Below are 56,220 nucleotides of genomic sequence, written 5' to 3'. Positions count from 1 at the left end.
AGAATTGTCACCCATCGACAAGGCCAAGTTCGTCGCCGCAAAGAAGGCGGCAGAATATGTCGAGGACGGGATGCGTGTCGGCCTTGGCACCGGTTCGACCGCCGCGTGGCTGGTGCGTTGCCTTGGAGAAATGGTGCGCGACGAGGGTCTGCGTATCAAGGGCGTGCCGACCTCGACACGTACGGCGCAGTTAGCGCGCGAGGTCGGGATCAACGTGGTCAGCCTTGACGAGGCGCGCTGGCTGGATGTGACCATTGATGGTGCCGACGAATTCGACGGGGACCTGAACCTGATCAAGGGCGGGGGCGGCGCGCTTTTGCAGGAAAAGATCGTGGCGACTGCTTCGGATCAAATGGTCGTGATTGCCGATATCGGGAAAGAGGTCGAAACGCTGGGCGCGTTTCCCTTGCCGGTCGAGGTGATCCCGTTTGGCTGGCAGACCACACAGGCCCTGATTGAAGAAACACTGGTCAGCATGGATGTGTTGGGGCGGACCTCGACCCTGCGCATGAATGGCGACAGCCCGTTCGTGACAGACGAAGGGAACCACATTCTTGACCTGCACCTCAACCGCATTGGCGATGCCCGCCAGTTGGCCATGGTGCTGAACCAGATGCCGGGCGTGGTTGAAAACGGGCTGTTCATTGATATCTGTGACGCGGTTGTTGTCGGTTATGGTGACGGGCGCGTGGAAGTGCGGGACATCAATGCCGGAACGATCGAAGAGGCGATGTTGGATTTCGCGGAAACCGACAACCTTTTCACTGATCTGGTAGACTAAGGGCGGAAAATGGCTTTCGATTATGATTTGTTTGTCATCGGTGGCGGATCCGGTGGCGTCAGGGCTGCGCGTGTCGCGGCCCAAGAAGGTGTCAAAGTGGCTCTGGCCGAAGAGGACCGCTATGGCGGCACCTGCGTAATCCGCGGATGTGTGCCCAAAAAACTGATGGTGTTTGCCAGCGAATACGCCGGCATGGTCGAGGACGCGCAAGCCTATGGTTGGGATATCCAGCCCGGCGCCTTTGACTGGGACGTGTTCCGCGGCAAGCTTTATGCCGAGCTGGACAGGTTGGAAAACGTCTATCGCGGGATCCTGAAAAACAACGGCGTAGAAACCTTCGACCAGCGGGCCAAGTTGGCGGATGCGCACACGGTCGAACTGGCCGATGGTACACGCAAAACCGCCAAGCATATCCTGCTGGCAACGGGGGGGCGCCCCGTGTTGCCCGGCATCGAAGGCGATGAGTTGGGGATCACCTCGAACGATATTTTCCATCTCGAGAAACTGCCCGAGTCTATTCTGATTGTCGGCGGCGGATACATCGCCTGCGAATTTGCGGGCATCCTGAACGGCATGGGCGTGAACGTGACCCAGTATTATCGCGGCGCCCAAATTCTGCGCGGGTTTGACGACGAAGCGCGTGGACTTGTCAGCGAAGAAATGTGCCAGCGGGGCATCAAACTGCATCTGGGCACCAATATCGTGCGGATGCAGAAAGAAGGCGACAAGATCCGCGTCGTGGCGACGAATGGCGATGAGAACCTGTTCGATCAGGTGATGTTCGCCACGGGGCGTTCCCCCAACAGCGATGGCCTTGGTCTGGAAGAGATCGGTGTGAAACTCGGCCGCAAGGGCGAGGTGGTGGTCGATGACTATAGCCAGACCGCCGTGCCGTCGGTCTATGCCGTGGGTGATGTGACTGACCGCGTGAACCTGACGCCGGTCGCGATCCGCGAAGGCATGGCGTTTGTGGAAACCGTGTTCAAGGGCAACCCGACCAAGCCCGATCACGAACTGATCCCGACCGCGATTTTCACCCAGCCCGAGATGGGCACGGTGGGCCTGTCCGAGGAAGACGCCGCCGAGCAGGAACCGATCGAGGTTTACGCCACAAGTTTCAAGCCGATGCAGCAATCTTTTGCGGGGCGTAGCGAGCGGGTGCTGATGAAACTTGTTGTCAGCCAGAAAACCCGCAAGGTTTTGGGGTGTCATATCGTAGCGCCCGGCGCGGGGGAAATGATCCAGTTGGCCGGCATCGCGGTCAAGATGGGCGCCACCAAAGAGGATTTTGACCGTACGGTTGCGGTACATCCGACCATGTCGGAAGAAATCGTCACAATGAAGACACCGACCCGTACGGGTTGAATTTCGCGGCGCGGGGCACAGATTTCTGTGCAGAGACGCTGAAATAGTTAGGGAAGGGATGAACCTTTATGGCAGGAAATAGTGGCGGCCCCTGGGGCGGCGGCGGAAATCAGGGCGGCGGAGGCGGCGGTGGTGGTCACCGTGGCCAGAACGGCGGCGGAAATCAGGGGGGCGGCGGTGGCCGAGGCCCCAACGATGAAGGCCCTCAGATCCCTGATATCGAAGAATTGATGAAAAAAGGTCAGGATCAGCTGCGCGTGCTCATGGGCGGTCGCGGCGGGTCGGGCAACGGCCAGAACGGCGGTCGTCCGCCATCGGGTGGCGGGATCAGCAAGCCAATGGTCGCCATCGGTATCGTTGCGGCCGTGGTCGCATGGGGCGCTGCCAGCCTCTATTCGGTCAAGCCCGAAGAAAAATCGGTCGAGCTGTTTCTTGGTGAATACCTGCAAACTGGCGAGCCGGGTCTGAACTTTGCCCCGTGGCCGCTGGTTACGGCAGAGGTTCTGCCGGTCACGCGCGAACAAACCGAAGACATTCCGTCGTCGGGCCGTGTGGTCGATGGTCTGATGTTGACGGGGGACGAGAACATCGTCGATATCGACTTTCAGGTGGTCTGGAACATCTCGGATCCTGCGCAGTTCCTGTTCAACCTGCGTGATCCGCGTGACACCATTCGCGCCGTGTCGGAATCGGCCATGCGCGAGATTATCGCACAGTCGGAACTGGCGCCGGTCCTGAACCGTGATCGTGACGTCATTGCCGACCGCCTTCAGGATTTGATCCAGTCGACGCTCGACAGCTATGATTCGGGCGTGAACATCGTCCGGGTGAACTTTGACGGTGCTGATCCGCCCGAACCGGTGAAGGATTCGTTCCGCGAAGTGCAATCGGCATCGCAGGAACGTGACCGTCTCGAGAAACAGGCAGACGCCTATGCCAACCGCGTGTTGGCCGGTGCGCGCGGTGAAGCCGCGCAGGTTCTCGAAGAGGCCGAGGCCTATCGCGCCCAGGTCGTGAACGAGGCCGAAGGTGAAGCCAGCCGTTTCTCGGCTGTTCTGGAGGAATACCAGAAAGCGCCGGACGTGACCCGTAAACGTCTCTACCTCGAGACGATGGAAGAAGTTCTTGGCCGGGTCGACAAGGTCATTATCGACGAACAATCCAATGGTCAGGGTGTTGTCCCGTACCTTCCCCTGAATGAACTGAACAAGGGAGCGAAGAAATGAGAAAATCTAGTTTCCTCCTGCCGATCATCGCCGTCATTGGCATAGCGATTTATTCGGCACTGTTCATTGTGGACGAGCGCGAAAAGGCGCTGGTGCTGCAATTTGGTCGTGTCGTTGATGTGAAGGAAGAGCCCGGGCTCTATTTCAAGATTCCGCTTATTCAGGAAGTGGTCAGCTATGATGACCGGATCCTGAGCCGCGAAGTCGGTCCTCTGGAAATCACGCCCTCTGATGACCGTCGTCTGATCGTGGACGCCTTCGCGCGGTACCGGATCACGGATGTGGTCCAGTTCCGTCAGGCCGTTGGTCCCGGTGGTGTTGCTCTCGCCGAACAGCGTCTGGACAATATCCTGCGGTCGCAAACACGCGAGGTACTGGGTAAAGTGACATCGAACGACATCCTGTCGTCCGATCGTGCGGCGCTGATGCTGAACATCCGCAACGCTGCGATCACCGAGGCACAAGGTCTGGGTCTCGAAGTGATCGATGTCCGTCTGAAGCGTACCGACCTTCCGCAGGCCAACCTCGAAGCGACCTTTGCACGGATGCGTGCAGAACGTGAACGGGAAGCCGCGGACGAGATCGCACGTGGTGAAGAAGCTGCGCAGCGTGTTCGGGCGCAGGCCGACCGGACCGTGGTCGAACTGGTATCGGATGCAAACCGCCAGTCGGAAATCATCCGCGGTGAAGCCGACGCGAAACGCAACGGCATCTTTGCCGAAGCCTTTGGCGCAGATCCGGAGTTCTTTGAATTCTACCGTTCGCTTGCAGCCTATCGTAACTCCCTTCTCGAAGGGAATTCCACGATGGTGATGTCTCCGGATAGTGATTTCTTCAACTATCTGAAATCGGACACCCGCGAATGATCGGGACCGCATTATTGGCGATTGGCCTTGTGCTGATCATCGAGGGGCTGGTGTACGCACTGGCCCCTTCGCTTGTCGAGCAACTGCTCGAGGCGCTGCGCCAGTTGCCGGAAGGACAGCGCCGCACATTGGGCTTGATCTCGATCGCTGGCGGTGTCGCATTGGTCTGGATGGCAAAAGCATTGGGCGCCTGACCATTTCGGTTTATGTTTCAAATATCTCACGAACTATTCACCATACGTGGTGACATCGCGATCCGGCGCCCGTTGCAGACAGCAATGCGGAACGCCATTTTTAACGCAATTGGCAGCGGGGGCATGATCCGCTGCCGCCAAATCAGTCATACACAGGAGACAAGGCATTGACTAATCAAGCAATCGCAAGTCGGCCTTACGCGCGGGTGCGCGGATTGTGGGTCGCCTTGGTGGCTCTGGCCGTGATGGTGGCACAGGCCACGGTCGCGCAGGCCCGCCCGGAAAGCTTTGCAGAACTGGCCGAGAAAATCAGCCCGGCTGTTGTGAACATCACCACCTCGACCGTGGTCGCGGGGCGCACCGGGCCGCAAGGCATCGTGCCCGAAGGATCACCCTTCGAGGATTTCTTCCGCGAATTTCAGGATCGTCAGGGCAACGGGGACCGTCCCCGCCGCACATCTGCGCTGGGTTCGGGGTTCGTGATTTCGGAAGACGGGTTCGTGGTCACGAACAACCACGTCATTGACGGCGCCGATGAAATCCTGATCGAGTTTTTCTCGGGCGAAGAACTGCCTGCCAAACTGATCGGCAAGGACCCCAACACTGATATCGCTCTGCTGAAAGTCGAGTCGGACAAACCGCTGGACTTTGTCAATTTCGGTGACAGTGACACGGCGCGTGTCGGGGATTGGGTGATCGCCATGGGCAACCCGCTGGGGCAGGGGTTCTCGGTGTCCGCTGGCATCGTGTCGGCGCGCAACCGTGCCCTGTCAGGCAGCTATGATGACTATATCCAGACCGATGCCGCGATCAACCGAGGCAACTCGGGTGGGCCGCTGTTCAATATGGATGGACAGGTTGTCGGCGTAAACACTGCCATTCTGTCCCCCAATGGGGGCTCGATCGGGATTGGTTTCTCGATGGCGTCGAATGTCGTGACCAAGGTTGTCGACCAGCTGAAGGAATTCGGCGAAACCCGTCGTGGCTGGCTGGGTGTGCGCATCCAGAACGTGACCGAAGATATGGTCGATGCCATTGAAGGTCTGGACAAGGCCGCTGGTGCGATGGTCACCGACGTGCCCGAAGGCCCCGCGCGTGACGCTGGGCTTCTGGCTGGCGATGTCATCACCACCTTCGACGGGAAACAGGTCGAAGACGTGCGTGGTCTGGTGCGTCAGGTCGGCAATACAGATGTGGGGAAAACCGTGCGCATCGTGGTGCTGCGCGATGGCGAAACCAAGAACATCAAGGTGACGCTGGGCCGCCGTGAAACAGCGGAAGGAAATGGTGCGACGCCTGCCCCGGAACAGCCGGAAACGGTCGAAAAGGAAATCCTGGGTCTGACTGTGACGCCGCTGACCGATGACATGCGTTCGGAACTGGGTGTGGCCGAAGGTACCGAGGGTTTGGTTGTCACAAATGTCGACGAGTCGTCAAAGGCGTTTGAAAAAGGCCTGCGCGCCGGTGATGTTCTGACCGAGGCCAGCCAGCAAAAGCTGACCAGCGTGAGCGATCTGGAAAAGCGTATCTCCGAGGCCAAAGAGGCCGGTCGAAAGTCGCTGCTCCTGCTGGTGCGTCGCGGTGGTGAGCCGCGTTTCGTGGCGCTCAATATCGAAGACTGATGGGTCACTGACCTGAACGAGGAAGGGCGCCGCTTGGCGCCCTTTTTTTCTGCACGATCATCCCGTGTCGCGTTCCACCGCCACAAGGCCCAGACTTCGCGCCGCTTCCAAGGACAGGATCGCACTGTCGAGACCCTGCGCCTCTTGATAGCGCCGGATCGCGACAAGCGTGCGTTTGTCCCTCTGGCCGGTGATGCTTCCATGATACAGCCCACGTGCCGCCAGCGCGCGCTGCACGGAAGATGTGAATTCTTCGGTCCAGACGTCTTCGCACGGTGTTTGGAACCACGTTTCCCGGCGTTCCTGAACGATCTGTTGTCGGGTTTCGCTGCGGAACACGGCTTGGCTCAGAACGGTGCCATCCGCCAGGACCTCGGCGGGTTGCACCATGACCTGTTCCGTGACGGTTTCGATCACCGCAGGCGATACCTCACGCCCCCAGCAGGTACCGGGTTCCGCCCCCGGCGGGGCCAGCGCGGTGCTGCGCACCAGGCCGGGTTCACCAAGCGCCTCGAGATCCTGTGCCACCGCGCCTGGCTCGACACAACCTGTCAATGCGATGGCGGAAACAGCCAGAATCGGGAAAACGCGTTTGAACATCGGTGGCCTGCTCTGTGCTTTTGCACGGGGTTTTGTCCTTCATAGCCTGATTTGGGGCTTGCAAAAAGCCTTTTGGTGGCGCGCAGTGCCCGCGGCAGCAGCTCTCGTGGCCGCGGTTCTGGGGAATTTGTCGCCCCGTGACATGGCAGAAGTCGCAAATTGTACTGGAAGAGTCCCCAGCCGGTGCTTAGTTAAGGGCAAAACACTCGCAAGGAAAGTTTCAGGACATGGCAAAGATCACTTATGTCGAACATAACGGGACCGAGCACACCGTAGACGTGGCCAACGGGCTGACCGTGATGGAAGGCGCCCGCGACAACAATATTCCGGGTATCGAGGCAGATTGCGGCGGGGCCTGTGCCTGTTCGACCTGCCATGTCTATGTGCATCCTGATTGGGTCGAGAAAGTTCCGGCCAAGGATGACATGGAAGAGGACATGCTGGACTTTGCGTATGAGCCCGATCCGACCCGGTCGCGTCTGACCTGTCAGATCAAGGTGACAGATGCCCTTGACGGTCTCGTCGTGCAAATGCCCGAAAAACAGATCTGATGTTTCCGAGGGTGCGCCAGCCTGCCTCGCGCTTGGGTTGGCGCCACTTGCGCCGCCTCTTTCTTGGTGCGGGCCTGATTTGTGTCAGCGCCGTAACGGCCGGCGCAGATATCCTGTCGGCGCGGTATACAGATCCGACATCGGTTTACGGGCACGGTGTGGTGCCGCGCGGCGAATACGAAGCCATCGAATTTCGGCTGAAAGACGGGCAGGTTCTGTCCTCGCCTGCCGGGTCTTCGGCTGTTTACGAAGACACCGCTCCGCGCCTTGTCGACGTGACGGGCGATGGCGTTCCCGAAGTCCTGAGTGTGATTTCCTATTTCGACCGGGGCGCGGCGCTTCGGGTTTGGGACGTCGTGCGCAATGGCGCGACGGGGACATCGCAATTGCAGGTGCTGGCCGAGACACCGGCGATCGGTCGGCGGCACCGTTGGTTGGCCGTGGCGGGGGCTGCGGATCTCGACCGCGATGGCAGCATCGAGATTGCATATGTAGACCGCCCCCATCTGGCGAAAACACTTCGGATATGGCGTCTAGAGGGCGACGAATTGATACAGGTTGCGGAAAAGTCCGGCCTGACCAATCACCGGATCGGAGAAACCCATATCACAGGCGGCATTCGGGATTGTGGAGACGGGCCCGAGATCATCACGGCGGATGCGGCTTGGGCGCGCATCATTGCGACTCGATTCTCGGAAGGTCAGCTGACCAGCCGCGATATTGGGCGTTTCACCGGACGGCAAAGCGTTGCCGCAGCGATGGCGTGCCGGTCGTAACCACGCCTCACCCCATCCCCTAGCGTGTAGAAAACTGATGCCCTGAATTGGTCACGTGATCGCCGCTGATCGTGCCCAGCGATTGGAACAGCGCCGCGGTATTGCTGGCCCCGAATTTCTTGAGCAGCTTCGCGCGGTGCACTTCCACGGTCCGGTTGGACATCTTGAGCACCAACGCAATCTCTTTCGAGGTCATTCCCTCGCTCATCAACGAGAACACTTCGCGTTCTCGCCGGGTCAATTGCTGGTACGGGCGGGTGTCCGATAGGTCGGCAAAACTCCAGACTGCGCGCATTAGGGGGTCTTCGGGGGTAAAGGTATGTCCCCGCACACGGCACCAGAACAAATCGCCACCGTTGCGCATCATTACCCGTTCATCCCAGTACATATTTCCTTCGCGCAGCGACTCGACCCCGCGGTTGCGGATGTTCGCGAACTCTTCCTGGCTGGGATACAGGATCGCAAAGGTCTGGTCCCGCAGCGCCTCGCGGCCATAACCGAACATGTCGGCGAAGGTCTGGTTGCAATCCCGGATGACGCGGTTTTCGGTCACGACAATGCCGACCGGCACAAAATGAAAGGCCAGCTCGGTAAAATCGCGGTCTGCATAGGCTTGGTCGATGCGTGTTTCGTATGAGGTCTGAGCGGACATCCCCTGGTCCCCTTGGTTGTTAGGGCAAGGTAGAGATTTGCCGCGCCATAGGCAAATTCTAACTCAGATAAAACCGGTCGGGTTTCAGCGGCGCGGGCGGGATCAGGTTCAGGTGTTTTGAAATACTGATTTCCATCGTGCGACACATGGCATCCAGTGGCAAACTGTTCACGGTTTCCCCGAAAGGATGGGCCAGTTCTTCGGTGACCTCTGCGAGGCCAAAGAACACATAGGCGACAACGCCGACAAACACGGGTGTCATCCAACCGGCACTGTCCAAAAGGGCAAAGGGCAGCAGCAGCGCGTAAAGATAGGTGGTGCGAAACACCAACAGAGAATACACAAAAGGCAGTGGTGTCGTGGCGATCCGTTCACATCCGGCTTGTGCAAAGGCGATACTCGACAAACGTTCGGTCAGCGCCTTGGCGCCGAACCCATCAAGCGCACCCTCGCGTTTGGCCTCGACCAAGATTTCATTCATGCGATCCATTGCGGCGCAAGGAGGGTGGGGCGCCTCTGAAAAACTCTCCCCGCACCATTCTTGCGCCTTCCTACTACTGGGAAGTTTCCGCAATTGCATCCGATGCAAATGGAGAAAGGCGATTGTAGTGCGTAACAGCTTTTCTCTGAGTTGCGGGTTGGCCAGAAACAGATCTGTTTCCCGGCCCAGTGAACGGACATCCGCAATCAGTTGCCCCCAAAGGCGCCGCCCTTCCCACCACCGGTCATATGCGGCGTTGTTCCGAAACCCCAAGAAAAGGGACAGCGCGATTCCAAAGCCAGCCAAGGCAGACACAGAGGTATGGGGAAGGCGCAGGAGATCCGAGTCGATGATGACAATGGCCACCGAGAACAAGACAAAGCCAAGAATGCGTGGCGAAATGCGCGGCAACACCGAACCGCGAACGGCAAATAACAGTTCAAACAGGCGAGGTGTATCACGAACGATCATTTTTCTGGTCCGGTTTTCATGGCTGCAAACTGGACGATTACAAAATGACACAATTCTCTGGCGCGTTCTATACGACGCTCACAGGACCAAAGACGCCAGATAGCAGACCCTCATCCAAAGGTGGGGTCTGACGCATACGACATTCTAGAAGAACATGGGGAGTGCAAGGCGCGGTGGTCACGCTCCGAGGAGCAGATCAGAGCGCGCGCCAGCCGATATCTCGACGGTAGAACCCGCCGGGCCAGTCGATGGCTTCAACCATCTCATAGGCACGATCCCGGGCTTCCTGCAGGGTGGCACCGCGCGCGGTCACGTTCAGGACCCGCCCGCCACTTGCCATGATAGCCCCGTCCTTGGCGGTTGTGCCTGCGTGAAACACCATGTTCTTGCTATCTTCGGGCAGGCCATCAAGCCCCTTGATGACGCTGCCTTTATCGTAACTGCCCGGATAGCCGTTCGCCGCCATCACCACCGTGATTGCGTGGTCGTCGGCCCAGTTGACCTGCGCCTCGGCCAGACGTTCTTCGGCAGCAGCGTGCATCAGGTCCATCGCCTGAGCGCCAAGGCGCATCATCAGAACCTGACATTCAGGATCACCAAAGCGCACGTTGTATTCCACAAGGCGGGGTTCGCCGTCCTTGATCATCAGCCCGGCATAGAGCACCCCTTGATAGGGCGTGCCGCGTTTGGCCATTTCGTCGATCGTGGGCTGGATGATCTCGTCCAGCGCCTTTTGCGCGATCTCGTCCGAGAGAACGGGCGCAGGCGAATAGGCCCCCATACCGCCGGTGTTCAGGCCGGTATCGCCTTCGCCCACGCGCTTGTGGTCTTGGGCCGTGCCGATGGGCAGCGCGGTCTTGCCATCGCACAGGATGAAGAAAGACGCTTCCTCACCTTCCATGAACTCTTCGATCACCACTTCGGCCCCTGCGCCCCCAAAAGCGCCGCCGAACATGTCGTCGATGGCGTCCAGCGCGGTTTGGTCGTCCATGGCGACGATCACCCCCTTGCCCGCGGCCAGCCCGTCGGCCTTGACCACAATGGGCGCGCCTTGTTCGCGGATATACGTTTTGGCGGCCTCGGCGTCGGTGAAATGTCCATAGGCTGCAGTCGGTGCCTTGGCCGCGTCGCAGATTTCCTTGGTAAAGCTTTTCGAGGCTTCCAATTTGGCTGCGCCTTCGGACGGTCCGAACACAAGAATGCCGGCCTCGCGCAGACGGTCCGCCACGCCTGCGGCCAGCGGGGCCTCAGGGCCGATAATGACAAAGTCGATGGCATTCTCTTCGGCAAAGTTCACCACCACGCCGCCATCCTCGATGTCAAAGCTTGCGCAATCGGCGATCTTGGCGATCCCCGCATTGCCCGGCGCGACGATCAGCTTGTCACATTTCGGGTTCTGCATGACAGCCCATGCCAGCGCATGTTCGCGCCCGCCGCTACCGAGGATGAGGATGTTCATTGGGGGATGCCCTTCTGCTTGGCCTTCGTTTGCAGGCGTTCTAAGCTGTGGCGAACTGTCTGACAAGCGAGGCCAAATGTCCGACCTGATCGATTCCCCGATTGAGGGCGAAAACGCCCCGGAATTTAGCGTATCGGAAATTTCCGGGGCCCTGAAACGCACCATCGAGGGGGCGTTCGGGCGGGTGCGCGTGCGTGGTGAGGTCGGGCGCGTGATGCTGGCGCGGTCGGGGCATCTCTATTTCGATGTCAAGGACGACCGGTCTGTCATTGCCGCGGTCAGCTGGAAAGGGCAGGTCAGTCGCCTGTCCATGATGCCCGAAGAGGGCATGGAGGTTGTCGTCACCGGCAAGCTAACGACCTTCGGCAGCCAGTCCAAGTACCAGATCAACGTCGATGACGTCACCGTCGCGGGCGAAGGCGCGCTGATGGCGATGCTTGAAAAACGCAAAAAACAGCTGGCTGCCGAGGGTCTGTTCGCGCCGGAACGCAAGAAACCGCTGCCCTATCTGCCCGAGATCATCGGTGTCGTGACCTCGCCCTCGGGGGCGGTGATCCGTGATATCCTGCACCGGTTGCGCGACAGGTTCCCGCGCAAGGTGTTGATCTGGCCGGTTGCCGTGCAGGGCGAACAATGCGCGTCGCAGGTGGCGCGCGCCATCTCGGGGTTCAATGCCCTGACTCCCGGCGGGGCCATGCCGCGCCCTGACCTGCTGATCGTAGCGCGGGGCGGTGGGAGTATTGAAGACCTCTGGGGGTTCAACGAGGAAATCGTTGCCCGGGCGGCCGCGGCCAGCGATATTCCCCTGATCTCGGCCGTGGGGCATGAAACAGATACGACGCTGATCGACTTTGTCTCGGACCGTCGCGCGCCCACCCCGACCGCTGCGGCAGAAATGGCCGTTCCGGTGCGGCTGGACTTGCTGGGCTGGACAGACGAGCAGGGAGCACGCCTGACGCGGGCCCTGAGCGAGGGCGTGTCCCGTCGGGGCCAGCGTTTACGCGACCTTGCCCGCGCCCTGCCGCGCCCCGATACCCTGCTGCAAACACCGGCGCAGCGTCTGGACAATGCGTCCGAGGCCCTGCCGCGTGCCTTGCAGGCCGGGGTGCAACAGCGCCGCGTCAAATTGAGTGAAACCAGTGGAAGCCTGCGCGCCAGTGCCCTGAAACGCATGATCGACACCAAGCGACAGGCGCTGGGTCGGCGTGCCGACCGGCTGAGCCCTGTCGCCCTGACCCGAGAAATCGCACGCCGCAAGGACAAGCTTGAGGTGACTGGTGGTCGCCTTGAAGATCTGTTCCGGCGCCGCATCGAAACGCAGAAAGAAAAACTCGCCGGGCTTGAGCGTCTGCGCATCACGCTTGGGTACAAGGCAACGTTGGAACGCGGCTATGCCGTGGTGCGCGGCGATGGCGATCTGGTGACCAGCACCAAGGCGGCGCGCAAGGCCAGCGAGATCGAGATCGAGTTCGCAGACGGCACCTTCAAGTTGGGGGCCAAGCCGGCGGCAAAGAAAGCGCCCAAACCGAATCCCTCGCCCACACAAGGCAGTCTCTTCTAGGACATCGCTTCAGATGTCTGACCTGCTTTTGCGGTCAGGTTAAACCCCGACGTCGGGACCAAGGCACAGCATCTCGTCCCCCGTCTCAACTTCGTACAGCACGGTCGGGTCGTCCCCGGTGGCAAATTCGGCACGCAACCCGACACCATCCTCGAAAAACAGCCAGCATTGCGGCTCGGGGTTGTCTTCGTAGACAAAGCAGATCTGCGGCCCGCTTTCGTACCAGATGCCGTCTTTGCATTTCCCATCCAGGAATGACCAGCGCACGCGGCGATCCGGCAGGTATTCCTCGACCCCATAGCGTGTGCCATCCGCACCGTAGAACAGGATTTTGCCAAGGGTGCGCTGTTCGAACGCCTGCGCTGACAGGGGTGTTTCGGCCGTTGCCATGACGGGCAGGAACAGGAAGAGGAAAAGAAACCGCATAGTGCAAGACTGCCAGAGGACGGGGGCCGCTGCCAAGCCTTATGTGGAAAGCGCCGCCACCCGCGGGTTCATCACGGCCCGCCATTTGCGTGGCCACAGGGCAAGGGTCGCCATGACCGGCAAGGATCGGGGCAACACGGGCATCGTTGCTTCGTCCAGTTGCAACGAGGGATAGGTGCGCAACGGGTTCATGTGGTGGTCTGAATGGCGCGGCGCGTTCAGCATCAGGGCCGAACTGTAGAAATGGGGTGTGTTCCAGCTGTGCTCGGGGCCGACGGGTTCGAACTTGCCGGTCTCAAGGCGCTTTCGACGCAATCCGTAATGCTGCACATAGTCCGACAGCAGGAGTTGCATCTGGGCATAGCAAGTGATGGCCAAGAGGGCCGCGATGCCGCCCCACCCGAACAACAAGGCCGAACCTGCGACCATGCCACAAGCGCCCAGAATATAGGCCACGTAAGGGTGCGACCAGATTGAAAGGTCCGTTTTTGCCCGCGCGCGCAGGTCGTTTTCGGCCTGCAACCCCTCTCGGAAACTGCCGATCCAGGCGCGTGGCCAGAAACGATAGAAGCTTTCATTCGGGGCGGGGCTGTTCGGGTCGCGCTCTGTCGCCACCCAGATATGGTGCACCTTGGGATGGGCCGAGGCATGGTGCCCGAAAAGCAGCGAGATATAGACCAGAACCCCAAGGCGACGGGGCCAGCGCCCTTGCTTATGGATCAATTCGTGGGCGTTGGCATTGCTCACCTGTCCGAAGAACAGACCAAAGGCGATAAAACAGGCTGCCCGTTCCCATGCGGACAGGTCGCTTGGTCCGCCAACGGCGTAGACGGCAAGACAAATTAATAAGAGATGCGCTAGACCGAGGCTCACCGCCAGGCCTTCACCCACCGGAAATTCTCCACCGACCCCCCTACGGGCCGCCGCACCATGCACCAGCCGGTCCATGACATGCACGAACGCGCCCTGATACAGCAGCGCTGCAAGACAGAATGCGCCCCCCCAGACACCCGCAAGTGTCAGCAGCAGCACAGGAACAAGTGTGGCGATGGAAAACCAGAGCATCAGTCAGGTTGCCTGTTCTAAATCGGTTGCCCCGGCCAACCTGACAGGGGGCGTTTGCAAAAGGCATTTGGTTCACCCCGCAAGAGAACGCTTACGGGTGCATGCATGTCGCTTTTGGTATGCCCTCTTTCCCGGACAAAAGGCTATTTTCGCGACTGAATCAAGATGAAGGAACCCGGAATGGCACTGGACGATTCGAAAAAAGGCATCTGGAAATCCGGCAAGGGCAAAGGTCGCAAGACCCCGAAAGGGCGCCAGCTGGACGATACTGCACATGCCGAGGTTCTGGCGTTGCTGGGTGAACGTCCGCGCAACCGGGATCTTCTGATCGAGTTTTTGCACCTGATCCAGGATGCCTATGGCCATCTGTCGGCGCCTCATCTGCGGGCGCTGGCCGAGGAAATGCGCATAGCGCAGGCCGAGGTTTACGAGGTGGCGAGCTTTTATGCACATTTCGATGTGGTCAAAGAGGGCGAAACGCCGCCGCCCGCCCTGACCATCCGGGTCTGCGATTCCCTGTCTTGCGAACTGGCCGGGGCGCAGGAACTCAAGAAGGTGCTGGAAGAGGGGCTTGATCCGTCCGAAGTGCGCGTCTTGCGTGCGCCTTGCATGGGGCGCTGTGATACCGCGCCCACGCTGGAACTGGGCCACAATCACATCGACCACGCCACGCCGGAAAAGGTCATGGCGGCGATTCACGCGGGCGAGACCCATGTCCGCATTCCGGATTATCAGGGCTTTGCCGAATACAAAGCCGATGGCGGCTATCGTACGCTGCAACAACTGCGCGAAAACGGTAATTGGGAAGAGGTTCAAGCCCAGATCAAAGAGGCCGGCCTGCGCGGCCTGGGCGGGGCCGGTTTTCCGTCCGGCACCAAATGGGGGTTCGTGCGGGCCAACCCCGGTCCGCGTTATCTTGCCGTCAACGGGGATGAAGGCGAACCCGGCACGTTCAAGGACCGCCACCACCTTGAACGCAATCCGCATATGTTCCTTGAGGGGATGCTAATCGCAGCCTGGGCCGTCGAGGCCGTTACATGTTTTGTCTATATCCGCGACGAAAACCCTGCCGTGCGCGAAATTTTGCGCCGCGAGGTTGCCAACCTCGAGGCCGAGGGCCTGGTCGAGCCCGGATATATCGACCTGCGTCGCGGGGCCGGGGCTTATATCTGCGGGGAAGAATCCGCGATGATCGAGTCGATCGAAGGCAAACGCGGCGAGCCGCGCCACCGCCCGCCCTTTGTTGCGCAGGTCGGTGTCTTTGGTCAGCCGACGCTGGTGCACAATGTCGAGTCGCTTTACTGGGTTGCGCGCATCGTGCGCTTTGGTCCCGAGGTGCTGAACGCGACGGAAAAGAACGGGCGTCGTGGTTTGCGAAACTATTCCGTGTCTGGCCGCGTGGCCAATCCGGGGGTCTATCTGCTGCCCGCAGGTTCGACCATTCTGGACATTATCGAGGCCGCGGGCGGCATGGCCGAAGGGCACAGTTTCAAGGCCTACCAGCCGGGCGGGCCTTCGTCGGGGTTGTTGCCTGCGTCGATCAACGATGTGCCGCTGGATTTTGACACGCTGCAACCGTTGGGCACCTTCATCGGATCGGCGGCAGTTGTCGTCCTGTCCGATCAGGACAGCGCCCGCGCGGCGGCGCTAAACATGCTGCGCTTTTTCGAGGACGAAAGCTGTGGGCAATGTACGCCCTGTCGGGTGGGCTGTGAAAAAGCCGTCAAGTTGATGCAGGCGGATCATTGGGATCAGGATTTGCTGGAAGAGCTCAGCCAGACCATGGTGGATGCGTCGATCTGCGGTTTGGGGCAGGCGGCGCCCAACCCGATCCGTCTGACAATCAAGCATTTCCCCGACGAGGTTTGAAGCGCATTAAAGCGCCGGACATGTGAAACCCTGTACCCCGCCCCGTAGCGGGGTATTTTTTTGGAAAAGTACGCGAGACATTTTGCCCCGCGACTGGTTTAGTGCCCGCACTGCACAACGAGGCCCTAATGACCGTTCTGGAAGAAATTGCTCTGCGCCAATCGACAATGTATGCCAGCCTTTCGGTCGGACTGTTGTTCGCTGCGATCTACGCTGTGGGCTTTTGCTATCGCGGGCCAAGTATACCTAAGACGCTGGTCAAGGCGGTGCCCTTGCTGGCCTTTGCGGTGGCGGGGGCAGTTAATTTCGCGGCGCCACTGGTCGTTGCCGGGCTGGCCTTGTCCGCCTTGGGCGATATCGCCTTGTCCCGCGACGGGGAAAAGCCGTTTCTGGTTGGGTTGGTTGCCTTTGCCTCGGCACATTTGCTTTATATCCTGCACTTTCTTCAAATCGGGGAAGTGTCGAATGTTGGCACGCTGGCGATTGTTGCGATGGTGGTGTTCGCCCTTTCGACCGAATTCTGGCTGATCCCCCATGCCGGCGTGATGAAATCGCCGGTGCGGCTTTATGTGGTTTTGATTGCCGCTATGGGGTTGACTGCATTGTCACTTGAGGGGCGGGATATCGCCGTCTGGGGGGCATTCGCCTTTCTGGCGTCTGATACGATCCTGTCGATCCAGCTGTTCCGCATGACGGCCACCTCGCGCTGGCAGGTACCCGCCTCTGTGTCTCTCTGGTTGCTTTATGCGCTTGGGCAATGCGCGATCCTGATCGGCGCAGGCTTTGCGCGGCCGCTCTTCCAAATCTGACAAATCCGCAGTAGGTGAAGAAAGACGTATTTCCGGAGTTCGCAATGGCGTTTTTTTCAAAGCTCAAGGACAGGCTGTTCAAATCGTCTTCCAAACTTGAAGAAGGATTGGATGCGATCGTCGAAGATGGCGGCGAGGAAGTGTCGCAGGAACAGGATGTGACACAAACAGCCCCTGCGCCCGCTTCAACACCAGCGCCCCCGAGCAAAGATGCGGCAGAACCCGAAAGCGCGCCTCTCGATGCTGCGCCCGAGCCAACACCCGAAGAGCCGCCGGTCGAGACGCCCGAGCCACCCGCAGCGCCCGAAGTGACTGCAGAAGAGCCTCGGACCGAGCCCGAACCTGCCGCGAAACCCGGTTTCCTTGCGCGGCTGACCGGGCGCGCAGGCAGCAAGCCCGTCGTCAAGCGCGTGCTGGATGACGACATGTTGGAACAGCTGGAAGAGCTGTTGATTGCGTCGGATATGGGTGTGGATACGGCCCTGCGGGTCACTGCGAACATTGCCGAGGGGCGGTTCGGCAAGCGGCTCTCGACCGACGAGATCAAGAAAATCCTTGCCGATGAAATCGCGCGCGTCATGGAGCCCGTTGCGCGGCCTCTGCCTCTTTATCCCAACACGCCACAGGTCGTGCTGGTGGTCGGGGTCAACGGGTCGGGCAAGACAACCACAATCGGCAAACTGGCGAGCCAGTTCAAATCGGCTGGCAAGAAGGTTGTGATTGCCGCCGGTGACACCTTCCGCGCAGCGGCTGTCGAACAGTTGCAGGTCTGGGGTGATCGCGCCGGCGTGCCTGTCCTGACTGCGCCCGAAGGGTCTGATCCGGCCAGCCTTGCCTTTGACGCCATGACCAAGGCGCAGGAAGAGGGCGCGGACCTTTTGATGATCGACACCGCTGGACGGTTGCAGAACCGCGCCGACCTCATGGAAGAACTGGCCAAGATCGTGCGCGTGATCCGCAAGAAAGATGAAACTGCGCCGCACAACACGCTTCTGGTGCTTGACGCGACAACAGGCCAGAACGCGGTGAGCCAGGTCGAAACCTTCCAGAAACTGGCCGATGTGTCGGGGCTGGTCATGACCAAACTCGACGGGACGGCCAAGGGCGGTATCCTTGTTTCCCTTGCCGACAAGTTCGGCTTGCCGATCCATGCCATCGGGGTGGGTGAACAGATTGATGACCTTGCCCCGTTTGATCCTGAAGAATTTGCGGCAGCATTGACGGGGCTGACGACCGAGTGATCGTAACGGCGACGCGCCCTCTGTTTGGCCGCTCAGGATTTCGCAGATGAGCGACTGGCTGACCGCGATTGAAGGCACGCCTGCAGGGGAACAGGCCGCGTTGTGGCTGGCCCTGACTGCGGCCTTCCTGCATGCGGTTTTTGGCGCCTTGCAAAAGGGGCGTCACGACCCATGGCTGTCGCGAGGCGCGATTGACGCGGCGCTGGTGGTGATTTCCATGCCCGTGGCGCTGTTCATGGTGCCTTGGCCGGAAGGGCGGGTCTGGGGCATTTTGGTCGGCGCCATGGCGATCCATTTTGTCTACAAACTCGGGATGGCGCTGGCCTATTCCCGCGGGGCGTTCACGGTGGTCTATCCGGTGGTACGCGGGACCGGCCCGTTGTTCACGGTGGTCGGAGCCTGGATCATCTTTGGCGAAAGCTTTGCCCCGCTACAATGGTTGGGTGTCGCAGTCCTGCTGGCGGGGATTTTTGGCTTGGCCATCTACAACCTTATCCATGTCGAGACCGGGCGCGATACGCTTATTCCCGCGCTCTGGCTGGCTGTGGGCACGGGGGCGCTGGTAGCGATTTATACCACCTATGATGCCTATGGGATTCGCGCGACGCCGGATCCGTTCACTTTTCTGGCGTGGTTCTTTTTCCTCACGGCACTGGATTTTCCGATCATCGCCGCCTTGCGCTGGCGTAACATGGCCCACCGTCCACCCCTGCGGCCCTTGCTGTGGCGCGGACTGGCCGGGGCGTTGGTGGCCTGGGGCAGTTTCGGGGCGGTGATGCTGGCCACGCGCCTTGGCAAGGTGGGCGAGGCTGCAGTTTTGCGCGAAACGTCACCGGTTTTTGCTGCCGTGATCGGCTGGTTGATCCTGCGCGAAACGGTGGGCCCCCGAAGGATCGCCTTGATGACCTTGATCGCGGCGGGGGCTGTGATAGTTGAGGTGGCAGGATAAGAACAGGAATGACCGTGCAGAACAGCCCCAAACCCATCAACCCGGTACTCAAGCAAGTGCTGGAACTTGGCCCGACCATTGCCTTTTTCGTGATCTACCTGTGGATCAAGGATGACACCTTTGTTCTTGCCGGAACCGAATACTCGGGCTTTATCGTGTCTGCCATCGTGTTTGTCCCGATCCTTCTGGTGGCAATGGGGATCCTCTGGCATCTGACCGGGCACCTTAGCAAGATGCAGGTCTTCACAGCGTTCATGGTGATCTTTTTTGGCGGGCTGACGGCGTGGTTCAACGATGAACGGTTCTTCAAGATGAAAACCAGCATTGTCTACGGGACATTGGCGGGGCTTTTGGGAATCGGCCTTTTGCAGGGCAAATCCTATCTGTCTTATGTCATGGGCGACATGATCCCCATGCGCAACGAAGGTTGGATGATCCTCACGCGCCGCCTGTTCGCAGTGTTCATCCTCTTGGCGATTGGCAATGAACTTGTCTGGCGCAACATGTCGGAAGAAGCCTGGGTCAAGATCGAAACCTTCGGCTTTCCGGCCTTGCTGTTCGTGTTCCTTATGTCGCAAGGGGCGATGTTCCAACGCTATGCGCTGGAAGAAGACGATCAGGTCTGACGCCTAGCGTTTGAACAGAACCGACTGGGCATCCTTGTCTTTGCGGAAATCCCCGCGTTTTTCGGCGAACAGGGCGCGTCCGCGCTTTACGCCTTGGCGTGCCCCCACAGTGTTCAGCCACCGCGCAAGGTTCGGTTTGTCCTCAAGGGTTTGCTGCTGCCCCTCCCAGAGCGAGGCCCAGCCCCAGATCGACATGTCCGCGATGGAAAAGAAGTCTCCTGCGACGAATTCCGTCTGCGCCAGTTGGCCGTCCAGCACCTTGTACAGTCTGGCAACCTCGTTCCTGTAGCGGTCCTTGGCATAGGGAATATCGTTGGGCGGATCCATTGCGGGCGCATATTTGAGAAAGTGATGAGCCTGTCCTGCCATCGGGCCAAGCCCCCCCATCTGCCACATTAGCCATTGCTCGACCGCGACTCGTTCACGCTCAGTCGTACCGCCGAACATCCCCGTTTTGCGGGCAAGATATTGCAGGATCGCGCCCGACTCGAATATCGAGATCGGCGCGCCGTCCGGGCCGTCCCGGTCGATGATGGCGGGCATCCGGTTGTTGGGGGCGATTTTCAGGAACGTGGGGTTGAACTGATCCCCTGCGCCGATATCGACAAGGTGCGTGGTATAGGGCAGGCCCATTTCCTCAAGCGCAATCGAGACCTTCCATCCGTTCGGGGTGGGCCAGAAATAGAGATCAATCATGTCGCGCTCCGGTTATTGGGACTGCGCTATGATGCCTGTTTCGCGAAGCCGGGCAAGGGGCCGGGCAGGGGAAGGCGCCAGTTTGTCGGACGCGTTTGGTGTTCGACCTCTTCTAACAGGGATTTCAACGCGTAGAACGGCAGGGTTTCGGGGGTTATGAGCAACGTCCGGTAAAACGAAAAAACACCCGGTCGCAAATAGGTCGACCAATGGCAATGGAAGTGTCTGGCAGGTGCAATACCAAAACCCTTGGCGCCGAGTGCCTCCAATACGGGTTGCCTGTCGATCCGGATCGTCAGGACGTTTTTGCCCTCTAACCCGCGACCCAAAGCCCGGTCAGAGGGTGTCTGTTTGGGGAAAACGCATTCGAACAGGGTATCGTAGATCCGGTTTTCATTGCTGACGACATTGAACAACTCGCAAAGTTGCCCAGCCGGGCTTTGCAGGGCGCGTTCTGCATGGCTTTGGTACGTTGCGCCATTCAACAGGACCACACGGGCCAGATCGCCGGGGGTGAGCATCGACATGGCCGACAGGGCCAGATGCGCGCCCATGGAATGCGCAATCAGGTTGATGGGTTTTTCGGGCGCCATTTGGCGGACCATTCTCACGACGCGAACCAAGGCACTGGCGGCCACCTCTGCGGTTTGCTGTGCGGTCCGAAGGCCTCTCCGCGCAGCCCAGCCAAACGCAATGGCGATCCCCGCACCATGTGGGCGGTCGGCAATCCCGAGGTGTTGGGGCCAGCTTAGAGCCTTAGGGCAATCATGCGTCTTGCGGGTAGAAAAGATATGAGTGTGCGGGCAATGCAGGGGGTCATGGGGCAAAAACCTGTATCCGTGCACCATGATGACCACTGGGCCGTCCCTCTGAAGGGCGTCGGTCAGGGCTTTGTTCACTGCACGCGGGCTGTCATGCAGGACAGGATATGCGCCGTCGGCATTGATCCGTATGATTGGCATTCCGATACCCCCACTAGATCTTGTGTGCGGTAAATCGAATGTTTGTGCATTTTGCGTGAAACCCGCGTTACAGCACCGTGACGGTGTTGACGTGCCACAAACCGCTGCCTAAAGAGCAGGGAGTGGCGATTTGTTACCGGATTGCGGGCCACTTAAAACATGCTGCTAAAGAGGTCAGGACGAAGGAAACCCCTGCTCGCTTGGCCGACGGGGGTTTTTTGTTTGGGTGCAAGACCCAAGGAGGACGCGATGAGCGATTGGAAAACACGGACTAACCTGGTGCATGGCGGGACGCGCCGCAGCCAGTATAACGAGGTCAGCGAGGCCATTTTCCTAACACAGGGATTTGTCTATGACACGGCCGAACAGGCCGAGGCCCGCTTTATCCAGAGTGGCGACGATGAATTTATCTATGCGCGCTATGGAAACCCCACGGTTGCGATGTTCGAAGACCGGATCGCGCTTCTGGAAGGGGCGGAAGACGCATTTGCCACGGCGTCTGGTATGGCGGCTGTGAACGGTGCGCTGATGTCGATGCTGAAGGCCGGAGACCATGTCGTGGCCGCGCGGGCGCTGTTCGGGTCCTGCCTCTATATCCTCGAGGATATCCTGAGCCGGTTCGGTGTCGAAGTGACGCTTGTCGATGGCACAGATCTTGACGCCTGGCGTGCCGCCGTGCGTCAAGACACCAATTTGGTGTTTTTCGAATCCATGTCAAACCCGACGCTCGAAGTGATCGACGTGGCCGCCGTGGCCGAGATCGCGCATGCGGTTGGCGCGAAAGTTGTGGTTGACAACGTCTTTTCCACGCCGGTGTTTTCGCGGGCGATCGACCAGGGCGCTGACGTCGTGATTTACTCCGCCACCAAACATATCGACGGGCAGGGGCGAACGCTGGGCGGGGTGATCCTCGGGACACGTGAATATATTCGCGGGACCGTCGAACCCTTCATGAAACACACCGGCGGCAGCATGTCGCCCTTCAATTCCTGGGTGATGCTCAAGGGTTTGGAGACCATCGACCTGCGCGTGCGCGCTCAGGCTGACAGTGCCCAAAAACTGGCCGAGGCCCTGCATGGTCACCAGAAACTTGCCCGCATGATCTATCCCGGTCTGCCCAGCCATCCGCAGAACGATCTTGTGCAGCGCCAACTGGGCGGCAAGGGTGGCACGGTGGTTGCGCTTGACATCAAGGGTGGGCAAGAGGCGGCGTTCCGCTTCCTGAATGCGCTGAACGTGGCTGTTATTTCGAACAATCTTGGCGATGCCAAGTCGATTTGCACCCATCCTGCAACCACAACCCATCAACGCCTGCCCGACGAACAAAAGGTCGAACTCGGGATCACGCCGGGGCTTGTCCGGTTCTCGGTGGGGCTCGAAGATGCGGAGGACCTGATTGCCGATCTTCAACAGGCGCTGGATCAGGTCTGAGGGCAGGTCCGAGACGGCAGGCGCGTAGTTCTCGGATCTCGCGCCTCGTCCCTTTTCCCGTTTGTGATCTTGCGACACGGTTCTGCCGGTTCCCCCCCGGATCGGGTTGCAAACAGATAAATCCCCTGATTTCGTGGAAATGTTTGATCCGACAGGTCGTTTCCGGCGTACCACCCTACGAATTTGGTATTTCGTCACCAAATACACTAGGTTAGGCAAATCGCAGACGCGAAAGGCAGGGCACTATGAATATTCAGACGTCACAATTGACAGATGCTACGGAACGCCGCGACGCAGAGGCGGCACTTGAAGTGCTGCGCAGGTGGGCCGCGAAGGCCACCCCGACTGAAATCGCCGAGCTCGACCCGGCCGTGGCGCGTCTGCTGCCGGACCAACCGCCTAGCAGCTATCCCGACCTTAAACGGGAATACCCCTACGGCTTTGACGTGTCCCCGGAATACCGGGCCAGCCTGCCAGACCTGCAAAATGGTCCATCAAGCCTGATCCGCGGTGAAAAGCAGTTGATCCAGCATGTGGGTATCTCGAATTTTCGTTTGCCGATCAAGTACCACACCCGCGCGGGCGCCGACATCACGCTTGAAACCAGCGTGACCGGCACGGTCAGCCTTGATGCCGAGAAAAAGGGCATCAACATGTCCCGTATCATGCGATCATTTTACAAGCACGCCGACAAGACCTTCAGCTTTGAGGTAATGGAAGCGGCGCTGGCCGATTATGTGACCGATCTTGAAAGTCTAGATGCCCGCATTCAAATGCGCATTTCTTATCCGGTGCGCGTCGAATCCCTGCGCTCGGGCCTGTCCGGATACCAGTATTACGACATCGCACTGGAAAAGGTGCAAAGGGACGGCGAACTGGTCAAGATACTGCATCTTGATTACGTCTATTCGTCGACCTGCCCCTGTTCGCTGGAACTGAGTGAACACGCCCGTCAATCGCGTGGACAACTGGCCACACCGCATTCCCAACGCTCGGTGGCGCGTCTGTCGGTCGAAGTGAAATCCGACGAATGCCTGTGGTTCGAAGACCTGATAGACATGGCGCGCGCTGCGGTTCCGACCGAAACGCAGGTGATGGTCAAACGCGAGGACGAACAAGCGTTTGCCGAGCTGAACGCGGCCAATCCGATCTTTGTCGAAGATGCGGCTCGGCTGTTCTGCGAGCAGCTCAAGGCAGATCCGCGTGTCGGTGATTTCCGCGTGATCGCAAGTCATCAGGAAAGCCTGCACAGCCATGATGCGGTCTCCGTGCTGACCGAAGGGCCGCTTTTTGCGTCGTCCAGCATCGACCCCAAACTGTTCAGCAGCTTGATCCACACAGGGTAAACCACGCACCCTGATTGCTGCGAAAAGGACACATCAACGGGCCGCTCTCGGGAATGTTAACCGATTGCGGCCCGTTTTGCGTTAGACTGTAGAGCAGGGAGGAAACCCAAGTCGCCCGGTTGCCGGGCCATCGAGCGAGGTTTCCAATGTGCAAGACTGAACCGACGATCGAGTTTCAAAACGACCGCCTGATGCAGCGCCTTGACCTGTTTCTGGCGTCTCAAGGCATGGGGTTCAACGCGGCGACAGAAAAACGACGCCGGCTTCACGAAGCCTATGCTTTGAATGCCCTCAGCGACTGCCAACTGGCCCATATGGGGATGACGCGCGCCGATATTCCGGCCTTTGTCTTTGCGGACCTGCTCGGAAGCTGAGGCAAGCGGGCAGAAAAAGACGGGGTTCGGCGCGGCATCCTTTTTCGAACGTGTTTTTCGGCATCGGGCCGGCGCGCGCCGCTTGTCAGGCGAATGAGGTTTTGCAAAACGCGATATTGCCGATCTGTCGGCGGGGATGTTCAGCAGGGCAATGTGCTTGACACCGGCGCGGGCACACGACAACGCTGCCTGCATGTTCGATATGCGTCCCGTGGGATATGTTATTGGCCTTATGGTCGCCATTCTCGGAGTGGCGATGCTGTTGCCGTTTGTCGTGGACTGGCTCAATGGCAACGGCCATCATTCTGTGTTCCTGCAAAGTGCCCTACTGACATTTCTAGTGGGTGGTTTCGTGGCTCTGTCCTGCCAGACGGCCAAGGTCAAAGGACTGACCTTGCAGCAAACCTTCCTTCTGACCACGGGTGTCTGGGTGGCGCTGCCGATCTTTGGCGCATTGCCATTTCTGTTCGGCGAAACAGAGTCGCGCCTTGTCGATGCGGTGTTTGAGTCGATGTCGGGGTTGACCACGACCGGCTCGACCGTTCTGTCCGGGTTGGATACCCTGCCGATGGGGCTGAACCTTTGGCGGGCGATGCTGCAATGGCTCGGCGGTATCGGGATCATCGTTGTCGCCATGGTTTTCCTGCCCGAATTGCGGGTCGGGGGGATGCAGATCTTCAAATCCGAAGGCTTTGATACGATGGGCAAGATCCTGCCCCGCGCGACCGAGATTTCGCGTCAGATTTCGGTGATTTATATCGGGATCACGCTGGCGTGTTTCCTGACCTATTTCGTGATGGGGATGCCTGCTTTTGATGCGGTGATCCACGCATTGACCACGGTCGCCACCGGGGGGTTTTCCAACCATGACGCGTCGTTCGGGGCTTTTTCGGGACCGCTGGAATATGCCGCCGTAGTGTTCATGATCCTCGCTGCACTGCCCTTTGTGCGTTATGTACAGATGGTCAACGGGCACACACAGGCGCTTTGGCGCGACAGCCAAGTACGCACCTTCCTGATGACGCTGATTGTGCTGGTCGTGATCTTTAGCATCGTACTAGGCTATATGTTCCCAAGCAGTTGGGAGCGGTCCTTCCGCGAGGCTCTGTTCAACGTCACCTCGATCATTTCCGGAACGGGCTATGCCAGCGCGGACTACATGCTTTGGGGCAGCTTTTTTGTCACGATGTTCTTCTTCATCGGTCTGATCGGGGGCTGCGCGGGGTCCACCGCCTGTTCGATCAAGATCTTCCGCTATCAACTGCTGTTCGCGGCTACCCGGGCCCAGATCAACCGCATTCGCAACCCCAACGGTATATTCGCTGTGCGCTACGAAGGCCGCCGTGTCAGTGATGACGTGTTGAACTCGGTCATGAGCTTTTTCGTGTTCTTCACCGTAACCCTTGGTGTGCTTGCGGTACTGTTGGCCATGACGGGTTTGGATTTCGTGACCGCCCTGTCCGGCGCTGCCACGGCCGTGGCCAATATCGGTCCGGGTCTTGGTGATACGATCGGGCCATCGGGCAATTTTGCATCGCTGAACGACACTGCAAAGTGGTTGCTGATTGCCGGAATGTTGATTGGTCGCCTCGAACTTCTGGCGGTTTACGCCATCCTTACACCGCAATTCTGGAGAGCCTGATATGACCTCATCGCAAGACGCGCCCAAGGGCGCGATCCGTCCGCTTGGCGCGCAGATTTCGCACATGCTCAAATCGCGCGGGGTCGATACGATCTTTGGCATTCCGGGGGTGCACAATGTCGAGATGTATCGCGGGATCGAGGAAGCGGGCATCCGTCATGTGCTGGCGCGCCACGAACAGGGTGCGGCCTTCATGGCTGACGGGTATGCCCGCGCCACCGGCGGGTTTGGCGTGTGCTATGTGATTACCGGACCGGGCCTGTTGAACACGCTGACGGCGCTGGGGCAGGCCTATAGCGACTCGGTGTCGGTGCTGGCGATTTCCTCGTGTCTGGACGAGACCGCCGCGCGTCGGGGGCAGTTGCACCAAATGCTAGATCAAGAGGCAGCGGCCGCCACTGTCTGCGACTGGAGCCATGAGGCAACCAGCGCGGATGCGGCCTATACCCTTGTGGATCGGGCCCTGACCGAGTTCGCCACGCGCCGCGCGCGCCCGAAACACATGCAGGTGCCGATTGCACTATTGGGCACGCCTTGTGAACCCGCCCCCGCCATGCCGGGCGGGCTGCAACATGTGGGGCGGTTGGTGCCCGGCGACCTGAGCGTCCTTGCCGACGACCTCACTGCGGCCCAAAAGCCGTTGTTCATTTTCGGGGGAGGTCTTGGGCGACACGGTAACGAAGAACTGGTGCGCAAGGTCATGCACCGCAGCGGTGCCGCCGGATTTACGACCTATGCGGGCGGCGGGCTGCTTGCGCCGGACGACCCTATGAGTTTCGGGTGCTACCTCGGGCGTCCAGACAGCGTGAGGGTGTTGGCCGAGGCCGATCTTGTCATTGCGGTGGGGACCGAACTGTCGGAATGCGATCTCTGGCGCAATGAGCTGGGGCACCAGTCCACGCTTGTCCGCGTCGATATTGACCCCGAGGTTTTGTCAGACGAACACAGGGCTGATATGGCCATTCATGCGGATGGCGTCGCGTTCCTTGAAACGCTTTGTGCGCATTTGCCGGAAAGCGCGTCCCCCAAATGGGATGCGGACATGATTGCTGGCACCAAGGCGCGTTTCCGCGCCGAGACCGATGCAGAGCGTCCGGGTATTGCCGATCTTTGTGATGCACTGGCGGCAGCGATGCCCGAAGACGCCATGATTTATTCCGACATGACCCAGTTTGCTTATGTCGCCAAAGAAGTCTGGGATATGCCGCGCGCGGGTCATTGGCATCACCCCACCGGGTTCGGCACGCTGGGTTATGCCTTGCCGGCCGCGATTGGTGGCGCCGTGGCGCGTTCGGGTTTGGCGACGGTCTGTATCGCAGGTGATTATGGCTTCCAGTATACGATTCAGGAACTCGGGACTGCGGTGGAATTGGGTCTGCCTTTGCCGATCTTGCTCTGGGACAATGGCAAGCTGAAAGAGATTGAGGACAGCATGGTCGCAAGCCAGATTGCCCCCAACGCCGTGATCGCGCAAAACCCCGACTTCTGCAAACTGGCCGAGGCGTATGGCGCTTTGTCCGAGGCGCCCAAATCGCTGGACGCGCTGCAGGCGGCGCTGTCCCGTGCGTTCAAGGCCAACGGGCCAACCCTGATCCATATGACGCCGGCATTAACGGCCAAATGAAAAAGGCCGGGGCGATCCCCGGCCTTTTCTCTTGTGTCGGGGTGTACCCCCTTACTCCCAGCAACTGACCAGAACGGTCATGTCACGACCCAGCCGTGCGAGGTCTTCTGCCGAAAGGGTTGTCTGGGGTGTGTCGGTTTGGATGTTCAATCCCGCGCTGGCGAGGGCCGTGCGGATCGCATCCGACCCAGTGGCAAATCTGACGCCTTCAGGCAGCGCCTTGGTGCTGGCCCCATCGCGCGGCAATAACATCCCGATCACGCTGCCCTGCCCATCCAGAACAGGCCCGCCCGCATCGCCGGGCAGGGCCGACATGGCAAGACGTTTCAGCGAGGTTTCCCCATTCAGCCCCCGCACATCCGAAAGCTGGCCGAATGTCAGGGTCGGTGCTCCCAGCACACCTTCGTAGGAATACCCCGAGACGGCAACGTCGCTTTGAAGGCGAGCGTCCCCTTCGCGCAGCATCGCGATACGGATGGGGGCCAGTGGCTTGGTCGGGCGCAGCACGGCAAGACCGAGACTGTCGTCGGTCGCAACAATTTGGGCTTCAAGGTCGCCTTCGAGGGTAATCTTGCTGCATCCCTGAACGGCCTCGGATGTCGTCACAACCGTGCCATTCCCGTCTACAAAGAACCCAGAGCGAGCCATTTTGGGTTTGCGCAGTTCCAGCCCGGCTAGAAGGTCGATGCTTTGCGCGCTATTGCTGCCCGCGGCCGGATCCAGAACGCCGTCAATCCGTTCGAACGAGGCCTGCATTTCCCCCAGGATACGCGTGCGGCGTTCTTCATCGCCTGCAGGCCAGACAAGCGTAAAGCCTTTGATCTCGCCATTTTCGAGGCGGGCCTCGGTGTGCGAGACGATTTTTGCATTTTCACCTGTCAGGACAAAACTGTCCTTTTCACGTTTGCGCTCTCCGGTCAGGGGCACGATTTCTAGCGTTTGCATGATGTCGTAAAGGCCGAATAGCGTGGTCTGGTCACCTGCCTGCGATATCAGCAGAACCTTGGCCGGGATTTCGCCAGACGCGTCGAAATGCACAAATGGAAACTCGGTATTGCCCCGCTTGACCACGCCACGCGGGATCAGCATCTCGACACCCGCCGCAAAATCTGTTTCCCGGCGCAGGTCCATCCCTTCGAGAACGGCAAAATACTGTTTACGCAGGGTTTCGCGTTGCAGGGTGGTCAATACCCCGGTTTGTTCAAACCCGTTATCGGCCTGCCACGCGGCCATCGACGCACGGGTGCCGCGCCCGAACGCGCCATCAATCGCGGCGTTGTAATATCCCGCCCATTGCAGCCAGCTTTGCAGTTCCTTGCGCTCATCCCGGGTCAGGCGGGCCTCGCTCGCGCGCGCTTCACTGGGTGTTTCGTCCGCCACTGCGGGTTCTGCGGGAACCTGTTCAAGGCTTGGCACGTCCGAGGTCTCGGTGATCTCGGTCACGGGATCCGTCGGCTGTGGCAGGTTCAGCAGGTTGACCCCAGCCGGCCAGAACTGGGACCGGTAGGTTGCCGACAGGGCGATGTAACTGTCGCGCGGGATAAGGCCTTCGTTGCGATAGACCCGCAGAACGGTTTCAGCATCTGCACGGGTGTAGGGGCCAAGGGCCACGCCGTACCAACCGCTTCCAAGGGCAAACCCGTTCACATCCTCAAGGCGTTCAGCATATTTGCGGATTTGTTCCGAGGCTTGCGTGAGGCTGGGTTGCGCTTCGATTTGCACCCAGACGACATCTTGGTCTTGTTGGGCAAATGCCGCGCGCAGGCCAAAGACAAGGGTAAACAGCACAGGCAAAAAAAGCCGCGTCATAGTCATCAAATTCCTTTTGCGTTTCCGATCGTCGCGTTTGTGTCGTCATGTTTAGCAGGTCTGGGGGCTGTTGCACCTCAAATTTGAGGCAGGGCGCAATTGACCCCGGACCTGTGGCGTCATAGGTAAAAGCCGCGTTTTCAAAGGGCGGAGCTCATGGCCGATACCGACAACAAACCCCGCAGCTTTCAGGAGATCATCCTGAGACTTCAGAATTACTGGGCCGAAAAGGGCTGTGCCGTGATGCAGCCCTACGACATGGAAGTCGGCGCAGGTACGTTCCACCCTGCAACCACGCTGCGGTCGCTGGGCAGCCGGGCCTGGGCTGCGGCCTATGTGCAGCCATCTCGCCGTCCGACTGACGGGCGCTATGGCGAAAACCCAAACCGTTTGCAGCATTATTACCAGTACCAGGTGCTGATCAAACCCAGCCCGCCTGATTTGCAAGATCTCTATCTCGGCAGCCTTGCAGCTATCGGGATCGACATGGATCTGCACGATATCCGGTTTGTCGAAGATGACTGGGAATCGCCGACGTTGGGCGCATGGGGGCTGGGCTGGGAAGTCTGGTGCGATGGCATGGAAGTCAGCCAGTTCACCTATTTCCAACAGGTCGGCGGCCATGATTGCCATCCTGTTTCGGGTGAACTGACCTATGGTCTGGAACGTCTGGCGATGTACGTTCTGGGCGTAGACCACGTGATGGACATGCCCTTCAACGATCCTGACGCGCCGATTGCGCTGACCTATGGGGACGTGTTCAAACAGACCGAACAGGAATATTCGCGCTGGAATTTCGACGTGGCCAATACAGATGTGCTCTTGAAGCAATTTGAAGAGGCCGAAGCCGAATGCGAAAAAATCCTTGCCGAGGAACATACCGACCCCAAAACAGGACACAGGATCATCATGGCCCATCCCGCCTATGACCAGTGCATTAAGGCCAGCCACCTGTTCAATCTGCTGGACGCGCGCGGCGTGATCTCGGTCACCGAACGTCAGGCCTATATCGGGCGGGTACGCGCACTGGCCAAGCAATGCGCCGATGCGTTTGTCCTGACCGAAGCCGGGGGATACGCCGCGTGATCGGAAAAATTATCGCGGGCACAATTGTTGCTGTGGCCCTGATGGCCGGGTTCGCAATGTATTACCTGCAGGTCTATGCCTATTATGACGATGTTCTTCCGTCGGGACCAGATGATGTGATGCTGACGTCGCTTGAAACCGGCATGGCGGAACCCCTTGCGCATGGCGCGTTCCAAGCCATCGATTCGACGTCGTCGCCGATCCGCTATCGGGCTTGTTTCATGACCGATGTGCCGCTGGACACGTTGAAAGAGACCTACACCACATTTGCGCACCCCGAGCCGCTGGTGGCGCCGGGCTGGTTCAACTGTTTCGATGCCAAAGCCATTGGCAAGGCGCTGGAAGACGGTGAGGCCGTGGCCTTCATGGGCACAGAAAACCTAAAATACGGCATCGACCGCGTGGTTGCGGTCTTTCCGGACGGGCGGGGTTATGCCTGGCACCAGATCAACGCCTGCGGAGAGGTCGTGTTCGACGGCAAACCCGTGCCAGAAGGTTGTCCGCCCAAGCCGGAGCGCTGATGGGTGGCCGAGCCGATCATCATAAATGACTTTTTGACCGCGACCTTCGGGTTCGCGGTCTTTCTGCTGGGAGCACGCCTGACCCGCAAGATCAAGCTCTTGCGCGAGTTTAACATTCCCGAACCGGTGACGGGCGGCTTGCTGGCGGCAGGGTTCTTTGCGCTTTACATGCAGATTACCGGTCAGAATCTCGAATTCTCGATGCAGAGCCGCGACCTGTTTCTGATCCTGTTCTTCACCTCGATTGGTCTGAACGCACGGCTGAGCGATCTCGTGGCGGGCGGCAAACCCCTGATGATCCTTCTGGTGCTGACCGTGATGATGATTGTGTTCCAGAACGTCATCGGCGTGGCGGGGGCGCGGTTCTTCGATCTGCCGGTTCCGGCAGGGGTTATGCTGGGCTCAGCGGCGCTGATCGGGGGGCATGGCACGGCGATTGCTTGGTCGCCCGAGGTCGCGCGAGTCACGGGGCTGACTGATATACCCGAGATCGGGATCGCGACGGCGACGTTGGGGCTGATCGCAGCGGCGCTGATCGGGGGGCCGATTGCCAAACTTCTGATCAACCGTTTTGATCTGACGCCGCGCCGGCCGGATGAAGAAACAACCGTAGGTCTGCCCTTTGACAAGGAAGGCCATACGCGCCCGATCACCCATATCAGCCTGATGCGGGTGATGCTGGCGCTGAACGTCGCCATCATTCTGGGCCATGCGCTGGGCGAAGTGATTGAGGCCGCGGGCCTGATGTTGCCGACCTTTGTGCCCTGTCTGATCATGGGGATCGTGGTGGGCAATGCGGCTCCGATGCTGTTTCCCAAGATGTCACCTATATCGCGCACGCCCTCACTGGCTGTGATTTCGGATTTCGCACTGGGGGCGTTTCTGGCGATTTCGCTGATGACGCTGGATTTCTCGACCCTGCGCAGCGTCGGATGGACCATTGCCATGGTGCTGGCGGTACAGACCGTCATGACCGTTTTGTTTGTACGCTTTATCCTGTTTCCGCTTCTGGGGCGGGGATATCGCGCCGCCGTGCTGGCCGCCGGGTTTGCTGGATTTTCCCTTGGCGCGACCCCGACCGCCATCGCCAATATGACCGCCGTGACCAAGCGCTATGGGCCTTCACCCATCGCATTTGTCGTTTTGCCCTTGGTTTCGGCCTTTTTTGTGGATATCGCGAACGCGATTGTCATACAGGCAATCGTGAACTTCTGAGGACCCTCTCATGCCTGACCTGCTGATCGAACTGTTTTCCGAGGAAATCCCGGCCCGTATGCAAGCGCGCGCCGCCGAAGACCTGAAAAAGCGTGTCACTGACGGTTTGGTCGAGGCGGGTCTGACCTATGCCGGGGCACACGCGTTCTCAACCCCACGCCGTCTGACCCTTGCGCTTGAGGGGCTGCTGGGCGAAAGCCCGACTATCAAGGAAGAGCGCAAAGGCCCCAAGGTCGGCGCGCCCGATAAAGCGATCGAAGGGTTCCTGCGGGGCACTGGTGTGTCCCGCGAAGATCTGGAAGAGCGGGACACCCCCAAGGGCGCTGTCTATTTCGCAACCATCACCAAGCCGGGCCGTCCGGCCCCCGAGATCGTGGCCAAGGTGCTGGAAGACACCATCCGAAATTTCCCATGGCCCAAATCCATGCGCTGGGGCAGTGGCCCGTTGCGCTGGGTGCGTCCCCTGCATTCGATTCTCTGCGTAATCTCGGACGATGCAGGCCACAAGATCGTGCCATTGGCTGTGGACGGGATCGTGTCGGGGGATACCACCGAAGGCCATCGGTTTATGGGCACCGGGCGTTTCGCCGTCACTGGGTTCGAGGATTACGAGGCCAAGCTCAAACGCGACCACGTGATCCTGAGCGCAAAGGACCGCGCAGAGCATATCTGGCACGACGCCGCCAACATGGCCTTTGCGCAGGGGCTTGAGGTCGTTGAAGACAAAGGATTGCTGGCCGAGGTTGCAGGGCTGGTCGAATGGCCGGTTGTTCTGCTGGGCGATATCGCCGAGGATTTCCTTGGCCTGCCAGCAGAGGTGCTGCAAACCTCGATGAAAGAGCACCAGAAATTCTTTTCCGTACGGAACCCGAAAACCGACCGGATCGAGAAATTCATCACCGTCGCCAACCGGGAAACCGCCGATCACGGCGCCACGATCTTGGCAGGCAACCAAAAGGTGCTGTTTGCGCGCCTGTCGGATGCGAAATTCTTCTGGGAAAATGACATTCGCGTGGCTAGGACCGGCGCACAAGCCTGGATCGATAGCCTGAACAACGTGACCTTCCACAACAAGCTGGGTACCCAGGGCGAACGGATTGCCCGCATCGCCACGCTGGCCCGCGAACTGTCAGGCATCGTCGGGGCGGATGCAGACGTGATCGGGCAGGCCGCGCGGTTTGCCAAGGCCGACCTCAGCTCGGAGATGGTGTACGAATTTCCGGAACTTCAGGGACTCATGGGGCGCTACTATGCGGCGGCGGCGGGGCTGAGTGACGAAATTGCGGCAGCAGCGGAAGAGCATTATTCGCCGCTCGGGCCGTCCGACGATGTGCCCACCGCCCCGGTCTCGGTTGCCGTTGCGCTGGCGGACAAGCTGGACACGCTAACAGGGTTCTGGGCAATTGACGAAAAACCGACCGGGTCGAAAGACCCCTATGCGCTGCGTCGCGCGGCGCTTGGTGTGATCCGCCTTGTGCTGGAGAACGACCTGCGTTTGCCGCTGGACGCCTATGCCGATACGCAGCTTTTGCGTCACGAGGCCTATCAGAGCGACGACGAAAAACTCGCGCGTGCCCTGCTTGAAGACCTGAGTGATGAAATCGCGGATCACGGTATTCTGGGCGCGGTGCGCCGCACCGTCAAAAGCGCGATGGAAGGCGACCTGAACGAATACCTTGAAGAATTGCAGGCGCGCGTGCCTGACACCTCGCGCGATTTGCTGGGCTTCTTCCACGATCGCCTCAAAGTGTACCTGCGCGACGAAGGCATTCGCCATGACGTGATCGACGCCTGTATCGAAATGCCGGGGAATGATGACCTGAACCTGCTGGTCAAACGCGCCCGTGCCCTGGAAAGCTTCCTGCGGACCGAGGACGGCGAAAATCTGTTGCAGGGCTTCAAGCGCGCCAACAACATTCTCACGCAAGCCGAAGAAAAAGACGGTGTCGAATACAGCTTTGGCGCTGACGTGAAGTTCTCGGAAGACGATGCTGAAAAGGCCCTTTTTGCCGCGCTGGATGCGCATGAGGGCGCGATTGAAGCAGCCATTGCCGCCGAGGACTTTGCCGCGGCCATGGCGGGTATGGCCGAATTGCGCGCCCCGATCGATGCGTTTTTCGAAGCGGTGCAGGTGAACAGCGAGAATGAGGTGGTCCGGCGTAACCGTCTGAACCTTTTGTCGCGAATTCGCAAAACCTGTCTGGGTGTTGCAGACCTAACGCGGGTCGAGGGCTAATCCCCCAAAGCATAAGCGGCCCGCGACAGATTTGTGGCGGGCCGCGCACCTTTTCCTTGCCAGACAAGGCTTTGGGGTTATGCTGCATCCTCAAAGAAAAGGTGCCGCAGTGCAGCAAGACAACCCCGATATCACCTTCATCACCGCGACCGCGCCAATAGCGACGGCCACTCATGGCGGGCGTGCCAAGTGTTTGCAACGGCTTGTGAGGCTGGACCTGCCGGTTCCGAAAACTGTTGCCCTGTCCTTTGACGCTGTGCACCGCATCGCGGCGGGCGAATCTCCGGTGATGCAGGATCTTCTTGCCCCACTTGAAAAAGGTGGTCTTTTGTGTGTGCGTCCGTCGTCGGAAGATCCCGATTGGGGCGGCCCCGGGGCCGTTTTGAATATCGGCATGAATGATGCGCGGTTTGCAGAGCTCTCGCAAACCCTTGGACCGGATGCGGCGGGTGGGCTTTATGCCCGGTTCATCCAGTCCTACTCGATCCATGTAGCGCGCCTTGATCCGGATATGTTTGATGAACTGGACCTGACCTATCCTGGCGACTGCCGGCATCTGCTGGATGCCTATGAAGACGAAGCAGAAGAACCCTTCCCGCAGGATGTCGGCACCCAGCTTGCCGGGGTGCTGCGGTCCATGGCGCGTGCTTGGGAAGGCACCACCGCGCGGCTTTTGCGGCAGGCCAAGGGCGCGCCCGCGGATGCGGGGCTGGGGCTGGTGGTGCAGGAAATGGTGCTGGGTCTTGGGCACGGGGAATGCGGCTCGGGCGTGTTGCAGCTCGTGAACTCGACCACCGGGCTGCCGAAAATCACGGGCCGGTATCTGAGCCAGTCACAGGGGCGCGATGCGCTGCAAACAGGGGCTTCTGCCCTGTTCCTCGAGAAGGACAGCCGCGGTCCGTCTCTGGAAGAGGCCGCGCCCGAAGCCTTTGAGGCGCTTAAGGCACAAGCGGCATTGATGCGTGAAAAACTGCGCGAGGAAATGCAGATCGAGTTCACCATTGAAAACGGTCAGGTGCATATTCTGGACGGGGTCAGGGTGCAGAGATCGTCGCGGGCGGCAGTGCGGATCGCGGTTCAACTGTCGCGCGATGGGATCATTCCACCGCAAGAGGCCCTGATGCGGATCGAACCAAGGGCCCTGAACGAACTGCTGCACAGGCAGGTTGACCCCGAGGCCAAGCGCGACGTGATCTGCACCGGGATTGCCGCGAGCCCGGGGGCCGCCAGCGGACGGATTGTATTCTCCGCGGCAGAAGCACAGGCCAGCGCCGCGCGCTCTGAGGCCTGCATTCTTGTGCGACGCGAAACCACACCTGAAGATATTCGCGGCATGCACGCGGCCAGTGCTGTTCTTACCGAACGTGGCGGCATCACCAGCCACGCAGCCGTGATCGGTCGTGGGTTGGGGTTACCCTGCGTCGTAGGCGCATCGTCCCTGCGGTTCCAGATGCGCAAAAAGGTTCTCACAACCTCGGACGGGCGTGTCTTCAAGGAAGGCGACATCATCACAGTGGATGGGACCGAGGGCCAGATTCTCGCGGGCGAACCGGCGATGCTTGAGGCGGCACTCGATGATGCCTTCCAGTCCCTGATGGCCTGGGCGGATGAAGCCCGCGACATTGACGTGCGCGCGAATGCCGACACACCTGCCGACGCCCAGACGGCACGGAATTTCAACGCCAACGGAATCGGGCTGTGCCGGACCGAGCATATGTTTTTTGAAGCCGACCGCCTGACTGTCATGCGCGAGATGATTTTCGCAGATGCGCCCGAAGATCGGCGTTCCGCGCTTGAGCAATTGTTGCCGATGCAACGAGCGGATTTCATCGAGCTTTTCAGGATCATGGAGGGGCAACCCGTATGTATCCGCCTGTTTGATCCGCCGCTGCACGAGTTCCTGCCGACCGAACGGGCAGGCCTGCGGGATCTGGCCGAGGCCCTGAACCTGCCCCTGTCGGACGTGACGCGTCGGGTCGAGGCGTTGGGGGAATATAACCCTATGCTTGGCCTGCGCGGGGTGCGTCTGGGGATCACAGTGCCCGAGATCTATGACATGCAGGCGCGCGCCATCTTCGAGGCCACTATTGCCGCGAGCCGCGACGGCGCGCCGGTTGTCCCTGAAATCATGATCCCTCTCGTTAGCGCTAAGCGTGAGGTAGAGCTTGTCAAAACCCGTATTGACGCGGTGGCCGCCGCTGTCCGTACCGAGCAGGGGGTGAATTTTACATACCGCCTCGGGGTGATGGTGGAAACGCCGCGCGCTGCCCTGCGGGCCGAGGATATCGCCCCGCATTGCCATTTCTTCAGCTTCGGCACCAACGATCTGACCCAGATGACCTATGGCCTGTCGCGCGACGATGCCGGGCGGTTCATGTCAGCCTATGTGAAACAAGGGGTATATCCAGAAGATCCGTTCCACACACTGGATGCGGACGGCGTCGGAGAATTGCTGAAATTCGGCGCGGAACGTGGTCGTGCAGCACGACCGGGCCTGACCCTGTCGGTTTGTGGTGAACATGGTGGCAGCCCCGAATCAATCGCATTTTGTCGCCAGGTCGGAATTGATTACGTGTCCTGCTCGCCCTTTCGCGTTCCCGTTGCACGTTTAGCGGCAGCACAACTCGCGATTCAGGACAAAATAGGGTAAATTTGCAGGGATCAGCCGCCACATCTTGACAATTCAGCAAGCTCTTTGCGCGAAAAACCCGCTGGGCTGGACGAATTTGGCCAATTCGTGTAGTACCCCGCGAAACGCTCGGACGGGGGAGGGTCCGTCAAACATCGGGTGTGAGGTTATTATGCGCCAATTCATGACTGCATTTTTTGCTATGATACTTTTGTCGGGTCCGGCTTTTGCCGAGGCCCCCTCTGGGGACGTTGAGACCCGGGTTGATCGGCAAGAGCCACGGAAAGCCGCCGCTGGCGTGTCGGGTTTCAATCTCAAAGAGCTTTTGAACAATAACCGCAATAAGAAAGACGCTCTGCCCGACACGATCGTGTATTCGCGCAACTGGATCGACCAGCTGCCCAAGGCCAAGAACCGTGACGAGCAATGGCAATGCCTGACCGAGGCGCTCTATTTCGAAGCGCGCGGCGAAAGCATCAAGGGCCAGTTCGCAGTAGCCGAAGTCATCATGAACCGCGTGGACCATGATTACTATCCCGAAAGTCTTTGTGGCGTGATCAAGCAGGGTACGGGGCGCAAGTACCAGTGCCAGTTCACCTTCACTTGTGATGGCAACCCGGAACACATCCACGAAAAGTCGGCCTATGAACGTGTCGGAAAAGTGGCCCGCCTGATGATGAACGGCGCGCCCCGCATTCTGACCGACGGGGCGACCCACTATCACACCAAGGCCGTCAACCCCAGCTGGGCGCGCAAGTTCAAGCGTACGACCACCATCGGGGTGCATCATTTCTATCGCCAGCCGACACGTCTTTCGCAAAACTGATTCAAGGGTTTTGACGGGTTTTGATGTTGCTATGCCGTGTCTGGCCCTGTTCCCGCAGGTCCAGGCCACTAAACAGGTCCTGATCTGACCCGGGAGGAACGGCAGACAATGACAAACGAAATTCGCCTTGCATTCGCGCATCCCGACGAACGGGCCGTAGCCACGTCCGGCCCCGACCCTTTGGACCGCATTTCTCTGCGTGACCATATTGTTGAGGTCGAAATCGGGGCCTTTCAGGCCGAACGCGGAACGACCCAGCGCGTTTGTTTCAATGTCGTCGTCGAAGTGCGTCCGATCACCGGCGTGATTGATGACGACGTGGACCGCATCCTCTCGTATGACCGCGTGACCGAGGCGATCGCGCATGAATTGGCCGCCGAAAGGCTGAACCTTTTGGAAACGCTGGCCGAACGTATCGCCGAGCGGATCTTGCTCGAGCCGCAAGCGATGCGGGTCTTTGTGCGGATCGAAAAATTGGATCGCGGTCCCGGTGCCTTGGGCGTGGAAATTGTGCGTGCACGTACGGTGGTTAAACCCGCCGAGGTGCTGGAAGACGAGAAACCCCATCCGCGCGTGGTGTACCTGACCAATGCCGCCATGCAGTCTGATCGCCTGACCGGTTGGATTGATCAGCTGGCCGCCGAGGATGTACCGCTGATTTTCTGCGTGGGTCCACATGATCTGCAAGTGCCCGCCACCGGCCACGCGATGACACAGCGCCGGATTGATCTGCTGGCCATCGAGCAAAATGCCTGGGCACTGGCGGCGCGGGATTCCCGTTGCGTCGTGGTCAACACCCGCACCGAACTGGACTGGGCGATGAAAAACGGTCAGATCTGTGTCTGGGCGCCTTCGAAAATCGTGCTGGATGCGGTCGATGGGCCAGATGTGAATGCCCGCGATGCCGTGGCGCTTGCCTCTTGGTTTGCACGCGAGATGGAAGCGCGCCGGATGATTGGGATCGGCGAATCCCTGCCGGAAAACGGACCTGTTCCGGTGCGGTCGGTGTCTCTTCTGGATGATGTGATCTAGACGCTTGCCAAGCGCCTCTGAAAAGATCATTCACGACACATGAAGACCTATTACCGCGCGATCCCGCAAACAGATGCTGCGCGCCCGGACGGCGCTTATCCCCTTGCGGGCGGATGGACATGGTTTACGCATGTCGAACTCCTGCAACGCGGTCAGTCCTCGCGCAGTGTCGCTGCCACCGATATTCCCCCAGCGGTGCTGGAAACCCTGACCAAGCCGCGCCCTCCCATCGCATCCATGTCGATGACAGAGCCTCAGGTGATGGGGATCTTGAACGTCACCCCCGACAGTTTTTCGGATGGTGGTCAGCACCATGCGCCAGAGCAGGCATTGGAGCGGGCGCGCGAGATGGTCGCTCAAGGGGCCACGCTTATTGATATCGGTGGAGAGTCGACCCGGCCCGGCGCAACCGAGGTGCCTGTTGAGGAAGAGATCCGCCGCACCGCACCTGTAATTGCGGCCCTTTCCGGCGACATTGATCGCCCGATCAGCATCGACACCCGCAAAGCGCCTGTCGCGCGGGCGGCATTAGACGCCGGTGCCGATTTGGTCAATGATGTGGCCGGTTTCACCTTTGACCCCGATCTCGCGCCGCTTTGCGCCGAGCAAGGCGTGCCCGTTTGTGTCATGCATGCACAGGGCGACCCCGCCACAATGCAGAACAATCCGACATATGACGATGTGTTGCTTGATGTGTATGATTTTCTGGAAGAGCGGATTGGGGCTCTGGAAAGTCTGGGAATCCCGCGTGACCGGATCATCACAGATCCCGGCATAGGATTTGGCAAGACGCTGACGCATAACCTTGCCCTGCTTGCCCGCCTTAGCCTGTTTCACAGCCTGGGCTGTCCGATCCTGCTTGGGGCGTCGAGGAAAGGGTTCATCAAGGTGATTGGCAATGCACCCGCCCCCGAGGGTCGCGTGGGCGGTTCTGTGGCGGTTGCGCTGGAAGGGGTTGCACAAGGGGTGCAAATCTTGCGCGTGCATGATGTAGAAGAAACAAGACAGGCTCTGCATCTTTGGCAGGCGGTGACAACGGGAGAATACCATGGGGCGTAAGTTTTTCGGAACCGACGGGGTGCGGGGTACCGCCAATATGGCCCCGATGACGGCCGAAATGGCGCTGCGGATCGGAGCCGCGGTGGGACGGTATTTCCGTAATGACGGTCAGAACAACCACCGCGTCGTCATTGGCAAGGATACCCGCCTTTCGGGGTACATGTTTGAAAACGCGCTGACGGCCGGTCTGACCTCGACCGGCATGAACGTGCTGTTGCTGGGACCAGTGCCGACCCCTGCGGTAGGTTTGCTGACCAGTTCGATGCGCGCAGATCTGGGCGTGATGATCTCGGCCAGCCACAACCCCGCCGAGGATAACGGGATCAAGTTTTTCGGGCCGGACGGCTTTAAACTGTCCGATGAGGTGGAACTTGAAATCGAGACCCTGATCGAAAGTGGCGTTGAACCTGTCCAGTCGATCAATATCGGTCGCGCCAAACGGATTGATGATGGCCGTTTCCGCTATATCGAGCGTGTGAAATCCTCGCTTCCGTCTTCTGTTCCGTTCAAGGGCATGAAAGTCGTGGTGGATTGTGCGAACGGGGCTGCCTATCGCGCCGCCCCCGAGGCGCTCTGGGAACTGGGCGCTGAGGTGATCCCGGTCGGTACGAACCCGGACGGGTTGAACATCAACCGGGATTGCGGATCCACGTCGCCGCGTACCGCAGCCGAAGCGGTGGTCGCTCATGGTGCCCATCTCGGGATCTCGTTGGATGGCGATGCTGATCGCGTCATGATCATTGATGAGAACGGGCATATTGCAGACGGTGACCAGATCATGGGCCTTCTGGCAAGCCGCTGGGCTGCCAAGGGGCGTTTGCGGGGCGGGGCGCTGGTGGCGACAGTGATGTCGAACCTTGGTCTTGAACGGTTTCTTGAAGCACAGAACCTCCGGCTGGAGCGGACCGCCGTCGGGGACCGCTATGTTGTCGAAACAATGCGCAAGGGTGGCTACAATCTTGGGGGTGAGCAATCGGGACATATCGTCATGACCGACTATGCCACCACGGGCGACGGGCTGATGGCAGGGCTTCAGTTCATGGCGGCCATGGTCGAAACGAATAGTCAGGCGTCAGACCTTGCCCAACAGTTCGAGACCGTACCGCAACTGTTGAAAAACGTGCGCTACGCGGCGGGGCAAACCCCTTTGGAGGCCGACTCGGTTCAAGCCGCCATCCGGGCCGCGGAAATGGCGCTTGAGGGGCAGGGGCGGCTCTTGATCCGCAAGTCGGGCACAGAACCATTGGTACGGGTCATGGCGGAATGCGAGGATTCCGATCTGCTTGAACGTACCGTGGACTCGGTGGTTGAAGCGGTCGATGCCGTCGTTTAGGCGTCGCCCAGAAACAGCCGTTTCAGCGCGCCGTACTGGCTGATGCCGACGCCGGACAAGATGAACAGCAACGCCCACAACAGGCTGGCCGGAAGCGGTTCGCCCAATATCATTGCGCCCAGCACCACAGACCACACGGGCACTTGATAATTGGTCAGGCTCATAAAGGTCGGACCGGCACTGCGGATCACCAGAACCCGCAACAGGTTGGCAGCGGCGGTCGGGATCAGCCCCAGCACGGCCAGAATCGCCAGTGTTTCTGTGGAGGGCATGGGCGGTGGCCCCTCGACGGCCCAAGCCACCGGCACCACAATGGCCGCGCCCACAATCAGCAGAACGGTGGCCAACCCGATCGGGTCTACCGGTGGCAGACGTCGTACCAGCACGGAACTCAGGGCATAGCAAGCTGCCGCGCCGAGACATGCAAGGCGCCCGTAGACTTCCAAGTCAGCGCCAGAACTTTCAAAGGCGGTGCTGCCAATCAGGATCACCACGCCAAAGAACCCCAGCATAAAGCCGATCACCTTGCGCAGGTTCAGGCGTTCGCCGGGTACGAGGAAATGAGCTAGGGGCAGCACTAGTAGGGCGACTGCGGCCATGCTGACGCCGGCAAAACCCGACGTGACGTATTGCTGCCCCCAGCTGAGCAAAATGAAGGGCACGGCTGAGCTGAGCGCGCCGACCACGGCAATCATGCGCCAGCCCCGCGCAGAGGGTTCCGCAAAAAGTGGAAAGCGCCGCGCCGCCCAAATGCCGACCAGCAGAACCGAGGCAAAGCTGATCCGTGCTGCCGCCAGCCAGAACGGGGTGATCCCCTGCAGGGCCAATTCGATGACCATGAAGGTGGATCCCCAGACAATGCCGAGGGTGGCCACCATCAACCAGCTTTTGCGGGTGATGTCCGGCTGTGTCATTCCAAGGCCAGGGCGCTTCTGGCGAAGGCTGCGAACATCACACCGAACCCGAAGGTGATGATGATCCCGGCGATCTTCCACCCTATCGGCGTGGGCACACCGGGTTTGGCGAGGATCACGGCGCGGGTCAGCGCAAGTTGATAAAGCGTCAACAGCCCCCAGAACGCTGCAGGAATGGCAGTGGAGATTGGCAACACCAGTAATAGCGCCACGATGGGTTGATGGAAAAGGGCCGTGCCGAAATTGCCCCCCCAGAAGGTTTCCCCAAGGATCAGGTCGCCCGCGAAAAGCGCCTTGAACCATGCAGGCGTGAAAATTTTGGGGCCGTTACTTTTTTCTTCCATCTTTGGTACCTTCCGATTGCGCGCTGACCATGAAACGAAAAAGGGCGCCCTGCAAGGCGCCCTTTCGAACCATTGCCTTTCTGGCTTAGTTCTTTTCTTTGTCGACCATCTTGCCGGCCGAGATCCACGGCATCATGCCGCGCAGCTTGGCGCCGGTTTCTTCGATCAGGTGCTCGTCATTGGCGCGACGCGATGCTTTCAGGGTCGGTTGGCCAACAGCGTTTTCCAGCATGAAGTCACGGACGAAACGGCCGGCCTGGATGTCTTCCAGAACTTCTTTCATGCGGGCTTTGGTTTCGTCGTATTTCAGGATGCGCGGACCGGTGACGTACTGGCCGTACTCGGCAGTGTTCGAGATCGAGTAGTCCATGTTCGCGATGCCGCCTTCATAGATCAGGTCTACGATCAGCTTCACTTCGTGCAGACATTCGAAATAGGCCATTTCCGGTGCGTAACCGGCTTCGACCAGGGTTTCAAAACCGCAACGGATCAGTTCAACCAGACCGCCGCACAAAACAGCCTGTTCGCCGAACAGGTCGGTTTCGCACTCTTCACGGAAGTTGGTTTCGATGATGCCCGAACGGCCGCCACCGATGGCCGAGCAGTAGGACAGGCCGATTTCCAGCGCCTTGCCGGTTGCGTCGGTGTGTACGGCAACAAGACAGGGCACGCCGCCGCCTTTGGTGTACTCGCCGCGCACGGTGTGGCCGGGGCCCTTGGGCGCCATCATGATAACGTCAACGCCTTCTTTGGGCTCGATCAGGCCGAAGTGGACGTTCAGGCCGTGGGCGAATGCAATTGCTGCGCCTGGCTTGATGTTGTCGTGGACGTATTTCTTGTAGGTTTCCGCCTGAAGTTCGTCGGGCATGGTGAACATGATGACGTCGCACCATGCGGCCGCTTCGGCGATCCCCATGACCTGCAGGCCTTCACCTTCGGCTTTCTTGGCCGAGGGCGACCCTTCGCGCAGCGCCACAACAAGGTTCTTCGCGCCCGAGTCACGCAGGTTCAGTGCGTGTGCGTGGCCTTGCGAACCATAGCCCAGGATGGCCACTTTTTTGTCTTTGATCAGGTTAATGTCGCAATCGCGATCGTAGTAAACGCGCATGTCCGGCGCTCCTCTCTGTATGTGTCTGGCCAAGAGTTATACGCATCCTGCTAGAGAGAGCGAGACGTAATGGTCGTATAATTTTTCCAATTATCAGCATTTCTATTCGTAGGAAGATGAAATATTGTCATTTTTATGCTTGATGATCTCGATAGGCGCATTCTGCGCAACTTGCAGGTGGATCCTGCGACGTCTTTGCCGGATTTGGCCGACCGACTCGGCATGACGACCTCGCGTCTGTCGCGTCGTATTGAAAAGATGGAAACCGAAGGCGTGCTGCGCGGGCAAAGGGCGGTGATCGACTGGCAGGCGCTTGGTTATGCGGTCGAGGTGTCGTTGCGGGTCACGCTCGACAAAACCCAACCGCGTGCTTTCGATGATTTCATCGAAGCTGCACGGGACATCCCCGAAGTAATCGAAATCCAGACCTTTCTGGGCCGCGTGGATGTCCGCTTGTCCGTTATCGCGCGGGATATGGCCCATTATCAGCAAATCTATCGCGCCCGGATCCTGACTCTGCCGCATATCGCCGACATCGAGGCGCTGATGCATGTGGCCCGTATCAAGTTCGAAGAAAGCCTGCCGATATGACCGGACTGGATGCCGTTGACCGTCAGATTTTGACCGAACTGTCCCGCGATGCGACGCAATCTGCTGGGGCTTTGGGGCGCAAATTGGGGATGAGCCAGCCCGCAATTTGGCGACGGGTGCGCAGGCTGTATGACAGCGGCATCATCAAGGGGCGCAGGTTGGATCTTGACGCGGAAAAGCTTGGGTTCGGGGTGACGGTGTTCTTGGGCGTGAAACTGGCCACCAAGGGGCGCGTGTCCCTTGAGGACTTCGAGCGCGCCGTCACGGCCATTCCCGAAGTGCAGACGGTCGAGCATGTTTTGGGCATGTATGATTATCGTCTGCGGGTCACAGCGCGGGACATTGCCGATTTCGAACGCGTTTTGCGCCGCCGGGTGATGACCTTGCCCGGTGTGGGGGATGTCGAGGCGAATGTGCTGCTTAGCGAAGAACGTCGGCCCGGACCGTTGTGAAGACGGGTTGGAAATCCACCCTAGAGTTGTCATTCCTGTCTTTCGCAGGCTAACTGGCGGCAACATATCTGGGAGACACAAGATGACAAGTGCAGTGGACCCGACAGGGTTGGACGAATTTTCGGTGGTCTTTACGGACCGCTCTCTCAACCACATGTCCAAGGCGTTCCAGCAGGTGATGACTGATATTTCGTCTATGCTGAAAGAGGTCTACAACGCCGATGCCGTGGTGCTGGTTCCCGGTGGCGGCACCTACGGCATGGAGGCCGTCGCGCGCCAATTCGCTCGCGATGCCAAGACGCTGGTCGTGCGCAACGGTTGGTTTTCATACCGGTGGAGCCAGATTTTCGAGGCCGGTGCATTTGTTGCCGACTCGGTGGTCATGAAGGCGCGTCAGTCAGGCAATGATGTGACGGCGCCCTTTGCGCCGCCCCCGATTGAGGACGTGGTCGCGCGGATTCAATCGGAAAAGCCGGATATCGTTTTTGCACCGCATGTCGAAACCTCGGCAGGTGTGATCCTGCCCGATGCTTATATCGCGGCCATGGCGGCGGCCGCGCACGAGGTTGGGGCGCTGATGGTGCTTGATTGCATCGCAAGCGGTTGTGTCTGGGTGGATATGAAGGCGCTTGGCGTGGATGTCCTGTGCTCTGCACCGCAAAAAGGATGGTCTGCATCCCCTTCTGCAGGCCTCGTCATGTTGTCCGAGGCGGCGGTGGCGCGGATGGCGGACACCGAATCAGACAGTTTTGCGATCGACCTCAAAAAGTGGCACGGCATCATGCAGGCCTATGAAAGCGGCGGTCATGCCTATCACGCCACGATGCCGACCGATGCGTTGCGGGCCTTCCGCGATACCATGCTGGAAACCAAGGCCTATGGCTTTGAAAAGCTGCGCGAGGCACAGTGGGCGCTTGGCAATGGGGTGCGGAAAATGCTGGCCGAAAAAGGGATCAAGAGTGTCGCTGCAGATGGTTTCGGGGCGCCCGGTGTCGTGGTTAGCTATACCAGTGATCCGGCCATCCAGAACGGAAGCAAATTTGCAGCAGAAGGCATGCAAATCGCGGCTGGTGTGCCGTTGGCCTGTGACGAACCGGAAGGATTCATGACCTTCCGCCTTGGCCTGTTCGGGCTGGACAAGCTGTATGATGTGGACCGCACCCTATCGCGTCTCAGTGAGGTCGTAGACAAGGTGCTGTGACTCCGGACTTGCAGGGGAAATAGAGCGCCGGGGCTTCTGTCCCGGCCAATGTTTATTGTGCGCCAAGGCCCATCCGCATAAGCGTTTTGCGGACTGGTGACATCGAGTAAAGCGCGTTCAGTCCCATCGCCCGCACATCCCGCAACGGGCGTGCTTCGACCATCGAGGCCCGATTGAGCATGTCGATTCCCTTCACGCGCAGTTTGACCTCGGTAAAGCGTTTGCGGTGATAGGTCTCGAGCATTTTCGTGTTGCCCAGATCGGTCGGGTTCGCCTTGGCAAGGTCCAGCAGGATCCGCATATCACCCAAAGACATGTTCAATCCCTGCGCGCCAATTGGTGGCACCACATGTGCGGCTTCGGCCACCAGCGCAAGACGTTCGCCATAAAGCCGCTCGGCGGATTGCGAGATGATCGGCCAGATCGTCCGGCGCGAGGCCAGGGTGAGCGGGCCAAACAGGCCGCAACTGCGTTCAGTCATTTCCTGTTCGAACTGTGCCACGTCCATCTCGAATAGTTCCTGGGCGCGGGGGCCACGTTCCATCCAGACCAGCGCAGATGAGGGGCTGCCTTCATAATCGGGCAGGGGCACCAGCGTAAACGGGCCTCCGGAGCGATGGATTTCCGTAGACACGCTGTTGTGCGGGATCGGATGCGTCACTGCGAACGCCAACGCCTTTTGGCCATAGCGGGTGGTGTGTACCTTGATCCCCGCCGCTTCGCGCATGGTTGAATTGCGGCCATCGGCGGCGATCACCAGCCGCGCGCGGGTGCGCGACCCGTCTGACAAAGTCACGCGCGCCTCGTTCATGCGGGTGAACAGCCCCGTGGTGGCCGTGCCAAGGCGCAGGTCGACATTATCCAGTTCTTCAAGGCGGTGCAGCATTTCGCGGCGCAGCAACCAGTTGGGCAGGTTCCAGCCAAACGGCAGTTCCGAGAGATCGGCCGCGTTGAAATCCTTGATGATGCGTGGCTCGGGCACATCCCCGCCAGCGTCGACGATCCGCATGATTTGAAGCGGCGCGGCGTGGGGGGCAAGACGTTGCCACAACCCCGCTTCGTCAAGAAGCGTGCGCGCCGGTTGCAGGAAAGCGGTCGTCCGCAAGTCGGACCCTTCGCGATCCCGCTCGGTGATTGGCGGGGTAGGGTCAACGCATTGTACGGAGAAGCCGGCGCTCGCAAAGGCGGCGGCGGCGGTCAATCCGGCGATACCACCGCCGGAAATCAGGATGTCGGTTTGGGATTCGGTGGTCATGGGTGCCTCCTGCCGCGCAATCTAGTGCTGTGCGGCAGGGGTTCCAAGGGGCCGAAACGTCACCCTTTGGCGATGATCACCAAAATCAGGTACATCACCGGCACCATGCAGAGGGCCGGGATGTAAAGGCCCGGGATGCCATATGCAAAAATGGCCGAGCCCCAGGCGACGACAACCGCCGCCAGAACGGCATAAAGCATGGCAAGACCCTTGCGGCTGATCGCTTCGTCGTGGTGGGATTCCGCTTCCTCGGAAGGGGTGGTCGTGGCGAAGTTCGGGTTGGTCTCGGTCATGCTCATTGCGCGTCTCTCCAATCAGTGTTCTACGCTGAACAGATAGGATGCCGCGTCGCAGCATTCAAGTTAAATTCACGAATGCGAATTTTTGAATTAACGCCTGAACTAATGTCTTGAGACTCTAGGTCAGCTTACCCAGAAAGGACGATAAATCATCCGTGTGGTGATGAATGTGGTCCGCTTCATGCGCATCTGGCGCGACATGCACTGTTTTCATGCCCATTTCATGGGGAGCTTGCAGGTTTCGCGGGTCATCCTCGAACATAGCTGCCGTCTGGGTTGTGACGCCATCCAATTTGAACACCGCCTCGAAAGCCGCTTTTTCCGGTTTGGGCAGGAACCCTGCGTGCTCGACACCATAGACTGCGTCAAAAAGCCCATCCAATCCGCGAGCTGCCAACACCCGCTCGGCATAGGGGGCGGTGCCGTTCGTGTAGACGATGCAGCGTCCAGGCAGAGCGCGAATCTGCGCCGCCAGATGTAGATCCGGTTCCAACTGGTGCAACGAAATATCGTGCACCTCTTCGAGATAGGGGGCCGGGTCCACGTCATGCACGCGCATCAGACCAGCAAGCGTAGTGCCATATTCCGCCCAGTATTCTTTGCGCAGGCGGTTTGCGGTAGGGTTGTCCACCCCAAGCGCATCCATCACGTAACGAGTCATCTTGACCTCGATCTGGTCGAACAGCCGCACTTGCGGCGGGTAGAGCGTGTTGTCGAGGTCAAAGACCCATGTCGACACATGGGCAAAGTCTTGTTTTGGCATGGCGCCAAGATAGGGTTGCGGCAAGGCGCGCGCAATGGCGGGGTTGAAAGATGTTGGCCGAGTTTCGTAACCTGACCGCCAGCGCTGTTTGGGCGCGTGAGGGGAGACCAATCAATGGCGCAAAGCAAACAGCCAAACCGTGATGCATATTCGCTGATACTCGAGGCGATTGACGTCGGGATTTACAAACCCGGGGATCGCCTTGTGGAAAGCGACCTTGCCGAACGGTTTGGTGTGTCGCGGACGCCTATCCGGGAGGCGTTGCAGCGGCTCGAGACGCAATCGCTTCTGGCACGGGATGGGCGTAGCTTGATTGTCTCGTCCCTTGATCACAACCAGATGTCCGAACTCTATGTGGTGCGCACGGAACTTGAAGGGTTGGCGGCGCGCCTTGCAGCACGCCACGCGACCGCCGAAGAGGTGCGCGTTCTCAAGGATATGGTGGAAGAGGATCATGCGCTGGTGAATGACCCGTCGGCACTGGCACGGGCCAATCGCCGCTTTCACAAGCAAATCCATCTGGCTTCGCATAACCGCTATCTGGTGCAGCAGCTGGATCTTGTGCACCGGTCCATGGCGTTGATGGCCACCACGTCGATTGCCGCCGAAGGGCGTGGCGAAGACACGCTTGTGGAACATGCGGCGATCGTGAAGGCGATCGAAGAGCGCGACGAAGAAGGCGCCTATCAGGCTTTAAAGGCACATATCTCACAGGCATTTGTCACTCGGCTTAAACAGGACACCGACGCCTGAGTGTTGCGCGTCCAGCCCTTCGCTGGTTTTGCCATGCGCGGTCTTGTCCCAGAAATATGGCGCAGTCAGCAACTCATACAGCGCTTTGTAGGCCGCGAAGGTGGCAAGTGGGAAATAGAACACCATCGTCAGTACCCAAGGGTACAAGCGTGCTCGGTCCTGTCCGCTGACAGCCCAGAGTGAGATGGCGGCGTTGCAAATGCCGAACAGGGTCAGCACCCCGCCGATGGTCAGGATTGTTCGATCGGTCAGGGCGCCAATCCTGAAGTAATCAAGTCCCAGTGCATTGCCCCAGAACAGCCACAGAAGCGGTGCCAACAGAAACTGTGAAAGCGTGGCGGCAAAGATCAACTGCAACCCCAGAACCTTGCGCAGGCCAATTTCGCGCAACAGACGCCACGGCTGTCGCATATGCACAAGATAGGTGATCATGTAGCCCTTGAGCCAGCGTGACCTCTGCTTGATCCAGGCCACAGGTCGACAATTCGCTTCTTCCTGTGTGACGCAGGGCAAAAGTTCTGTACGATAGCCAAACCGGGCAAGGCGCACCCCTAAATCGGCGTCTTCGGTGACGTTATGGGCGTCCCAACCGCCCACTTCCTCGATCACATCCCGGCGCAGGAAAAGCGTGGTGCCCCCCAAAGGAATCGAAAACCCCAAACGGGCGAGTCCCGGCAGAATTATGCGAAACCATGTGGCGTATTCGATGGTGAAACACCGCGAAAGCCAGTTGGTATAGGGGTTGTAATAGTCCAGCACCCCCTGCACGCAGGCCATTTCAGATGGGGCCCTGTCGAAATGGCGTGCAACTTTTTCGAGCTGGTCCGGTGCCGGGGCGTCCTCGGCATCCCAGATCCCGATAAGGTCACCCCGGCAGAAATCCAACGCATAATTCAGGGCGCGCGGCTTGGTCGTCAGACCGTCGCCGGCAGGCACGACAACCACGCGTATCCACGACGGCAATGTCGTGTATTCAATGGTCTTGCGCGTCACCTCGTCATGCTCCTCCAGTACGAGCAACACGTCGAGCAGGGGCTTGGGATAAGTCAGTCGCGACAAGCGCCGCACAAGCGCACCGGCGATGTCATGCTCGCGGAATAGTGGGACCATGACGCTGATACGGGGTAGGGGCCGCGAGGGCGGGGCGATCTCATAGCTGCGCCACATACCCAGCCGGGCAACCGTGGCACCAAGCTTCATCGCGAACGTGGCGCATTGCGCCAAGAGCACCCACGCCAACAGGACGACCAGCATCGCAGCCGGCGCGAGCACTGCGGCGCTGAATAACAGAAAAAGCGCCGATAGGATAAAGACACGCGATGCCCGATGTGCAGCGGAAGGACGGCAACTGTGGTGTTCGTCGGGGCGGGTCTCGGCAAGGTTTACTAGTGCAGAACGATGAACCTGCCCAAGGATCTCGGTCACCTCGGCCTCGGGCGCGAGATCAAACTTTGCCGACGCAAACAGACTCGGAAACTCTTTGCGCAAAAAGGGAATGCGTTCTGGTCGGCCGGTCACGAAAACCAGCTTGTCGCCTTCCTTTCGTATCGGCAGCACATTGTGTTTCAGACAAAAGGCCGGAGGCAGGCGTGAATGCAGGTCTGGATCAGGTGTCGTCTTGTGCAGATTCTGGATCTCGTATCCATCAACCTGGGCACAGGCCAGCAGATAATCGGCCTCGCTCAGGGCACCCTCTGCACACAGGATTTCCCCCAGATTGGCATCCCATTCGCTCAGCTTCTGACGCGCCTGGAGCAACGCGCGCGCCGACACACCGAAATCGTTCTGCAAGGTGTGCACTAGCGAGGCGGGGCGCAAGAATGATACCGACGCCTCTGAAAGCTGGAATTTGGAACCGGGATTGTTCATGACCACCCTGACACTGCCTTTTCACAGGCTGTGTCGGGGTGGTTAATAGGCGGTTAATTCAGTCGATTTTTTAAGGATTTAGGGAAAAACAAGCTCAGTTGCGCGCGGCCATGTTGGCGGCGAACTTCTCGAATAGGTAAAAGCTGTCCTGCGGGCCGGGGCTGGCCTCGGGGTGATGCTGAACCGAGAAGACCGGCTTGTTGGTCATTCGGATACCGCAGTTCGAACCATCAAACAGGGACACATGGGTTTCCTGCACGCCCTCTGGCAGGGTCTGGCTGTCAACGGCAAACCCGTGGTTCATTGAGGTGATTTCGACCTTGCCCGTGTCGTTGTCTTTGACCGGGTGGTTCGCGCCGTGGTGACCGTGGTTCATCTTGACGGTCTTGGCCCCAAGCGCCAGTGCCAGCATCTGATGCCCAAGGCAAATACCAAAGACCGGAAGGTTAGCCTCTAGCACGCCCTTGATCATCGGCACGGCATAGGCACCAGTGGCAGCGGGGTCGCCGGGTCCGTTCGACAGGAACACGCCATCGGGATTGTGGGCCAGGACCTCTTCTGCCGTGGCGGTCGCGGGAAGGACAGTGACGTCACAGCCAGCCGAGGCGAGACAGCGCAGGATATTGCGCTTGGCGCCGAAATCCACGGCGACGACCTTGTGTTGTGGATTTTCCTGACGGCTGTAACCTTCGGGCCAGGCCCAACGCATTTCATCCCAGCGATAAGACTGCGCACAGGTGACGTCTTTGGCGAGGTCCAGCCCCTCAAGTCCCGAAAAGGCCCGCGCCTTGGCAACCAACGCGTCGGTGTCAAAGTTCCCGTCAGGGTCGTGCGCCAGAGCGACATGTGGTGCCCCCTGTTGGCGGATGGCTCGCGTCAGGCGCCGCGTGTCGACGCCACCAATCGCGATGCGTCCGCGCGTGGCAAGCCAGTTCGAGAGCGTGTCAACCGAACGCCAGTTTGATGGCGTGGTCGGATCCCATTTGACCACCATCCCAGCCGCAACCGGATCGGCAGTTTCGTCATCCTCGGGGTTCACGCCAGTATTGCCGATATGCGGGAAAGTGAAGGTCACCACTTGTCCGGCGTATGACGGGTCTGTCATGATTTCCTGATATCCCGTCATTGCTGTGTTAAAGCAGAGTTCCGCAACGGTTTCGCCGGTCGCGCCAAAACCGCGCCCGTAAAACAACGTTCCATCAGCAAGGGCGAGGCATGCGGTCGGTTTCGGGCTTTCGTGGGACATGGTCGACTCTCCGGGTGACAAATTGTCGGGAAACTATGTCGAGCGCGACGCATCGTCAAGGGATGCTGAAAATACAAAGTCTTTATAAATCAATAACTTGATATTTTTAGGTCAAGGTTGCCTCGCGAAGCTGCTTTAGATATGTTCCAAGCCTTGTGTTTATCAGCAAATGGCGAAGTGAATGACACTGCGAGAACAGATCAATACCGCGATGAAACAGGCCATGCGCGACCGGGCGGCCGAGCGTCTCTCGACTCTGCGCCTGATCAATGCCGCAATCAAGGATCGTGACATCGCGGCCCGTGGCGAAGGCAACGAGGACGGTGTGAGTGAAGCTGAAGTGCTTCAAATCCTTGCGAAAATGGTCAAGCAGCGCCAGGAAAGCGCCCGCACCTACGAAGAAGGCGGCCGTCTTGATCTTGCCGAACGGGAAGCCAACGAAATCACTGTGATCGAAGAGTTCTTGCCAAAGCAGCTTGATGATGACGAGATCGCAAAGGCCATTGGCGACGCTATTGAAGAGGTCGGGGCCAGTTCGATTCGCGACATGGGGAAAATCATGGGCGCGCTGAAAGCCAAATACACGGGTCAGATGGATTTCGGCAAAGTCGGCCCGATGGTCAAGGCGCAGTTGAGCTGAGGTTTGCGGGAATGTCCGCGACTTGACCGGCTTCCCTGTCTTGGCAACTGGGCTCTTGGAAAAAATGCACGGCGCAAGTTCGGCGCGCGCCCTTTCGGTCAGACGGTTGCGGTGCTAGGGCGTCCGTCGACAGATCGGCTCGGGATAGTTTTCTCCCACACTGCTGATTTAAGAAGTCTGTGAGAAAGCAAACTCTTGATCGCGCCCTTGCCCCTTTGGTTTATGGATACCTGAAAGATGCAACAGATTAATGAAAGCCCTGGCACCGACCGGAAACGGCCGTCAAAGACCGTGGGCGCGCGCTGGGTTGCGTTCGAGCTTGTGTTTCTGACGGCGATGCTGATTGCCGTGGTGGCGTCTGTCTATCTGGATGTGGTCGTTTGGCAGAATGGACTGTCCGAGAAATCCCTGACCGAAACTCTGCATAACCTCTTCATCCTGTGCTCCGGAATTCTCTTTCTTATCGGAGCCAAAAGGCATCCTGAAAAACGCGGATACCTCATCATGGTGGGCGCGTTCTTTATGATCCTGTTCATTCGGGAAAACGATAAGCTTCTAGACGGCATTTGGCATGGCTTCTGGAGCATTCCGGCCACTGTAGCGCTGGCCATTGCAGCCGTTCCAGTGTGGTTGAACCGCAAAACCATCTCCAAACCGTTCCTTGCGCATTACGCCGCGCGCGACTTTGTCTTTCTCTACATGGGGTTCTTGCTTTTGGTTGTGTTCAGCCGCCTGATGGGGACAAGCGCCATCTGGGAGGCCATTATGCAAGGCGGTTACAACCCTATGTTTAAGACCGTGATTCAGGAAGGGCTCGAACTTCTGGGGTATTCGTTCATATTGTATGGATCTGCCCTTTCGCTGCGCATCGGGTTTTCGGCCCGCTGATCCGTTTAAGAGGCCGCACGTCACCGGGCTCCGGTATATCAGTTTCCACCTCGTGCGGGCATAAAGGTGGCTTAATTCCGCAATTTCCGCTAGCCTGCGATGCTATTGGCCCGCGCTCCCCGATGTTTGGGCGCGGTGCATTTGTTGCTGCCCGGATTTTGGAGGGGAAGAATGGCCACCTATTTCGACACGAGTGTTTCTCCTTTTCAGGCGAATACCTACGCAACCGGCATCCAGATCGGCTCTGATATCGCTACCCTCGCCAATGGTGGCTATGTTGTGGTTTGGGGATCCCAGAACCAGGACGGGTCCAGTACGGGCATATTCGGCCAGATCTACGAAGATGACGGTCAAGCGCGCGGGGGCGAGTTCCAGATCAACCAAACCACCCTTGGCACTCAATCCGGCCCGTCAGTTGCCGCACACCCAGGTGGAGGGTTTCACGTCCTGTATTCAAGCCAGGCGGCCGACAGTTCCGGGCCGGGAATTCTCGGGCGGGGGTTTGATGCGTCTGGCACACCCATCACCGATGAATATCTGGCCAACGCCGGAGATGAAGACGGAAACCAGTATTTTCCGGACGCCTATATTTACGAGACGACAGGTTTGCAGGGCACTGTGTCACGTATGCAGGCGGTCTGGATTTCCCATCCTACCGGGCAAGAGGCGGTCCCGGGTGTGTCTGCGGGCCAGATTCTTTTAGGCTCGTCGCGTGTCAGGCTGGAAGAGATCGATGCCGGTAGTCGCCCTATTCAAGGGTTTGATGAGGAGGACCCTGTCCGTTCGAACGCCGAACTGGTGCAGCTGGATGATGGGCGTGCTCTGGCCGTATGGCAGGTCTCGGATCATTCCGAGCCGAATACCGTACAGCCCGCCATTCTGGCGCGTATTTCGTCCGCGTCCGGATTTTTCGCCGGACGGCAAGACATCGTTGTGGCGCGCGGCACCGAAGATGCCCCGCCGATGCGCCCCTCGGTCGCATCGTTGGACAACGGCGGCTTCGTGGTGGCCTATGACCGAGAGGTTTTTGGCCGCCAGAACGTGTTCTGGCGCATGTTTGATGAAGACGGCTCGGGATATCGTGAGGGATCAGTACGCCATGAAGGCGGGGTGACCAACGACGAGGGTATCACGACGTTCCCGATCGGCACCACCTTCGCGCCCGAGCGTTTCAGCCAGGTCGTAGGGATCGAAGGCGGGGGGTTCCTGCTGTTCTGGTGGTCACCCAATCACGAGGGCACACCGCAAGGTATCCGTGCACAGGAATTCGATGAGGAGGGCAATGCGGTCGCGGCGATGGCCGAGATCGCAAATGACATCCCGGTGAATGGGGATATGGAGGTCGTGCGGCTGCCAGATGGCGATTTCATGTTGACCTGGTCGAGCAATGCCCTTGGCGAAGACGGCATTGATATCATGGTAACGCGCCTGTCTCGCTTTGGCGATCTGCGTGGGGATGAGGGCGCGAATGCCATAACGGGGGGATCGCTCGGAGACCGGATTGATGGCGGCGCGGGCGATGATACGCTGACCGGTGGCAACGGAGGCGACACCATCATCGGCAGGGATGGCAATGACGTCATCATCGGCGGAGGAGACACCCGTGACCTGAGGGATGTGGTCTATGCCGGCGCTGGCAATGACAGCGTATCGGGCGGCTGGGGTAACGATGAACTGCGCGGCGATGCCGGAAACGACACCATCGAGGGCGGGTTCGGTTCCGACACGGTGATTGGCGGTTTGGGCGACGACAGCATCACCGGGTCAGCGTTTTCCGACATGATGCTCGGCAGCTCCGGAAACGACTTCATCAATGGCGGCTTCGGCCACGATAGTCTCAATGGTGGGGAGGGCGCGGACAGGTTCTTCCATATCGGGGTCGAAGACCACGGATCGGACTGGATTCAGGATTTCGACGGCGAAGAAGGCGACGTTTTGGTCTTTGGTAACGTCAACGCCACTGCGGATGACTTCCAGATCAACTATGCGCAGCGAGACTTTTCCGGGCTGGACACCGTGGAAGAAGCCTTCATTATCTATCGTCCGACAGGTCAGATTATCTGGGCCTTGGTGGATGGCGGCGCACAAGACAGCATCGTGCTTCAGATATCTGGCCAGCGGGCTGATCTGGTCGAACCGGACCCCACCGATGGGCCCGGAGATTTCCCCACCGACCTGCCCACCGATTTTCCAAGCGACCTGCCCGCCTAAGGTGGCTTGATCAGGCCCCGTAAATCACGGGGAACCAGTCTTCGCGCAGCTTTTGCCCAGGTGACATGCCGTGTTCGGGAAAAGGCGGTGAGGTGCGCCCTGGCCGTTCGACATAGCGCGCATCATCCCCCACAAGCCGCAGCGAAAACGCCCTGCGGCGCGTGGGCGACGTATTTCCGCGCGCGCCATGCAACACATTATAGTTAAAGGCCACCGCATCGCCCGGCGCCATGTCCCATTCCAACACGGTCATGCCTTCGGCGTCCGGGTCGGGG

Annotated in this window: 53 protein-coding genes and 1 riboswitch (2 of these 54 cut by a window edge); of the genes, 35 read left to right on the top strand and 18 right to left on the bottom strand. The window is 59.3% G+C overall.

Translation table 11 applies throughout. The annotated features are described in order from the left end of the window. The 6 genes from rpiA to WNE31_RS16230 all read left to right on the top strand — a co-directional run. On the top strand, positions 1-781 hold the 3' portion of the coding sequence (gene rpiA, locus WNE31_RS16255) for a ribose-5-phosphate isomerase RpiA (protein ID WP_349981006.1). It extends 8 nt beyond the left edge of the window; the window shows 781 of its 789 coding nt (coding positions 9-789); its start codon lies beyond the left edge, outside the window; the stop codon is at positions 779-781. A 9-nt stretch (positions 782-790) separates the two neighbouring features. Then, a complete protein-coding gene (gor, locus tag WNE31_RS16250) occupies positions 791-2,146 on the top strand; it encodes a glutathione-disulfide reductase (RefSeq protein ID WP_349981005.1) in 1,356 nt (451 codons plus the stop codon). Between the two features lie 68 nt (positions 2,147-2,214). Further along, a complete protein-coding gene (hflK, locus tag WNE31_RS16245; protein ID WP_349981004.1) occupies positions 2,215-3,372 on the top strand; it encodes an FtsH protease activity modulator HflK in 1,158 nt (385 codons plus the stop codon). After that, a complete protein-coding gene (gene hflC, locus WNE31_RS16240; RefSeq protein WP_349981003.1) occupies positions 3,369-4,238 on the top strand; it encodes a protease modulator HflC in 870 nt (289 codons plus the stop codon). The genes hflK and hflC overlap by 4 nt, the downstream gene beginning before the upstream one ends. After that, positions 4,235-4,432 (top strand): DUF2065 domain-containing protein, encoded by a 198-nt coding sequence (locus WNE31_RS16235; protein WP_349981002.1) that lies wholly within the window; start codon positions 4,235-4,237, stop codon positions 4,430-4,432. Before hflC ends, WNE31_RS16235 begins: the two co-directional genes overlap by 4 nt. A 245-nt stretch (positions 4,433-4,677) precedes the next feature. Continuing rightward, on the top strand, positions 4,678-6,054 hold the full coding sequence (locus WNE31_RS16230; protein ID WP_463407440.1) for a Do family serine endopeptidase: 1,377 nt from the start codon (positions 4,678-4,680) through the stop codon (positions 6,052-6,054). A 57-nt stretch (positions 6,055-6,111) separates the two neighbouring features. On the opposite strand, the gene WNE31_RS16225 is transcribed toward WNE31_RS16230, so the two are convergent. Then, entirely contained in the window at positions 6,112-6,654 is a 543-nt protein-coding gene (locus WNE31_RS16225) for a peptidoglycan-binding domain-containing protein (protein ID WP_349981000.1), read from the bottom strand. Between the two features lie 227 nt (positions 6,655-6,881). On the opposite strand from WNE31_RS16225, the gene WNE31_RS16220 reads away from it, so the two are divergent. Both WNE31_RS16220 and WNE31_RS16215 read left to right on the top strand, forming a co-directional pair. Next, entirely contained in the window at positions 6,882-7,205 is a 324-nt protein-coding gene (locus WNE31_RS16220) for a 2Fe-2S iron-sulfur cluster-binding protein (protein ID WP_349980999.1), read from the top strand. Between the two features lie 47 nt (positions 7,206-7,252). Further along, the gene (locus WNE31_RS16215) at positions 7,253-7,981 is read left to right on the top strand and encodes an FG-GAP repeat domain-containing protein (protein WP_349980998.1); all 729 of its coding nucleotides are present in this window, start codon (positions 7,253-7,255) and stop codon (positions 7,979-7,981) included. Positions 7,982-8,000: 19 nt separating this feature from the next. Here WNE31_RS16215 and WNE31_RS16210 read toward each other — a convergent pair whose 3' ends face one another. The 3 genes from WNE31_RS16210 to purD form a co-directional block, all read right to left on the bottom strand. Continuing rightward, positions 8,001-8,633, bottom strand: a complete 633-nt coding sequence (locus WNE31_RS16210) for a LuxR C-terminal-related transcriptional regulator (RefSeq protein WP_349980997.1) — start codon at positions 8,631-8,633, stop codon at positions 8,001-8,003. Between the two features lie 58 nt (positions 8,634-8,691). Then, positions 8,692-9,585 (bottom strand): bestrophin family protein, encoded by an 894-nt coding sequence (locus WNE31_RS16205; RefSeq protein WP_349980996.1) that lies wholly within the window; start codon positions 9,583-9,585, stop codon positions 8,692-8,694. 196 nt (positions 9,586-9,781) lie between these two features. Next, entirely contained in the window at positions 9,782-11,044 is a 1,263-nt protein-coding gene (gene purD / locus WNE31_RS16200) for a phosphoribosylamine--glycine ligase (RefSeq protein ID WP_349980995.1), read from the bottom strand. Between the two features lie 76 nt (positions 11,045-11,120). On the opposite strand from purD, the gene xseA reads away from it, so the two are divergent. Next, positions 11,121-12,605 carry an exodeoxyribonuclease VII large subunit gene (gene xseA, locus WNE31_RS16195; RefSeq protein WP_349980994.1) on the top strand — a complete coding sequence of 495 codons (1,485 nt, stop codon included), beginning with the start codon at positions 11,121-11,123 and terminating at the stop codon, positions 12,603-12,605. Positions 12,606-12,644: 39 nt separating this feature from the next. On the opposite strand, the gene WNE31_RS16190 is transcribed toward xseA, so the two are convergent. Next, complete coding sequence (locus tag WNE31_RS16190) at positions 12,645-13,031, bottom strand: hypothetical protein (protein WP_349980993.1); 387 nt, start codon at positions 13,029-13,031, stop codon at positions 12,645-12,647. A 39-nt stretch (positions 13,032-13,070) separates the two neighbouring features. Further along, complete coding sequence (locus WNE31_RS16185; protein WP_349980992.1) at positions 13,071-14,096, bottom strand: alkane 1-monooxygenase; 1,026 nt, start codon at positions 14,094-14,096, stop codon at positions 13,071-13,073. Positions 14,097-14,276: 180 nt separating this feature from the next. On the opposite strand from WNE31_RS16185, the gene WNE31_RS16180 reads away from it, so the two are divergent. The 5 genes from WNE31_RS16180 to WNE31_RS16160 all read left to right on the top strand — a co-directional run bounded on the left by WNE31_RS16180 (position 14,277) and on the right by WNE31_RS16160 (position 19,590). Then, positions 14,277-15,965 (top strand): NAD(P)H-dependent oxidoreductase subunit E, encoded by a 1,689-nt coding sequence (locus WNE31_RS16180; RefSeq protein ID WP_349980991.1) that lies wholly within the window; start codon positions 14,277-14,279, stop codon positions 15,963-15,965. 128 nt (positions 15,966-16,093) lie between these two features. Further along, a complete protein-coding gene (locus WNE31_RS16175; RefSeq protein WP_349980990.1) occupies positions 16,094-16,774 on the top strand; it encodes a lysoplasmalogenase family protein in 681 nt (226 codons plus the stop codon). 44 nt (positions 16,775-16,818) lie between these two features. Next, positions 16,819-18,015, top strand: a complete 1,197-nt coding sequence (gene ftsY, locus WNE31_RS16170) for a signal recognition particle-docking protein FtsY (RefSeq protein WP_349980989.1) — start codon at positions 16,819-16,821, stop codon at positions 18,013-18,015. Positions 18,016-18,061: 46 nt separating this feature from the next. Continuing rightward, entirely contained in the window at positions 18,062-18,964 is a 903-nt protein-coding gene (locus WNE31_RS16165; protein WP_349980988.1) for a DMT family transporter, read from the top strand. 8 nt (positions 18,965-18,972) lie between these two features. Continuing rightward, a complete protein-coding gene (locus WNE31_RS16160) occupies positions 18,973-19,590 on the top strand; it encodes an inner membrane-spanning protein YciB (protein ID WP_349980987.1) in 618 nt (205 codons plus the stop codon). Positions 19,591-19,593: 3 nt separating this feature from the next. On the opposite strand, the gene WNE31_RS16155 is transcribed toward WNE31_RS16160, so the two are convergent. Both WNE31_RS16155 and WNE31_RS16150 read right to left on the bottom strand, forming a co-directional pair. Beyond that, positions 19,594-20,286 (bottom strand): glutathione S-transferase N-terminal domain-containing protein, encoded by a 693-nt coding sequence (locus WNE31_RS16155; protein WP_349980986.1) that lies wholly within the window; start codon positions 20,284-20,286, stop codon positions 19,594-19,596. A gap of 26 nt (positions 20,287-20,312) precedes the next feature. Next, positions 20,313-21,248, bottom strand: coding sequence for an alpha/beta hydrolase (locus WNE31_RS16150; RefSeq protein ID WP_349980985.1), 936 nt, complete (start codon positions 21,246-21,248; stop codon positions 20,313-20,315). Positions 21,249-21,360: 112 nt separating this feature from the next. Further along, a riboswitch (SAM riboswitch) is annotated at positions 21,361-21,438 on the top strand. Positions 21,439-21,497: 59 nt separating this feature from the next. On the opposite strand from WNE31_RS16150, the gene metZ reads away from it, so the two are divergent. The 5 genes from metZ to WNE31_RS16125 all read left to right on the top strand — a co-directional run bounded on the left by metZ (position 21,498) and on the right by WNE31_RS16125 (position 27,665). After that, the gene (gene metZ, locus WNE31_RS16145) at positions 21,498-22,679 is read left to right on the top strand and encodes an O-succinylhomoserine sulfhydrylase (protein WP_349980984.1); all 1,182 of its coding nucleotides are present in this window, start codon (positions 21,498-21,500) and stop codon (positions 22,677-22,679) included. 245 nt (positions 22,680-22,924) lie between these two features. Beyond that, complete coding sequence (gene folE2 / locus WNE31_RS16140) at positions 22,925-24,025, top strand: GTP cyclohydrolase FolE2 (protein WP_349980983.1); 1,101 nt, start codon at positions 22,925-22,927, stop codon at positions 24,023-24,025. Positions 24,026-24,171: 146 nt separating this feature from the next. Then, positions 24,172-24,399 carry a hypothetical protein gene (locus WNE31_RS16135; RefSeq protein ID WP_349980982.1) on the top strand — a complete coding sequence of 76 codons (228 nt, stop codon included), beginning with the start codon at positions 24,172-24,174 and terminating at the stop codon, positions 24,397-24,399. 193 nt (positions 24,400-24,592) lie between these two features. Further along, entirely contained in the window at positions 24,593-26,041 is a 1,449-nt protein-coding gene (locus tag WNE31_RS16130; RefSeq protein WP_349980981.1) for a TrkH family potassium uptake protein, read from the top strand. A 1-nt stretch (position 26,042) separates the two neighbouring features. After that, entirely contained in the window at positions 26,043-27,665 is a 1,623-nt protein-coding gene (locus tag WNE31_RS16125) for a thiamine pyrophosphate-binding protein (protein ID WP_349980980.1), read from the top strand. Positions 27,666-27,716: 51 nt separating this feature from the next. On the opposite strand, the gene WNE31_RS16120 is transcribed toward WNE31_RS16125, so the two are convergent. Next, the gene (locus tag WNE31_RS16120; RefSeq protein WP_349980979.1) at positions 27,717-29,474 is read right to left on the bottom strand and encodes a serine protease; all 1,758 of its coding nucleotides are present in this window, start codon (positions 29,472-29,474) and stop codon (positions 27,717-27,719) included. A 156-nt stretch (positions 29,475-29,630) separates the two neighbouring features. Here WNE31_RS16120 and WNE31_RS16115 point away from each other — a divergent pair, with 156 nt between their 5' ends. The 9 genes from WNE31_RS16115 (at position 29,631) to glmM (ending at position 41,411) form a co-directional block, all read left to right on the top strand. Continuing rightward, a complete protein-coding gene (locus WNE31_RS16115) occupies positions 29,631-30,560 on the top strand; it encodes a glycine--tRNA ligase subunit alpha (RefSeq protein WP_349980978.1) in 930 nt (309 codons plus the stop codon). Beyond that, on the top strand, positions 30,557-31,081 hold the full coding sequence (locus WNE31_RS16110; RefSeq protein WP_463407439.1) for a DUF6446 family protein: 525 nt from the start codon (positions 30,557-30,559) through the stop codon (positions 31,079-31,081). The genes WNE31_RS16115 and WNE31_RS16110 overlap by 4 nt, the downstream gene beginning before the upstream one ends. A 3-nt stretch (positions 31,082-31,084) precedes the next feature. After that, positions 31,085-32,296: a sodium/glutamate symporter gene (gene gltS, locus WNE31_RS16105; RefSeq protein ID WP_349980977.1), complete on the top strand. Its 1,212-nt coding sequence runs from the start codon at positions 31,085-31,087 to the stop codon at positions 32,294-32,296. A 10-nt stretch (positions 32,297-32,306) separates the two neighbouring features. Then, on the top strand, positions 32,307-34,532 hold the full coding sequence (gene glyS, locus WNE31_RS16100) for a glycine--tRNA ligase subunit beta (RefSeq protein ID WP_349980976.1): 2,226 nt from the start codon (positions 32,307-32,309) through the stop codon (positions 34,530-34,532). Between the two features lie 79 nt (positions 34,533-34,611). Next, positions 34,612-37,182, top strand: a complete 2,571-nt coding sequence (gene ppdK, locus WNE31_RS16095; RefSeq protein ID WP_349980975.1) for a pyruvate, phosphate dikinase — start codon at positions 34,612-34,614, stop codon at positions 37,180-37,182. Between the two features lie 163 nt (positions 37,183-37,345). After that, a complete protein-coding gene (locus WNE31_RS16090; RefSeq protein ID WP_349980974.1) occupies positions 37,346-37,987 on the top strand; it encodes a cell wall hydrolase in 642 nt (213 codons plus the stop codon). A 108-nt stretch (positions 37,988-38,095) separates the two neighbouring features. Further along, the gene (locus tag WNE31_RS16085) at positions 38,096-39,019 is read left to right on the top strand and encodes a dihydroneopterin aldolase (RefSeq protein ID WP_349980973.1); all 924 of its coding nucleotides are present in this window, start codon (positions 38,096-38,098) and stop codon (positions 39,017-39,019) included. Between the two features lie 39 nt (positions 39,020-39,058). Further along, on the top strand, positions 39,059-40,078 hold the full coding sequence (gene folP, locus WNE31_RS16080; RefSeq protein ID WP_349980972.1) for a dihydropteroate synthase: 1,020 nt from the start codon (positions 39,059-39,061) through the stop codon (positions 40,076-40,078). Then, positions 40,068-41,411, top strand: coding sequence for a phosphoglucosamine mutase (gene glmM / locus WNE31_RS16075; protein ID WP_349980971.1), 1,344 nt, complete (start codon positions 40,068-40,070; stop codon positions 41,409-41,411). Before folP ends, glmM begins: the two co-directional genes overlap by 11 nt. Here glmM and WNE31_RS16070 read toward each other — a convergent pair. From WNE31_RS16070 to ilvC, 3 genes are all read right to left on the bottom strand, one after another. Further along, a complete protein-coding gene (locus WNE31_RS16070) occupies positions 41,408-42,325 on the bottom strand; it encodes a DMT family transporter (protein ID WP_349980970.1) in 918 nt (305 codons plus the stop codon). The genes glmM and WNE31_RS16070 overlap by 4 nt on opposite strands. Further along, positions 42,322-42,669: a hypothetical protein gene (locus WNE31_RS16065; RefSeq protein ID WP_349980969.1), complete on the bottom strand. Its 348-nt coding sequence runs from the start codon at positions 42,667-42,669 to the stop codon at positions 42,322-42,324. Before WNE31_RS16065 ends, WNE31_RS16070 begins: the two co-directional genes overlap by 4 nt. A gap of 85 nt (positions 42,670-42,754) precedes the next feature. After that, on the bottom strand, positions 42,755-43,798 hold the full coding sequence (ilvC, locus tag WNE31_RS16060; RefSeq protein WP_349981009.1) for a ketol-acid reductoisomerase: 1,044 nt from the start codon (positions 43,796-43,798) through the stop codon (positions 42,755-42,757). Positions 43,799-43,912: 114 nt separating this feature from the next. On the opposite strand from ilvC, the gene WNE31_RS16055 reads away from it, so the two are divergent. From WNE31_RS16055 to WNE31_RS16045, 3 genes are all read left to right on the top strand, one after another. Then, positions 43,913-44,368 (top strand): Lrp/AsnC family transcriptional regulator, encoded by a 456-nt coding sequence (locus tag WNE31_RS16055; protein ID WP_349980968.1) that lies wholly within the window; start codon positions 43,913-43,915, stop codon positions 44,366-44,368. Continuing rightward, positions 44,365-44,820 (top strand): Lrp/AsnC family transcriptional regulator, encoded by a 456-nt coding sequence (locus tag WNE31_RS16050; protein WP_349980967.1) that lies wholly within the window; start codon positions 44,365-44,367, stop codon positions 44,818-44,820. Before WNE31_RS16055 ends, WNE31_RS16050 begins: the two co-directional genes overlap by 4 nt. A gap of 82 nt (positions 44,821-44,902) precedes the next feature. After that, positions 44,903-46,021 (top strand): aminotransferase class V-fold PLP-dependent enzyme, encoded by a 1,119-nt coding sequence (locus WNE31_RS16045; protein WP_349980966.1) that lies wholly within the window; start codon positions 44,903-44,905, stop codon positions 46,019-46,021. A gap of 52 nt (positions 46,022-46,073) precedes the next feature. Here WNE31_RS16045 and WNE31_RS16040 read toward each other — a convergent pair whose 3' ends face one another. From WNE31_RS16040 to WNE31_RS16030, 3 genes are all read right to left on the bottom strand, one after another. After that, the gene (locus tag WNE31_RS16040; RefSeq protein ID WP_349980965.1) at positions 46,074-47,276 is read right to left on the bottom strand and encodes a UbiH/UbiF family hydroxylase; all 1,203 of its coding nucleotides are present in this window, start codon (positions 47,274-47,276) and stop codon (positions 46,074-46,076) included. Between the two features lie 59 nt (positions 47,277-47,335). Next, positions 47,336-47,575: a hypothetical protein gene (locus WNE31_RS16035; protein ID WP_349980964.1), complete on the bottom strand. Its 240-nt coding sequence runs from the start codon at positions 47,573-47,575 to the stop codon at positions 47,336-47,338. Between the two features lie 118 nt (positions 47,576-47,693). Beyond that, positions 47,694-48,338 carry a pyrimidine 5'-nucleotidase gene (locus WNE31_RS16030; RefSeq protein WP_349980963.1) on the bottom strand — a complete coding sequence of 215 codons (645 nt, stop codon included), beginning with the start codon at positions 48,336-48,338 and terminating at the stop codon, positions 47,694-47,696. Between the two features lie 114 nt (positions 48,339-48,452). On the opposite strand from WNE31_RS16030, the gene WNE31_RS16025 reads away from it, so the two are divergent. Next, entirely contained in the window at positions 48,453-49,091 is a 639-nt protein-coding gene (locus WNE31_RS16025) for a GntR family transcriptional regulator (protein ID WP_349980962.1), read from the top strand. Here the strand turns inward: WNE31_RS16025 and WNE31_RS16020 are convergent. Then, positions 49,047-50,960 carry a glycosyltransferase family 2 protein gene (locus WNE31_RS16020; RefSeq protein ID WP_349980961.1) on the bottom strand — a complete coding sequence of 638 codons (1,914 nt, stop codon included), beginning with the start codon at positions 50,958-50,960 and terminating at the stop codon, positions 49,047-49,049. The genes WNE31_RS16025 and WNE31_RS16020 overlap by 45 nt on opposite strands. Positions 50,961-51,054: 94 nt before the next feature. Next, positions 51,055-52,206, bottom strand: coding sequence for a glutamine-hydrolyzing carbamoyl-phosphate synthase small subunit (carA, locus tag WNE31_RS16015; RefSeq protein WP_349980960.1), 1,152 nt, complete (start codon positions 52,204-52,206; stop codon positions 51,055-51,057). A gap of 181 nt (positions 52,207-52,387) precedes the next feature. Between carA and WNE31_RS16010 the strand changes: the two genes are divergently transcribed. The 3 genes from WNE31_RS16010 to WNE31_RS16000 all read left to right on the top strand — a co-directional run bounded on the left by WNE31_RS16010 (position 52,388) and on the right by WNE31_RS16000 (position 55,945). Further along, entirely contained in the window at positions 52,388-52,846 is a 459-nt protein-coding gene (locus WNE31_RS16010) for a GatB/YqeY domain-containing protein (protein ID WP_349980959.1), read from the top strand. 237 nt (positions 52,847-53,083) lie between these two features. Next, positions 53,084-53,734, top strand: coding sequence for a hypothetical protein (locus tag WNE31_RS16005; protein ID WP_349980958.1), 651 nt, complete (start codon positions 53,084-53,086; stop codon positions 53,732-53,734). A gap of 171 nt (positions 53,735-53,905) precedes the next feature. Further along, entirely contained in the window at positions 53,906-55,945 is a 2,040-nt protein-coding gene (locus WNE31_RS16000) for a calcium-binding protein (RefSeq protein WP_349980957.1), read from the top strand. A gap of 10 nt (positions 55,946-55,955) precedes the next feature. On the opposite strand, the gene WNE31_RS15995 is transcribed toward WNE31_RS16000, so the two are convergent. Further along, positions 55,956-56,220, bottom strand: partial view of a phytanoyl-CoA dioxygenase family protein gene (locus tag WNE31_RS15995; protein WP_349980956.1) — the final stretch only. Its footprint extends 533 nt past the window's final position; the window shows 265 of its 798 coding nt (coding positions 534-798); its start codon lies beyond the right edge, outside the window; its stop codon occupies positions 55,956-55,958.

The organism is Shimia fortis (assembly GCF_040225985.1).
Classification (GTDB): Bacteria; Pseudomonadota; Alphaproteobacteria; order Rhodobacterales; family Rhodobacteraceae; genus Shimia.
This window is presented reverse-complemented; position numbering and strand designations above follow the sequence as displayed.

Excerpts from the sequence above, each read along its gene's own strand:
- gor (WP_349981005.1), top strand. The coding sequence starts at position 791 with ATGGCTTTCGATTATGATTTGTTTGTCATCGGTGGCGGATCCGGTGGC.
- hflK (WP_349981004.1), top strand. The coding sequence starts at position 2,215 with ATGGCAGGAAATAGTGGCGGCCCCTGGGGCGGCGGCGGAAATCAGGGC.
- hflC (WP_349981003.1), top strand. The coding sequence starts at position 3,369 with ATGAGAAAATCTAGTTTCCTCCTGCCGATCATCGCCGTCATTGGCATA.
- WNE31_RS16235 (WP_349981002.1), top strand. The coding sequence starts at position 4,235 with ATGATCGGGACCGCATTATTGGCGATTGGCCTTGTGCTGATCATCGAG.
- WNE31_RS16230 (WP_463407440.1), top strand. The coding sequence starts at position 4,678 with ATGGTGGCACAGGCCACGGTCGCGCAGGCCCGCCCGGAAAGCTTTGCA.
- WNE31_RS16225 (WP_349981000.1), bottom strand. The coding sequence starts at position 6,654 with ATGTTCAAACGCGTTTTCCCGATTCTGGCTGTTTCCGCCATCGCATTG.
- WNE31_RS16220 (WP_349980999.1), top strand. The coding sequence starts at position 6,882 with ATGGCAAAGATCACTTATGTCGAACATAACGGGACCGAGCACACCGTA.
- WNE31_RS16210 (WP_349980997.1), bottom strand. The coding sequence starts at position 8,633 with ATGTCCGCTCAGACCTCATACGAAACACGCATCGACCAAGCCTATGCA.
- WNE31_RS16205 (WP_349980996.1), bottom strand. The coding sequence starts at position 9,585 with ATGATCGTTCGTGATACACCTCGCCTGTTTGAACTGTTATTTGCCGTT.
- purD (WP_349980995.1), bottom strand. The coding sequence starts at position 11,044 with ATGAACATCCTCATCCTCGGTAGCGGCGGGCGCGAACATGCGCTGGCA.
- xseA (WP_349980994.1), top strand. The coding sequence starts at position 11,121 with ATGTCCGACCTGATCGATTCCCCGATTGAGGGCGAAAACGCCCCGGAA.
- WNE31_RS16190 (WP_349980993.1), bottom strand. The coding sequence starts at position 13,031 with ATGCGGTTTCTTTTCCTCTTCCTGTTCCTGCCCGTCATGGCAACGGCC.
- WNE31_RS16185 (WP_349980992.1), bottom strand. The coding sequence starts at position 14,096 with ATGCTCTGGTTTTCCATCGCCACACTTGTTCCTGTGCTGCTGCTGACA.
- WNE31_RS16180 (WP_349980991.1), top strand. The coding sequence starts at position 14,277 with ATGGCACTGGACGATTCGAAAAAAGGCATCTGGAAATCCGGCAAGGGC.
- WNE31_RS16175 (WP_349980990.1), top strand. The coding sequence starts at position 16,094 with ATGACCGTTCTGGAAGAAATTGCTCTGCGCCAATCGACAATGTATGCC.
- ftsY (WP_349980989.1), top strand. The coding sequence starts at position 16,819 with ATGGCGTTTTTTTCAAAGCTCAAGGACAGGCTGTTCAAATCGTCTTCC.
- WNE31_RS16165 (WP_349980988.1), top strand. The coding sequence starts at position 18,062 with ATGAGCGACTGGCTGACCGCGATTGAAGGCACGCCTGCAGGGGAACAG.
- WNE31_RS16160 (WP_349980987.1), top strand. The coding sequence starts at position 18,973 with ATGACCGTGCAGAACAGCCCCAAACCCATCAACCCGGTACTCAAGCAA.
- WNE31_RS16155 (WP_349980986.1), bottom strand. The coding sequence starts at position 20,286 with ATGATTGATCTCTATTTCTGGCCCACCCCGAACGGATGGAAGGTCTCG.
- WNE31_RS16150 (WP_349980985.1), bottom strand. The coding sequence starts at position 21,248 with ATGCCAATCATACGGATCAATGCCGACGGCGCATATCCTGTCCTGCAT.
- metZ (WP_349980984.1), top strand. The coding sequence starts at position 21,498 with ATGAGCGATTGGAAAACACGGACTAACCTGGTGCATGGCGGGACGCGC.
- folE2 (WP_349980983.1), top strand. The coding sequence starts at position 22,925 with ATGAATATTCAGACGTCACAATTGACAGATGCTACGGAACGCCGCGAC.
- WNE31_RS16135 (WP_349980982.1), top strand. The coding sequence starts at position 24,172 with ATGTGCAAGACTGAACCGACGATCGAGTTTCAAAACGACCGCCTGATG.
- WNE31_RS16130 (WP_349980981.1), top strand. The coding sequence starts at position 24,593 with ATGTTCGATATGCGTCCCGTGGGATATGTTATTGGCCTTATGGTCGCC.
- WNE31_RS16125 (WP_349980980.1), top strand. The coding sequence starts at position 26,043 with ATGACCTCATCGCAAGACGCGCCCAAGGGCGCGATCCGTCCGCTTGGC.
- WNE31_RS16120 (WP_349980979.1), bottom strand. The coding sequence starts at position 29,474 with ATGACGCGGCTTTTTTTGCCTGTGCTGTTTACCCTTGTCTTTGGCCTG.
- WNE31_RS16115 (WP_349980978.1), top strand. The coding sequence starts at position 29,631 with ATGGCCGATACCGACAACAAACCCCGCAGCTTTCAGGAGATCATCCTG.
- glyS (WP_349980976.1), top strand. The coding sequence starts at position 32,307 with ATGCCTGACCTGCTGATCGAACTGTTTTCCGAGGAAATCCCGGCCCGT.
- ppdK (WP_349980975.1), top strand. The coding sequence starts at position 34,612 with ATGCTGCATCCTCAAAGAAAAGGTGCCGCAGTGCAGCAAGACAACCCC.
- WNE31_RS16090 (WP_349980974.1), top strand. The coding sequence starts at position 37,346 with ATGACTGCATTTTTTGCTATGATACTTTTGTCGGGTCCGGCTTTTGCC.
- WNE31_RS16085 (WP_349980973.1), top strand. The coding sequence starts at position 38,096 with ATGACAAACGAAATTCGCCTTGCATTCGCGCATCCCGACGAACGGGCC.
- folP (WP_349980972.1), top strand. The coding sequence starts at position 39,059 with ATGAAGACCTATTACCGCGCGATCCCGCAAACAGATGCTGCGCGCCCG.
- glmM (WP_349980971.1), top strand. The coding sequence starts at position 40,068 with ATGGGGCGTAAGTTTTTCGGAACCGACGGGGTGCGGGGTACCGCCAAT.
- WNE31_RS16070 (WP_349980970.1), bottom strand. The coding sequence starts at position 42,325 with ATGACACAGCCGGACATCACCCGCAAAAGCTGGTTGATGGTGGCCACC.
- WNE31_RS16065 (WP_349980969.1), bottom strand. The coding sequence starts at position 42,669 with ATGGAAGAAAAAAGTAACGGCCCCAAAATTTTCACGCCTGCATGGTTC.
- WNE31_RS16055 (WP_349980968.1), top strand. The coding sequence starts at position 43,913 with ATGCTTGATGATCTCGATAGGCGCATTCTGCGCAACTTGCAGGTGGAT.
- WNE31_RS16050 (WP_349980967.1), top strand. The coding sequence starts at position 44,365 with ATGACCGGACTGGATGCCGTTGACCGTCAGATTTTGACCGAACTGTCC.
- WNE31_RS16045 (WP_349980966.1), top strand. The coding sequence starts at position 44,903 with ATGACAAGTGCAGTGGACCCGACAGGGTTGGACGAATTTTCGGTGGTC.
- WNE31_RS16040 (WP_349980965.1), bottom strand. The coding sequence starts at position 47,276 with ATGACCACCGAATCCCAAACCGACATCCTGATTTCCGGCGGTGGTATC.
- WNE31_RS16035 (WP_349980964.1), bottom strand. The coding sequence starts at position 47,575 with ATGAGCATGACCGAGACCAACCCGAACTTCGCCACGACCACCCCTTCC.
- WNE31_RS16030 (WP_349980963.1), bottom strand. The coding sequence starts at position 48,338 with ATGCCAAAACAAGACTTTGCCCATGTGTCGACATGGGTCTTTGACCTC.
- WNE31_RS16025 (WP_349980962.1), top strand. The coding sequence starts at position 48,453 with ATGGCGCAAAGCAAACAGCCAAACCGTGATGCATATTCGCTGATACTC.
- WNE31_RS16020 (WP_349980961.1), bottom strand. The coding sequence starts at position 50,960 with ATGAACAATCCCGGTTCCAAATTCCAGCTTTCAGAGGCGTCGGTATCA.
- carA (WP_349980960.1), bottom strand. The coding sequence starts at position 52,206 with ATGTCCCACGAAAGCCCGAAACCGACCGCATGCCTCGCCCTTGCTGAT.
- WNE31_RS16010 (WP_349980959.1), top strand. The coding sequence starts at position 52,388 with ATGACACTGCGAGAACAGATCAATACCGCGATGAAACAGGCCATGCGC.
- WNE31_RS16005 (WP_349980958.1), top strand. The coding sequence starts at position 53,084 with ATGCAACAGATTAATGAAAGCCCTGGCACCGACCGGAAACGGCCGTCA.
- WNE31_RS16000 (WP_349980957.1), top strand. The coding sequence starts at position 53,906 with ATGGCCACCTATTTCGACACGAGTGTTTCTCCTTTTCAGGCGAATACC.